At 72.8% G+C, this 56796-nt stretch carries 53 protein-coding genes, 2 tRNA genes, 1 pseudogene and 1 riboswitch (2 of these 57 only partly in view); of the genes and pseudogenes, 10 read left to right on the plus strand and 46 right to left on the minus strand.

Annotated features, from left to right (window positions below; translation table 11 throughout):
• The 4 genes from dapB to rpsO form a co-directional block, all read right to left on the minus strand.
• Window positions 1-73 carry the 5' portion of a 4-hydroxy-tetrahydrodipicolinate reductase gene (gene dapB, locus RE027_RS02515; RefSeq protein ID WP_368806666.1) on the minus strand. The gene continues 731 nt to the left of window position 1, outside the view, so the window shows 73 of its 804 coding nt (coding positions 1-73); the start codon lies at window positions 71-73; its stop codon lies beyond the left edge, outside the window.
• A gap of 46 nt (window positions 74-119) precedes the next feature.
• Window positions 120-1544 (minus strand): M16 family metallopeptidase, encoded by a 1425-nt coding sequence (locus RE027_RS02520; RefSeq protein ID WP_368806667.1) that lies wholly within the window; start codon window positions 1542-1544, stop codon window positions 120-122.
• Between the two features lie 54 nt (window positions 1545-1598).
• Window positions 1599-3866: a polyribonucleotide nucleotidyltransferase gene (locus tag RE027_RS02525; protein WP_368806668.1), complete on the minus strand. Its 2268-nt coding sequence runs from the start codon at window positions 3864-3866 to the stop codon at window positions 1599-1601.
• Between the two features lie 261 nt (window positions 3867-4127).
• On the minus strand, window positions 4128-4397 hold the full coding sequence (rpsO, locus tag RE027_RS02530; RefSeq protein ID WP_017832923.1) for a 30S ribosomal protein S15: 270 nt from the start codon (window positions 4395-4397) through the stop codon (window positions 4128-4130).
• A 261-nt stretch (window positions 4398-4658) separates the two neighbouring features.
• Here rpsO and RE027_RS02535 point away from each other — a divergent pair, with 261 nt between their 5' ends.
• Window positions 4659-5528 (plus strand): aldo/keto reductase, encoded by an 870-nt coding sequence (locus RE027_RS02535; protein ID WP_438612407.1) that lies wholly within the window; start codon window positions 4659-4661, stop codon window positions 5526-5528.
• Window positions 5529-5565: 37 nt separating this feature from the next.
• Here the strand turns inward: RE027_RS02535 and RE027_RS02540 are convergent, their stop codons facing one another.
• From RE027_RS02540 to rimP, 10 genes are all read right to left on the minus strand, one after another.
• The gene (locus RE027_RS02540; RefSeq protein WP_368806669.1) at window positions 5566-6555 is read right to left on the minus strand and encodes a bifunctional riboflavin kinase/FAD synthetase; all 990 of its coding nucleotides are present in this window, start codon (window positions 6553-6555) and stop codon (window positions 5566-5568) included.
• Between the two features lie 82 nt (window positions 6556-6637).
• Window positions 6638-7276, minus strand: coding sequence for a GNAT family N-acetyltransferase (locus RE027_RS02545; RefSeq protein WP_368806670.1), 639 nt, complete (start codon window positions 7274-7276; stop codon window positions 6638-6640).
• A 109-nt stretch (window positions 7277-7385) separates the two neighbouring features.
• Window positions 7386-7868: a hypothetical protein gene (locus RE027_RS02550; RefSeq protein ID WP_368806671.1), complete on the minus strand. Its 483-nt coding sequence runs from the start codon at window positions 7866-7868 to the stop codon at window positions 7386-7388.
• Between the two features lie 43 nt (window positions 7869-7911).
• Window positions 7912-8283: a hypothetical protein gene (locus tag RE027_RS02555; RefSeq protein ID WP_368806672.1), complete on the minus strand. Its 372-nt coding sequence runs from the start codon at window positions 8281-8283 to the stop codon at window positions 7912-7914.
• Entirely contained in the window at window positions 8283-9359 is a 1077-nt protein-coding gene (gene truB / locus RE027_RS02560) for a tRNA pseudouridine(55) synthase TruB (protein WP_368806673.1), read from the minus strand. The genes RE027_RS02555 and truB overlap by 1 nt, the downstream gene beginning before the upstream one ends.
• 20 nt (window positions 9360-9379) lie before the next feature.
• Complete coding sequence (rbfA, locus tag RE027_RS02565) at window positions 9380-9829, minus strand: 30S ribosome-binding factor RbfA (RefSeq protein ID WP_368806674.1); 450 nt, start codon at window positions 9827-9829, stop codon at window positions 9380-9382.
• Between the two features lie 122 nt (window positions 9830-9951).
• Entirely contained in the window at window positions 9952-12831 is a 2880-nt protein-coding gene (gene infB / locus RE027_RS02570; protein ID WP_368806675.1) for a translation initiation factor IF-2, read from the minus strand.
• A 142-nt stretch (window positions 12832-12973) separates the two neighbouring features.
• Window positions 12974-13384, minus strand: coding sequence for a YlxR family protein (locus RE027_RS02575; protein WP_368806676.1), 411 nt, complete (start codon window positions 13382-13384; stop codon window positions 12974-12976).
• 184 nt (window positions 13385-13568) lie between these two features.
• A complete protein-coding gene (gene nusA, locus RE027_RS02580; protein ID WP_368806677.1) occupies window positions 13569-14549 on the minus strand; it encodes a transcription termination factor NusA in 981 nt (326 codons plus the stop codon).
• 193 nt (window positions 14550-14742) lie between these two features.
• Window positions 14743-15261 (minus strand): ribosome maturation factor RimP, encoded by a 519-nt coding sequence (rimP, locus tag RE027_RS02585; RefSeq protein ID WP_368806678.1) that lies wholly within the window; start codon window positions 15259-15261, stop codon window positions 14743-14745.
• 103 nt (window positions 15262-15364) lie between these two features.
• Here rimP and RE027_RS02590 point away from each other — a divergent pair, with 103 nt between their 5' ends.
• On the plus strand, window positions 15365-16330 hold the full coding sequence (locus RE027_RS02590) for a hypothetical protein (RefSeq protein WP_368806679.1): 966 nt from the start codon (window positions 15365-15367) through the stop codon (window positions 16328-16330).
• 46 nt (window positions 16331-16376) lie between these two features.
• Here RE027_RS02590 and RE027_RS02595 read toward each other — a convergent pair whose 3' ends face one another.
• The 18 genes from RE027_RS02595 to rpsB all read right to left on the minus strand — a co-directional run bounded on the left by RE027_RS02595 (window position 16377) and on the right by rpsB (window position 34893).
• Window positions 16377-17189: a TSUP family transporter gene (locus RE027_RS02595; protein ID WP_387919400.1), complete on the minus strand. Its 813-nt coding sequence runs from the start codon at window positions 17187-17189 to the stop codon at window positions 16377-16379.
• Window positions 17190-17193: 4 nt separating this feature from the next.
• Window positions 17194-18993 (minus strand): proline--tRNA ligase, encoded by a 1800-nt coding sequence (locus RE027_RS02600; RefSeq protein WP_368806680.1) that lies wholly within the window; start codon window positions 18991-18993, stop codon window positions 17194-17196.
• Window positions 18994-19128: 135 nt separating this feature from the next.
• Window positions 19129-19950 carry a GNAT family N-acetyltransferase gene (locus RE027_RS02605; RefSeq protein ID WP_368806681.1) on the minus strand — a complete coding sequence of 274 codons (822 nt, stop codon included), beginning with the start codon at window positions 19948-19950 and terminating at the stop codon, window positions 19129-19131.
• Between the two features lie 51 nt (window positions 19951-20001).
• Complete coding sequence (ispG, locus tag RE027_RS02610) at window positions 20002-21168, minus strand: flavodoxin-dependent (E)-4-hydroxy-3-methylbut-2-enyl-diphosphate synthase (protein WP_368806682.1); 1167 nt, start codon at window positions 21166-21168, stop codon at window positions 20002-20004.
• A gap of 145 nt (window positions 21169-21313) precedes the next feature.
• Complete coding sequence (locus RE027_RS02615; protein ID WP_368806683.1) at window positions 21314-22648, minus strand: M50 family metallopeptidase; 1335 nt, start codon at window positions 22646-22648, stop codon at window positions 21314-21316.
• A gap of 183 nt (window positions 22649-22831) precedes the next feature.
• A complete protein-coding gene (locus RE027_RS02620; protein WP_368806684.1) occupies window positions 22832-23491 on the minus strand; it encodes a methionine ABC transporter permease in 660 nt (219 codons plus the stop codon).
• Complete coding sequence (locus tag RE027_RS02625; RefSeq protein ID WP_368806685.1) at window positions 23488-24564, minus strand: methionine ABC transporter ATP-binding protein; 1077 nt, start codon at window positions 24562-24564, stop codon at window positions 23488-23490. Before RE027_RS02625 ends, RE027_RS02620 begins: the two co-directional genes overlap by 4 nt.
• Entirely contained in the window at window positions 24561-25436 is an 876-nt protein-coding gene (locus RE027_RS02630; RefSeq protein ID WP_368806686.1) for a MetQ/NlpA family ABC transporter substrate-binding protein, read from the minus strand. The genes RE027_RS02625 and RE027_RS02630 overlap by 4 nt, the downstream gene beginning before the upstream one ends.
• 100 nt (window positions 25437-25536) lie before the next feature.
• Window positions 25537-25653, minus strand: a riboswitch (SAM riboswitch).
• A 45-nt stretch (window positions 25654-25698) separates the two neighbouring features.
• Window positions 25699-26967 carry a 1-deoxy-D-xylulose-5-phosphate reductoisomerase gene (dxr, locus tag RE027_RS02635; protein WP_368806687.1) on the minus strand — a complete coding sequence of 423 codons (1269 nt, stop codon included), beginning with the start codon at window positions 26965-26967 and terminating at the stop codon, window positions 25699-25701.
• 142 nt (window positions 26968-27109) lie between these two features.
• Window positions 27110-27382, minus strand: a complete 273-nt coding sequence (locus tag RE027_RS02640; RefSeq protein ID WP_368806688.1) for a GlsB/YeaQ/YmgE family stress response membrane protein — start codon at window positions 27380-27382, stop codon at window positions 27110-27112.
• A gap of 219 nt (window positions 27383-27601) precedes the next feature.
• Window positions 27602-29233, minus strand: coding sequence for a monocarboxylic acid transporter (locus tag RE027_RS02645; RefSeq protein ID WP_368806689.1), 1632 nt, complete (start codon window positions 29231-29233; stop codon window positions 27602-27604).
• 3 nt (window positions 29234-29236) lie between these two features.
• The gene (locus RE027_RS02650) at window positions 29237-29620 is read right to left on the minus strand and encodes a DUF485 domain-containing protein (protein ID WP_368806690.1); all 384 of its coding nucleotides are present in this window, start codon (window positions 29618-29620) and stop codon (window positions 29237-29239) included.
• A gap of 163 nt (window positions 29621-29783) precedes the next feature.
• Entirely contained in the window at window positions 29784-30386 is a 603-nt protein-coding gene (locus tag RE027_RS02655; RefSeq protein WP_368806691.1) for a hypothetical protein, read from the minus strand.
• Between the two features lie 25 nt (window positions 30387-30411).
• The gene (locus RE027_RS02660; protein WP_368806692.1) at window positions 30412-31365 is read right to left on the minus strand and encodes a phosphatidate cytidylyltransferase; all 954 of its coding nucleotides are present in this window, start codon (window positions 31363-31365) and stop codon (window positions 30412-30414) included.
• Entirely contained in the window at window positions 31365-31922 is a 558-nt protein-coding gene (frr, locus tag RE027_RS02665; RefSeq protein ID WP_368806693.1) for a ribosome recycling factor, read from the minus strand. The genes RE027_RS02660 and frr overlap by 1 nt, the downstream gene beginning before the upstream one ends.
• A gap of 126 nt (window positions 31923-32048) precedes the next feature.
• On the minus strand, window positions 32049-32822 hold the full coding sequence (gene pyrH / locus RE027_RS02670) for a UMP kinase (protein WP_368806694.1): 774 nt from the start codon (window positions 32820-32822) through the stop codon (window positions 32049-32051).
• Window positions 32823-33048: 226 nt separating this feature from the next.
• The gene (gene tsf, locus RE027_RS02675) at window positions 33049-33879 is read right to left on the minus strand and encodes a translation elongation factor Ts (RefSeq protein ID WP_368806695.1); all 831 of its coding nucleotides are present in this window, start codon (window positions 33877-33879) and stop codon (window positions 33049-33051) included.
• Window positions 33880-33987: 108 nt separating this feature from the next.
• Entirely contained in the window at window positions 33988-34893 is a 906-nt protein-coding gene (rpsB, locus tag RE027_RS02680) for a 30S ribosomal protein S2 (RefSeq protein WP_368806696.1), read from the minus strand.
• Between the two features lie 440 nt (window positions 34894-35333).
• Between rpsB and RE027_RS02685 the strand changes: the two are divergent.
• Window positions 35334-35756 (plus strand): annotated as a pseudogene (locus tag RE027_RS02685) (peptidoglycan DD-metalloendopeptidase family protein); the annotation flags it as partial.
• A gap of 128 nt (window positions 35757-35884) precedes the next feature.
• Here the strand turns inward: RE027_RS02685 and RE027_RS02690 are convergent.
• The gene (locus tag RE027_RS02690) at window positions 35885-36115 is read right to left on the minus strand and encodes a hypothetical protein (RefSeq protein WP_368806953.1); all 231 of its coding nucleotides are present in this window, start codon (window positions 36113-36115) and stop codon (window positions 35885-35887) included.
• Between the two features lie 508 nt (window positions 36116-36623).
• On the opposite strand from RE027_RS02690, the gene RE027_RS02695 reads away from it, so the two are divergent.
• Window positions 36624-37298 (plus strand): hypothetical protein, encoded by a 675-nt coding sequence (locus tag RE027_RS02695; RefSeq protein WP_368806697.1) that lies wholly within the window; start codon window positions 36624-36626, stop codon window positions 37296-37298.
• A 337-nt stretch (window positions 37299-37635) separates the two neighbouring features.
• On the opposite strand, the gene RE027_RS02700 is transcribed toward RE027_RS02695, so the two are convergent.
• The 4 genes from RE027_RS02700 to RE027_RS02715 all read right to left on the minus strand — a co-directional run bounded on the left by RE027_RS02700 (window position 37636) and on the right by RE027_RS02715 (window position 40999).
• A tRNA-Ile gene (locus tag RE027_RS02700) sits at window positions 37636-37709 on the minus strand.
• A 33-nt stretch (window positions 37710-37742) separates the two neighbouring features.
• A complete protein-coding gene (locus RE027_RS02705) occupies window positions 37743-38996 on the minus strand; it encodes a glycosyltransferase (RefSeq protein WP_368806698.1) in 1254 nt (417 codons plus the stop codon).
• Window positions 38993-39988 carry a DMT family transporter gene (locus RE027_RS02710; RefSeq protein WP_368806699.1) on the minus strand — a complete coding sequence of 332 codons (996 nt, stop codon included), beginning with the start codon at window positions 39986-39988 and terminating at the stop codon, window positions 38993-38995. Before RE027_RS02710 ends, RE027_RS02705 begins: the two co-directional genes overlap by 4 nt.
• Window positions 39989-40153: 165 nt before the next feature.
• Window positions 40154-40999, minus strand: a complete 846-nt coding sequence (locus RE027_RS02715) for a phage holin family protein (RefSeq protein ID WP_368806700.1) — start codon at window positions 40997-40999, stop codon at window positions 40154-40156.
• A gap of 272 nt (window positions 41000-41271) precedes the next feature.
• On the opposite strand from RE027_RS02715, the gene RE027_RS02720 reads away from it, so the two are divergent.
• The 4 genes from RE027_RS02720 to RE027_RS02735 all read left to right on the plus strand — a co-directional run bounded on the left by RE027_RS02720 (window position 41272) and on the right by RE027_RS02735 (window position 45655).
• A complete protein-coding gene (locus RE027_RS02720) occupies window positions 41272-41538 on the plus strand; it encodes a hypothetical protein (protein WP_368806701.1) in 267 nt (88 codons plus the stop codon).
• 92 nt (window positions 41539-41630) lie between these two features.
• Window positions 41631-42386, plus strand: a complete 756-nt coding sequence (locus RE027_RS02725) for a hypothetical protein (protein WP_368806702.1) — start codon at window positions 41631-41633, stop codon at window positions 42384-42386.
• A gap of 86 nt (window positions 42387-42472) precedes the next feature.
• Entirely contained in the window at window positions 42473-43909 is a 1437-nt protein-coding gene (locus RE027_RS02730; protein ID WP_368806703.1) for a glycoside hydrolase family 30 protein, read from the plus strand.
• Between the two features lie 288 nt (window positions 43910-44197).
• On the plus strand, window positions 44198-45655 hold the full coding sequence (locus RE027_RS02735) for a glycoside hydrolase family 30 protein (protein ID WP_368806704.1): 1458 nt from the start codon (window positions 44198-44200) through the stop codon (window positions 45653-45655).
• An 8-nt stretch (window positions 45656-45663) separates the two neighbouring features.
• On the opposite strand, the gene RE027_RS02740 is transcribed toward RE027_RS02735, so the two are convergent.
• From RE027_RS02740 to RE027_RS02755, 4 genes are read right to left on the minus strand one after another with little or no spacing between them, the layout of a single operon-like run.
• Window positions 45664-45954, minus strand: a complete 291-nt coding sequence (locus RE027_RS02740; protein ID WP_368806705.1) for an Hpt domain-containing protein — start codon at window positions 45952-45954, stop codon at window positions 45664-45666.
• Window positions 45947-48292 carry a response regulator gene (locus RE027_RS02745; RefSeq protein ID WP_368806706.1) on the minus strand — a complete coding sequence of 782 codons (2346 nt, stop codon included), beginning with the start codon at window positions 48290-48292 and terminating at the stop codon, window positions 45947-45949. Before RE027_RS02745 ends, RE027_RS02740 begins: the two co-directional genes overlap by 8 nt.
• Entirely contained in the window at window positions 48289-48663 is a 375-nt protein-coding gene (locus RE027_RS02750) for a response regulator (RefSeq protein ID WP_368806707.1), read from the minus strand. Before RE027_RS02750 ends, RE027_RS02745 begins: the two co-directional genes overlap by 4 nt.
• Window positions 48660-50297: an ATP-binding protein gene (locus tag RE027_RS02755; protein ID WP_368806708.1), complete on the minus strand. Its 1638-nt coding sequence runs from the start codon at window positions 50295-50297 to the stop codon at window positions 48660-48662. Before RE027_RS02755 ends, RE027_RS02750 begins: the two co-directional genes overlap by 4 nt.
• Window positions 50298-50579: 282 nt before the next feature.
• Here RE027_RS02755 and RE027_RS02760 point away from each other — a divergent pair, with 282 nt between their 5' ends.
• Window positions 50580-51413, plus strand: a complete 834-nt coding sequence (locus RE027_RS02760; RefSeq protein ID WP_368806709.1) for a hypothetical protein — start codon at window positions 50580-50582, stop codon at window positions 51411-51413.
• A 15-nt stretch (window positions 51414-51428) separates the two neighbouring features.
• On the opposite strand, the gene RE027_RS02765 is transcribed toward RE027_RS02760, so the two are convergent.
• Complete coding sequence (locus RE027_RS02765) at window positions 51429-51659, minus strand: hypothetical protein (RefSeq protein WP_368806710.1); 231 nt, start codon at window positions 51657-51659, stop codon at window positions 51429-51431.
• A 281-nt stretch (window positions 51660-51940) separates the two neighbouring features.
• On the opposite strand from RE027_RS02765, the gene RE027_RS02770 reads away from it, so the two are divergent.
• Complete coding sequence (locus RE027_RS02770; protein ID WP_368806711.1) at window positions 51941-52669, plus strand: HNH endonuclease family protein; 729 nt, start codon at window positions 51941-51943, stop codon at window positions 52667-52669.
• A gap of 138 nt (window positions 52670-52807) precedes the next feature.
• On the opposite strand, the gene RE027_RS02775 is transcribed toward RE027_RS02770, so the two are convergent.
• From RE027_RS02775 to RE027_RS02790, 4 genes are all read right to left on the minus strand, one after another.
• Window positions 52808-53185, minus strand: coding sequence for a TIR domain-containing protein (locus RE027_RS02775; protein ID WP_368806712.1), 378 nt, complete (start codon window positions 53183-53185; stop codon window positions 52808-52810).
• Window positions 53186-53437: 252 nt separating this feature from the next.
• Window positions 53438-53510: transfer RNA gene (locus RE027_RS02780), tRNA-Asn, on the minus strand.
• A 79-nt stretch (window positions 53511-53589) separates the two neighbouring features.
• On the minus strand, window positions 53590-55464 hold the full coding sequence (gene dnaG, locus RE027_RS02785) for a DNA primase (RefSeq protein ID WP_368806713.1): 1875 nt from the start codon (window positions 55462-55464) through the stop codon (window positions 53590-53592).
• Window positions 55465-55576: 112 nt separating this feature from the next.
• Window positions 55577-56796, minus strand: the 3' portion of a protein-coding gene (locus RE027_RS02790; protein WP_368806714.1) for a deoxyguanosinetriphosphate triphosphohydrolase. Its footprint extends 112 nt past the window's final position; 1220 of the gene's 1332 nt are visible here — the last part of the coding sequence; the start codon falls outside the window, past its right edge — the gene reads right to left on this strand; it ends in the stop codon at window positions 55577-55579.

The raw sequence follows: 56796 nt of genomic DNA on the forward strand, positions 1-56796 counted from the left end.
GCACGGCGACCCGCAGCTCGGAGGGGACGGACGCCGGGGCGTGGGTGGTCTCGGTGGCGGTGCTCTGGGTCATGGCTCCAACTCTAGGTCACGGGGGTCCGGGCCCGCGCCGCCAGTGGTCAGTGGCGGGTGGGCGCGACGATCGTGGTGACGACGGGGCCCTCGGCCAGCCAGCCGGCCAGCTCCCGGACCTGCTCCGGGGTCACGGAGCGCACCCGGTCCAGGGACTCGTCGATGTCGAGGAACTCGCCCGACTTCAGCTCCGCCGAGCCCAGCCGCGACATCCGCGATCCGGTGTCCTCGAGGGCGAGCACGGTGCCGCCGCCCAGCTGGCCCACGACCTTGCGCAGCTCGTCCTCGCCGATCCCGTCCTCGGCGAGCGTCTCCAGCCCGCCGGTCATGAGCCCCACGACCTCGTCCGTGCGCGCCGGGAGGCACCCGGCGTACATCCCGAAGTAGCCCGCGTCCGAGTACGCCCCCGAGAAGGAGAACGTGCTGTAGGCCAGCCCGCGCTTCTCGCGGATCTCCTGGAACAGGCGGGAGGACATCCCGCCGCCCAGCGCCGCGTTGAGCACGGTCATCGCGAACCGGCGCTCGTCCCCGGCCACGATCCCGGGCCGGCCCACCAGCACGTTGGTCTGCTCCACGGGCCGCTCCAGGAAGTGCTCGCCCCACTCGGGCGCCAGCGGCGCCGGGGTGCGCTCGCGCCGGGCCACCGGGGTGGCGGGGGCGGCCGGGTCCCAGCCGGCGCGCCCCAGGGCCTCCGCGACCAGGCCCACGACGACGTCGTGGTCCAGCCCGCCCGCGGCGGTCACCACGAGCCCCTCGGGCCGGTAGTGCCGGCGGTAGTGCTCGAGCACCGCCTCGCGGGGCACCGCGAGGATCTCCTCCGGGGTGCCGCCGATGGGCCGGCCCAGGGGGTGCTCCCCCAGCACGCGCTGGGTGAACTCCTCGAAGGCGACGTCCTCGGGGTCGTCCTTGTCCATGGCGAGCTCCTCGAGGATGACACCGCGCTCCCGCTCCAGCTCCTCCGGGTCGAGGACGGCCGAGGTCACCATGTCGGTGATGACGTCGATCGACATGGGCAGGTCCTCGGCGAGCACGCGGGCGTAGTAGCACGTGTGCTCCTTGGCCGTGGCCGCGTTGGACTCCCCGCCCACCTCGTCGAAGGCCTCGGCGATCTGCAGCGCCGAGCGGCGCGTGGTGCCCTTGAACAGCAGGTGCTCCAGGAAGTGCGTGGAGCCCAGCCGCCCGGGCTGCTCGTCGCGGGAGCCGACGCCCACCCAGAAGCCGACGGTCACGGCCCGCTGGGCCGGCATCCGCTCCGTGAGCACGCGGGTGCCGCACGGCAGCACGGTGCGCCGCACCACGTTGCCGCCCTCGCCCTCGTGCAGGGTGTGCGTGAAACCCGCGGCCGCCGCGGTGAGCGCCGCGGCGGCGGTGGTCGGTGAACTGCTCATGACCGCCGAGAGGCGGGCGTCCGGGCCGGGGGTGCTCCCCGGGCCGCGGTCGCCCGCCTCCAGCGGCAGATCGACTGCCGTCATCCAGCTGTACTGCTTTCTCTGCTCGTGCTCTGCTGTGCTCGGGACGGGCCCGGCTCAGGCCTCGACGGCTGCGTCGTCGTCCTCGGGGAAGACGTTCGGCTCCTCGGCGACCACCGGGGCCAGCGAGAGCTTGCCGCGGTCGTCGACCTTGGCGATCTCCACCTGGACCTTCTGGCCCACGCCGAGGACGTCCTCGACGTCGGTGACGCGCTTGCCCTCGTTGAGCTTGCGCAGCTCCGAGATGTGCAGCAGACCGTCCTTGCCCGGGGTCAGGGAGACGAAGGCGCCGAAGGTCGTGGTCTTGACCACGGTGCCCAGGTAGCGCTCGCCGACCTCGGGGACCTGCGGGTTGGCGATCGCGTTGATCGCCGCGCGGGCCGCCTCGGCCGAGGGGCCGTCGGTGGCGCCGATGTAGACGGTGCCGTCGTCCTCGATCGAGATGTCGGTGCCGGTGTCCTCCTGGATCTGGTTGATCATCTTGCCCTTGGGGCCGATGACCTCGCCGATCTTGGAGACGGGGACCGTCACGGAGATCACGCGCGGGGCGAACTCGCTCATCTCGTCCGGCTGGTCGATGGCCGCGTTGAGCACCTCGAGGATGTGCAGACGGGCCTCGCGGGCCTGGGTCAGAGCCGCGTCCAGGACCGAGGACGGGATGCCGTCGAGCTTGGTGTCCAGCTGGATCGCGGTCACGAACTCGGAGGTGCCGGCGACCTTGAAGTCCATGTCGCCCAGCGCGTCCTCGGCGCCGAGGATGTCGGTCAGCGCGGCGTAGCGGGTCTCCCCGTCCACCTCGTCGGAGACCAGGCCCATGGCGATGCCGGCCACCGGGGCGCGCAGGGGCACGCCGGCGTTGAGCAGCGACAGGGTCGAGGCGCACACGGAGCCCATCGACGTGGAGCCGTTGGAGCCCAGCGCCTCGGAGACCTGGCGGATCGCGTACGGGAACTCCTCGCGGGAGGGCAGCACCGGGGTGATGGCCCGCTCGGCCAGCGCCCCGTGGCCGATCTCGCGGCGCTTCGGGGAGCCCACGCGGCCGGTCTCGCCGGTGGAGTACGGCGGGAAGTTGTAGTGGTGCACGTAGCGCTTGTGCTTGACCGGGGACAGCGAGTCGATCTGCTGCTCCATCTTGAGCATGTTCAGCGTGGTGACGCCCATGATCTGGGTCTCGCCACGCTCGAAGATCGCCGAGCCGTGCACGCGCGGCAGGACCTCCACCTCGGCGGTGAGCTGGCGGATGTCCGTCAGGCCACGGCCGTCGATGCGGACCTGCTCGGTGAGGATTCGCTGGCGCACGGTCTGCTTGGTCAGGGCCTGGTAGGCGCCGTTGACCTCGTCCTTGCGGTCCGCGAAGGGGCCGCCCTCGCCGGTGAGCTCCGCGAGGGTCGACCGGTGCAGCTCGTCGGTCGCGGCCTCGCGCTCCTGCTTGCCGGCGATCGAGTAGACCTCGGCGAGCCGGGTGCCGACGGAGGCCGCCACGGCCTCCTTGACGTCGTCGCCGAAGCCGCCGAAGCGCGGCAGCTCCATCGCGGGCTTGCCGGCGCGGGCCTTGAGGTCGGCCTGGGCGTCGCACAGGGCCTTGAGGGCGGGCTTGGCGGCCTCGAGGCCCTCGGCCACAAGCGCCTCGGTGGGGGCCGCGGCCCCGTCGTTCTTGATCAGGTTCCAGGAGTTGTCGGTGGCCTCGGCCTCGACCATCATGATCGCGACGTCCTCGGAGCCGTCCCTGCCGGTGACGACGCGGCCGGCCACGGCCATGTCGAACACGGCGTTCTCGAGCTGCGAGTGCTTGGGGAACGCCACCCACTGGTGCTGGCCGTTCGCGCCGGCCATCAGGGCCATCCGCACGCCGCCGACCGGGCCCTGGAAGGGCATGCCCGACAGGGTCGTGGCCATCGACGCGGCGTTGATCGCGACGGTGTTGTAGATCTCGTCCGGGTTCATGGACAGGATCGTCACGACGACCTGGACCTCGTTGCGGATGCCCTTGCCGAAGGCGGGGCGCAGCGGCCGGTCGATGAGGCGGCAGGTGAGGATCGCGTCCGTGGAGGGACGGCCCTCGCGGCGGAAGAAGGAGCCGGGGATGCGCCCGGCGGCGTACATGCGCTCCTCGACGTCGACCGTCAGCGGGAAGAAGTCGAAGCCCTCGCGGGGGGACTTCCCCACCGTGGTGGCGGCGAGCATGGTGGTGTCCTCGTCGATGGAGACGAGGGTGGAGCCGGCGGCCTGCTTGGCGAGGCGGCCGGTCTCGAAGCGCACGACGCGCTTCCCGTAGGAGCCGTTGTCGATGACGGCTTCGGCGTACTGGATCTCGGGACCCTCCAAGGGTCACCTCCGTTTCGTGTCGGCGGGGCGGCCCGCGACCACCCGGTCTTCGATCGAGATCCACGGAGCGCCGGGGCCTGGGTCGGCCGTCCGGTTTCCGGAGATCACTACCGAGGACCGCGAATGATCGGCGCGGTGGCCCCGTCTGGTGTTCGGTGGTGCTGCTGTGCGGTGGTGCTCGACCGCCCGGCGTCCGTGCCGGACGGGCGTGGTGCTCGGCGGCGTCCGCCCGGGAACCGGGCGGACGCCGCCGTGGGCCGACTAGCGGCGCAGGCCGAGGCGCTCGATGAGCGTGCGGTAGCGCGTGATGTCGGTGTCGCGCAGGTAGGTCAGCATGCGGCGACGGCGACCGACCAGGGCCATCAGGCCGCGGCGGGTGTGGTGGTCGTGCTTGTGCTGCTTCAGGTGCTCCGTCAGATCGGCGATCCGGCGGGTCAGGACCGCGATCTGCACCTCGGGGGAACCGGTGTCGCCCTCGTGGGTGGCGAAGTCCTTGATGATCTCCTGCTTGATGGCGGCGTCAAGTGCCACGTGTAACTCCGTTCGAGTCAGTACCGTGCGGCCCGGTCGGCGGATTCGCCGCCGGGTCCCGGGAGTCCCCGGGGGTCCGACAACCACGGACTGCAGTCGGACCGTCGTCAAGTCTACCGGACGCACGGACATCACCCCAGCGGAGCGGCCCGCGGCGCGCTGGGCTGGGCGCTCCCGGAGGCGTGGGCCAAGATGGGGAGGGACACCACGACGAGGCCCCGGCGCGCAGGCGCCCGGGGGCACGGAGCACAGGAGCAGCGCGTGAGCAAGGACAACAGCCAGGACCGGGGCCGCGAGCCCGCCGACCGCACGCACACGATGCGGGACGGGCGGCGGATCCCCGCGGTCGGCCTGGGAACCTACCCCATGGACGACGCCGAGGCGGAGGCGAACGTCGCCGAGGCCCTGATGCGCGGCTACCGGATGGTCGACACGGCCGTGAACTACGGCAACGAGACGGGGGTGGGCCGGGGCATCGCCGCGTCCGGGGTGCCGCGCGGCGAGCTGTTCCTCACCACCAAGCTGCCGGGCCGGGACCACGGCACCGACTCCGTGCGCCGCTCCCTCGACGGCTCGCTGCGGCGGCTGGGCACCGACCACGTGGACCTCTACCTCATCCACTGGCCGAACCCGTCGGTGGACCGCTACGTCGAGACGTGGCGGACCATGCTCGAGCTGCAGGAGGAGGGCCTCGTCCGCTCGGTCGGCGTGTCGAACTTCACCCCCGCCCACATCCGGCGCCTGGTCTCCGAGACCGGGACGACCCCGGCCGTGAACCAGGTGGAGCTGCACCCGCAGTACCAGCAGGAGCGGCTGCGGGAGTTCCACGAGGAGCACCGCATCATCACCCAGGCCTGGTCCCCGCTGGGCCGCAAGACGGACCTCCTCCAGCACGAGTGGATCGCGCAGATCGCGCGGCGGACCGGCCGGACGCCGGCGCAGGTGGTGCTCAAGTGGCACCTGCAGTCCCGGACCGTGCCGATCCCCAAGACCTCCGACACCGGGCGGATGGCGGAGAACCTGGACGTCTTCGACTGGGAGCTCGACGAGGCGCAGATGGACCGGATGCGGATGCTGCACACCGGCATCAGCGGCTCGGGCTACGACCCGAACACGCACGAGGAGATGTAGCGCGGGAGCCCCGGCGCGGGGCGGCGGCCGCCGGGGCTCAGGCCTCGGCGGCCAGGAGCTCCCGCGTGCGGGCGACATCGTCGTCCATCTGCGCCACCAGCTTGTCGACGCCCTCGTAGGCGACCATTCCGCGCAGCCGCTCCACGAACTCGACGGCCACGTCCTGGCCGTAGAGGTCGAAGTCCTCCACCCGCTCCGCGGGGCGGTCGATGACGTGCGCCTCGACCTGGCGGGGGACGTTCTCGAACGTGGGGTTGGAGCCCACGGAGATGGCCGTGGGCCAGCGGGTGCCCTGGGCGTCGACCAGCCACCCGGCGTAGATGCCGTCCGCGGGGACGAACCCGGCGGCCTCCGGGGAGAGGTTGGCGGTGGGATAGCCGAGCTCGCGGCCCCGGGCGGCCCCGTGCACCACCTCCCCACGCACGCGGTGGTTGCGCCCGAGCAGCCGGGCGGCCGCGCGCACGTCCCCCGCCTGCAGGCAGGCCCGGATCCACGTGGACGAGCAGCGCCGCTCCCCCGCCGGGGCGTGCTCCGGGTGCTCCCCGTCCAGGGGGTCGAGCAGGTCCTCGACGACGCGGACCTCGAAGCCGTGCCGCTCCCCCAGCTCCCGCAGCGTGTCGATGTTGCCGGAGTTGCCCCGGCCCAGGCGGGTGTCGGAGCCCACCACGAGGCAGCGCGCGCCGAGCGGGCCCACGAGGGCGCCCAGCACGAACTCCTCGGTGGTCTGCTCGGCGAAGCCCAGGGTGTACTCCAGCACCAGCACCGCGTCCGTCCCGGTGGCCTCGAGCGCGTCCAGCTTGTCCTCGGTGCCCATGATCAGCCCCGGGTGGCTGCCGGGCCGGTGCACCTGCGCGGGGTGCGGGTCGAAGGTCACGACCACCGAGGCCCAGCCCCGCTCGCGGGCGGAGCTGACGAGCTGGGAGACCACCTGCTGGTGGCCCCGGTGGACGCCGTCGAAGTTGCCGAGGGTGACCACCGACGGGCCGAAGCCCGGGGGGACGTCAGAGAGATCTCGCCAGCGGAACACGGTTCTCCTCGCAGGAACGGGACAGGCAGGAAAGGGACGGACAGGAACGGGACGGGCGGGGTCGCGACGGGCGGACCGGGGGTCAGCGCGGGGCGCCTGGCCCGGCGGAGGAGGCGGCCCCGGGGCGGGGCGGGCCGTCCCACGGGGCCTGGGGGGTGCGGTGATCGCCGGCGCCCAGGGTGAGGAGCCAGGCGTCCACGGAGGCCCCGCGCTGCTCCATGAACCCGTCGATGCGCACCGGCGAGCGGAACCCCAGCTTCCACGCGAGCTTGCGGCTGGCCCAGTTGGGCACCTTCGCCATCCAGTAAGCATAGGTGAGTCCCAGGTGCGCGAAGCCGTGCTCGAGCAGCAGCCGGCAGGCCGCCTCCGCGGCCCCGGTGCCCCGGGCGTGGGGGCCGAAGTTGAGTCCGACGTCGGCGGTGGTCCCGCGCAGGGCGTTGAACCCCACGGTCCCGTAGAGGCGGTCGGTCGCCGCGTCGGCGGCGGCCCAGTTGTACTCGCGGCGCGCGCGCCAGGCGTCGGGGACGAACTGCTCGACGTACCAGCGGGCGTCGGTCTCCGTGTAGCCCAGCGGCACGGTGGTGAACTCGGCGGCCGCGGGGTCGGCGCAGTTGCGGGCCAGCTGCGGGACGTCGCGCTCGTCGAGCCGGCGCAGGACCACGGTCCCGTCGGTCAGGACGGGGACGTCGCGGTCCACGGCGACCTCGGGGCGTGCGGGCATGGGCGGTGATCCTTTCGGGAGGCGTGCGGCGCGGGGCGCTCCGGCCCGCGCACGAGCCTACCCGCTGCCGGGGGCCCGCCGGGGCGGGCCCCCGGCGGCTCCCCCGCGGTCAGGTCCCGGGGCCGGCCGCTCGCGGCCGGGAGCGCCACAACCACACGAGCCCGACCAGCGGCAGGACCAGCGGGACGTAGCCGTAGCCCCGGCCGAAGTGGGACCACACGCTGGCCTCGGGGAACAGTGCCGGCGCGAGCACCGAGAGCGCCCCGACACCGAGGACGCCGCACAGCTCGACCAGGACCGCGGCCGTGGCGACGCGGTGCCACCGGGCGCCGGGCCGGGCCAGGGCCACGGTGGCCAGCACGTACACGGCCGCGGCGAACGCGGAGAGCAGGTACGGCAGCGGCGCCGCACCGAGGTCGGTGAGGACCTGGTACAGGGAGCGGACCCCGGCCGAGAGCGAGAAGACCCCGTAGACCACGACGATCAGCCGGCCGAAGCCCGAGGACTTCCGGTCGGCGCGCACGGCACCGCCCCGGGGACCGAAGCGCTGCTGCAGCCGGGTGCGGCCGGGCTCGGGGGGCTGGTGGGTCATCGGGCGGTCTCCTGGGCGGTCGGGACGGGCAGCGGGCGGGGGCTCACTGGTAGTACCAGATGAAGTTCATGCGGTAGACCATGATCGCCACCACGGGGCCGGCGGCCGCGAGCACGTAGTTGGACCAGCCCGAGCGCTCCACGAGGGACCATACGAACGTCCCCGCCGGGATGAGCAGCGCGGTCAGGAGGTAGCCCCAGTACTCGAGCGCCGAGCCGGTGGGCCCCGGGCCCAGCACGTGCATCACGACCGAGCCCACCGCGTAGGCGAGCAGGAAGGCCTCCAGCAGCAGCACCGAGCCCTGGGTCCAGTCGTCGGGCCGCCGGCCGCGCAGGGCCTGGACCACGCAGACCAGGAAGGACGCGCCGCCGAGCAGGACCGCGGCCCAGAACCAGCCGTCGTAGCCCCACAGCATCAGCGCGCCTCCCGCGGGTCCCCGGTCGCCCCCGGGGCGCCGGAGGGCTCCGGCTCGCCGGGGGCGCCGGTGAACCGCTCGCCGGGCAGGAACACGAGCACGGGCTTGGCCGTGCGCTCGCCGCGGTTGCCGCGGTCACCGAGCAGGGCCACGAGCCGCCCGTCCGGGGCGAAGCCGCCGGTGACGGCGTCGTTGTCCAGGGCCCCGTCCGCGGGGTCCCCGGCGCTGGGCCCGATCCGGCGGCCGTTGGCGACGTCCTCGGCCTCTGCGGCCGTGAGCCGGCGCACGGGGAACAGCCCGGCGGCGGCCTGCTCCAGGGTGGTGACGGGCAGCGGTCGGCCCGCGGCGACTCCCTCGGTGAGCTCGTCGAGGGTCGAGGCGTGCTCGAGGGCCAGCGCCCCCACCCGGGTGCGGCGCAGGGCGGTGAGGTGCCCGCCCACCCCCAGGTCCTCCCCGAGGTCCCGGGCCAGGGCCCGGACGTAGGTGCCCGTGCTGCAGGTGACCGTGGCGTCGACGTCGAGCACGGGCCGGCCGGCGTCGTCGTGGGTCCGCTCGATCCGGTGCACGTCGAAGGCGGAGACCGTCACGGGACGGGCCGCCAGCTCGACGTCCTGCCCGGCCCGGACCTGCGCGTAGGCCCGCCGGCCGTCCACCTTGATGGCGCTGACCTTGGCGGGGACCTGCTCGATGGCGCCGGTCAGGCGGGCGACCCCGGCGGTCACGGCCTCGTCCGTGAGGGCCTCCACGGCCTCCGGGTCCGCGGTGGCCACGAGCTCGCCCTCGGCGTCGTCCGTCACGGTCGCCTGGCCCAGGCGGAGGGTGGCCTCGTAGGTCTTGTCCTGGCCGACGACCCACGTCAGCAGGCGGGTCGCCTTCTCGACCCCGACGACCAGGACCCCGGTCGCCATGGGGTCCAGGGTCCCGGCGTGGCCCACCTTGCGGGTCCCGGCGAGCCGGCGCATGCGGGCGACGACGTCGTGGCTGGTCCAGCCGGCGGGCTTGTCCACGACCACGAGCCCGGACACCGTCGGCAGGGACGGGTCCGGGCTCGGGACGTGGTGCGTCGTGCGGGTCACCGGTGCGGTGCCTGCCGCGCTCAGCGGGACGCGGAGGACTCGTCGTCCTCCTCGGCCGGCTTCCGGTAGGGGTCCTCGCCCGCCGCCCAGGTCGCCGAGGCGGCCTGCGCGGCGACCTCGGCGTCCTTCTCCTTGGCGGCGCGCAGCACCTCCTCGAGGTGGGAGGCGTTGACGGGGATCTCGTCCGGGACGAACGTGAGGGTCGGGGTCAGGCGGGCCGTGATGTTGCGGCCGACCTCGCTGCGCAGGACGCCCTTCGCGGACTCCAGGGCCGCGCGGGTGCTCTCCTGCTCCTCGGCGGTGCCGAAGACCGTGTAGTACAGCGTGGCGTGCTGGAGGTCGTTGGTCACCCGGGCGTCCGTGATGGTCACGAAGCCCAGCCGGGGGTCCTTGACCCGGCGCTCGAGCGCCTGGGCCACGACCACCTTGATCCGGTCGGCGAGTCGGGCGGCGCGTGCTGCGTCAGCCATGGTGGGTGCTCCTCGGTCGGGGACGGTGCTGGTGGTTCACGAGTGGCGGCGGCACGGGCGGGCGCTGGGCCCGTCCGTGCCGCCGCGGGGCTCCCGCACCGGGGTGCGGGAGCGGTGACGGGTCAGGCGCGCGGCTTCTCGCGCATCTCCCACGTCTCGATGAAGTCGCCCTCGCGGATGTCGTTGAAGGAGCCGAGCCCGATACCGCACTCGTAGCCCTCGCGGACCTCGGTCGCGTCGTCCTTGAACCGGCGCAGCGAGTCGATCGTGAGGTTGTCCGCGACGACGCTGCCGTCCCGGACGAGCCGGGCCTTGCCGTTGCGGCGGATGGTGCCCTTGGTGATGTAGGCACCGGCGATGTTGCCCCACTTGGAGGAGCGGTACACCTCGCGGATCTCGGCGGTGCCGAGCTCCACCTCCTCGTACTCCGGCTTGAGCATGCCCTTGAGCGCGCTCTCGACCTCGTCGATGGCGTTGTAGATCACCGAGTAGAACTTCATCTCGACGCCCTCGCGGTCGGCCAGGTCCGTCACGCGCTCGGCGGGACGGACGTTGAAGCCGATGATGATGGCGTTGTCGACGGTCGCCAGGTTGACGTCGTTCTGGGTGATCGCCCCGACGCCGCGGTGGATGACGCGCAGCTGGACCTCGTCGCCCACGTCGATCTTGAGCAGCGAGTCCTCGAGCGCCTCGACGGCACCGGACACGTCGCCCTTGATGATGAGGTTGAGCGTGTCGATCTTGCCCGCGGCCACGGCCTCGTCGAAGGACTCGAGCGTGATCCGCTTGCGGCGCTTGGCGAGCAGGGCGTTGCGGTCCGCGGCCTGGCGCTTCTCGGCGATCTGGCGCGCGGTGCGCTCCTCGGCGGTGGAGAGGAACGTGTCACCGGCCCGGGGCACCGAGTCGAGCCCGAGGACCTGCACGGGCCGCGAGGGACCCGCCTCCTCGACCGACTGGCCGTTCTCGTCGAACATGGCGCGCACACGGCCGTAGGCGGCACCGGCGACGATCGCGTCGCCGACGCGCAGCGTGCCGGACTGCACGAGCACGGTCGAGACGGCACCGCGCCCCTTGTCCAGGTTCGCCTCGATGGCCACGCCGCGGGCGTCCTTGTTCGGGTTCGCCTGCAGCTCCAGCGCGCCGTCCGCGGTCAGCACGATCGCGTCCAGCAGGTCGTCGATGTTGAGGTCCTGGCGCGCGGAGACGTCGACGAACATGGTGTCGCCGCCGTACTCCTCGGGGACCAGGCCGTACTCGGTGAGCTGACCGCGGATCTTCTCGGGGTTCGCCTCGGGCTTGTCGATCTTGTTGACCGCCACCACGATCGGCACGCCGGCGGCCTGGGCGTGGTTGAGCGCCTCGACCGTCTGCGGCATGACGCCGTCGTCCGCGGCGACCACGAGCACGGCGATGTCCGTCACCTGGGCACCGCGGGCACGCATGGCGGTGAACGCCTCGTGGCCCGGGGTGTCGATGAACGTGATCTGCCGCTCCTGGCCGTCGACCTCGGTCTCGATCTGGTAGGCGCCGATGTGCTGGGTGATGCCACCGGCCTCCCCCTCGATCACCTTCGTGTTGCGGATGGCGTCGAGCAGGCGGGTCTTGCCGTGGTCGACGTGGCCCATGACGGTCACGACCGGCGGGCGCGCCTCGAGCACGTCGTCGCCCTCGGCCGCGGCCTCGGCCTCCAGGTCGATGTCGAAGGACTCGAAGAGCTCGCGCTCCTCGTCCTCCGGCGAGACGACCTGGATGCGGTAGCCGAGCTCCTCGCCGAGCAGCTGGAAGGTCTCCTCGTCGAGGGACTGCGTCTGGGTGGCCATCTCACCGAGGTGGATGAGCACCGTGACGAGCGAGGCCGGGTTCGCGTTGATCTTCTCCGCGAAGTCCATCAGCGACGCCCCGCGGCGCAGGCGCACGACCGTGTTGCCGTCGCCGTGCGGAACGGCGACGCCGCCGACGGACGGGGCCTTCATCTGCTCGAGCTCCTGGCGCTTCGCCCGCTTCGACTTGCGCTGCTTGCCGCGGGCACCGCCGCGCCCGAAGGCGCCCTGGGTGCCGCCGCGGCCACCGCGGCCGGGGCCGCCGCCGGGACGGGAGAACCCGCCCCCGCCGGCACCGGGAGCGCCGCGGCGGGGACCTGCGCCGCCGCCGGCCGGCCGGGAGCCGATCGGGGCGACACCGGTGGTGTGGCCGGGCATCATGTTCGGGCTGGGGCGCGCGCCACCGGGACGGGGACCGCCCTGGGGACGCGGACCGCCCTGGCCCTGCGGGCGGGGACCGCCCTGACCCTGGCCCTGGCCCTGCGGGCGGGGGCCGCCCTGACCCTGGCCCTGGCCCTGGGGACGGGGACCGCCCTGGCGCTCGGGGCGGCCCGAGCGCATGCCCTGCTGGGCGGCGAACGGGTTGTTGCCGGGGCGGGGACCGCCCGGACGGGGCGCACCGGGACGCGGTGCGGCCGAGCCCGGACGGGGAGCCGCGGCACCGGGACGCGGCGCGGCCGAGCCAGGACGGGGAGCCCCGCCGCGGGACATGCCCTGCTGGCTGGCGAACGGGTTGTTGCCCGGGCGCGGGCCCGGGTTCGGGGCCGTTGCGCCCGGCGAGGCCGTGCGCTGCGGCGCGGGACGCTCCGGGGCGGCCGGCTGCTCGGTGCGGGCGGCCGGCTGCTGCTCGGGTGCCTTCTCCGTGGGCTTCTCGGCCGGCTTGGCGGCGGCCGGGCCCGGGGCGGACGCGGCGGAGGCCGGCTTGGCGGACGTGCCGGGCCGGGGTGCGGACCGGGCGGGCTTGGCGGCGGACGGCGTGCTGTTGCCGGCCGGGCGGGCGGGGGCCGCGGCGGCCTTCTCCGCCCTGTCGGCGAGCGCCGAGCGCAGCTTCTTGGCGACGGGGGGCTCGACGGTCGAGGACGCACCTCGGACGAACTCACCCAGGGTCTGAAGCGTGGAAATCGCTTCCTTGGACGTTATTCCGAGCTCTTTCGCGAGCTCGTGAACGCGGGGCTTGGCCACTTCTCTCCTGTCTCGGTCCGCACCGAAACAGGCACGAACCACTTATTTTCCGTTGAGGCTCCCGGGGTGGCGGCCGTCGAGGACGGCGCGGTGGCCCGGGAGGCCGTAGGCAGAGCACAACGAATCACTCATCGCTGAGCACTCATCGGTTTTCCATCGGTTCTCTGACTCGCTTTCCAGTTCTGACCCGCGTGCGGACGTGGTCACCGGTCCGGTCGGACCGCGCGGGCTGCCGTCCGGGGACGGCTGTGGTCGGCACTCGTGCGCCCGGTCGCCGGGCCGTCCGCGAGGACAGCAGGGCTTCCAGCTCGGGGAGGATCCCCTCGGTGTCCACGGGGGCCCGGAACGCGCGCTGGAAGGCGCGCCGGCGCAGGGCCGTGTCCAGGCACTCGTGGGAGGGGTGGAGCCAGGCTCCGCGACCGCCGAGGCGCCCGGTCCGGTCGACCACGGCCCTTCGGCCGCCGTCGCTCGGTCCGGTCACCACACGTACGAGCTGGTCAGGGTGGTCGGTGGCCCGGCATCCGATGCACGTGCGGCGGGAGTCTGCACTCACTCGCTCAGGACTCCTCGTCTCGCGCCGGGACGTCGGGACGGCCCGTGCGGGCCGGGCAACCGGCGCCGGACAGGGACCACCAACGGTCTGACCGCTGTCCAGTCTATCCCGGGGACCGCCCTGAGCCGAAACCGGGTGTGCGCCGGGCCTGGGCGACGGCGCGCGCCCGGGCCCGGCGGCGGGCTCAGGCGCGCGCGGAGGCCTTCGACTCGGGGACGATGTCGATCTTCCAGCCGGTGAGCTTCGCGGCGAGGCGGGCGTTCTGCCCCTCCTTGCCGATGGCCAGGGACAGCTGGGCGTCGGGGACGACGGCGCGGGACGAGCGGGCGCGCTCGTCGAGGACGCTCACCCGGGAGACCTTCGCCGGGGACAGGGCGCTGGCGATGCACCGGGCCGGGTCGTCGGACCAGTCCACGATGTCGATCTTCTCGTCGTGCAGCTCGTTCATCACCGCGCGCACCCGGGAGCCCATCTCGCCGATGCAGGCGCCCTTGGCGTTGATGCCGGTCTTGGTCGCGCGCACCGCGATCTTCGTGCGGTGCCCGGCCTCGCGGGCGACGGCCATGATCTCGACGGAGCCGTCGGCGATCTCCGGCACCTCCATCTCGAAGAGCCGGCGCACGAGGTCCGGGTGGGAGCGGGACAGCGTGATGGACGGGCCCTTCATGCCGCGCTTGACCTCGACCACGAAGGCGCGGATGCGGGCACCGTGCGGGTACTTCTCGCCGGCGGCCTGCTCGTGCGGGGGCAGCACGCCCTCCACGGTGCCGAGGTCCACCTGCACCATGTGCGGGTTGTGGCCCTGCTGGATCTGCCCGGAGACGATCTCGCCCTCGCGGCCCTTGAAGTGGCCGAGCACGGCGTCGTCCTCGACGTCGCGCAGCCGCTGCAGGATGACCTGGCGGGCCGTCGAGGCCGCGATCCGCCCGAAGCCGGCGGGGGTGTCGTCGAACTCCCCGACCGCCTCGCCGTCCTCGTCCAGCTCGGGGGCCCAGATGGTCACGTGCCCGGTCCTGCGCTCGATCTCGGCGCGGGCGCCCGGCAGGGCGCCCGGGCTCTTCTGGTAGGCCAGCAGCAGGGCCTGCTCGATCGTGGGGATGAGCAGGTCCACGGGGATGTCGCGCTCACGCTCCAGCAGTCGGAGAGTGCTCATATCGATGTCCATGTCCGGCCTTCCTCACGTGTCGACCCCGGGGACGAAACAGCGCGCCGTCGGTGAGGACGGAGCGCTGCCACGGGTCGTGTCTCGCACACTCGTTCGTTGTACTCGGTTGTCGTCGCACTGCTGACCGCGGCACCGGCGGGCGCCGCGGCGTCAACGGCACATCTTACACTCGCCGCGGGGTGCCCCGGGGCGCTCAGTCCGTGAACTCGACCTCCACCTTGGCCCGGCGCACGCCGGTGAACGCCCACCGCTCCGGATCGAGCAGCCGCGGGGGCATCCCCTTCTTCGCCTGGTGGCTGCGCTGGAGCACGACGCCGTCCTCCTCCACCTCGAGCAGCCGGGCCGTGAACTTCTCGCCCTCCACCGGGGTGACGCGCACGAGCCGGCCGATCGAGCGCCGCCAGTGCCGGGGCTCGCTCAGCTCCCGGGTGGCCCCCGGGGAGGAGACCTCCAGCTCGTAGGCGGACCCCGGCACGGGGTCGGTGCGGTCCAGGGCGTCGGAGAGGGCGCGGGCGACGTCCGCGATCCGGTCGATGTCCACGCTGTCGGTGCGGTCCTCGGGCAGGTCCACGAGCACCTGCAGCACCAGGCCGGTGCCGCTGGGCTTGAGGGCGACGTCCTCCAGGACCAGGCCCGAGTCCTCCACGACCGGTCCGATCAGCTCGGCCAGCTGCCGGTGGTCGTCGGGTCCGGTGCTGCTCTGCTCGCTCACGGGGTCTCCTGGTGCTCTCGGGTGGGGCGGGGGTGGCTCCTGGAAATCCTATGATGAACCCGGACCCCGCCCTGCCGCCCCGCCCCCCTCGAGGAGCCTCCCGGTGACCGACCCCCGCACACCCGCACGCCGGCTGCTCCCGCTGCTCCTGGCGGTCCTGGTCGTCCTGTCCGCCGCCGCCGGCGGCCGGTGGCTCGGCGCGGCCCGGCCGGTGCCCCCGGACGAGCTCGTGCGGGCGGACGCGTGGCAGGGCACGCAGGAGCTGCTCGCGCACCCGTCCCTGGGCGCCGGCCCGGAGGTGGCCGGGGTGCGCGCGGACCTGGAGCGCCAGCTCGAGGCCCTCGGGCCGGCCCCCGGGGACCGGGCGGCGTCCGCGGCGCGGGCCGGGCGCTCCTCCCCCGCCGCCCCGGGAGGAGCCGGGAGCGCCGGGGGGCCCGGCGACCTGGCCGGCGTCCTGTCGGCCTCCGGGATGGAGCTGGCCGGGGATGCCCTGCGCGCCGAGGAGCCCGCCCTGGCCCGGGTGCTGGGCGCGACCGCGGCGTCGCGGGCGGTCACGGCCCGGCAGCTGGGCGGGGCCGGCCCGGAGCTGTGCGCTCCGGGGGCGGCGGGGGCACCGGGACCCGGAGGGACGTCCTCCCCCGGGGCGCTGCTGTGGTCCGCGCTGGACCGGGCCGGCTACGCCCTCGAGGCCCTGGCCGCCCGCGCCGGGCCCGCACCGGCCGCCGGCCCCGCCGCGCCCCTGCTGCTGCAGGCGCGCGAGGACGTCGAGGAGCTGCTGGAGCTGCCGGCCGCGCGCGGGGTGCTCGCGGCCGCGCCGGGGCTGCGGGCCGGCGCCTACGTCCTGCCCGGCGACGCGGCGGAGTCCCCCGCCCGGGCCGCCGGGGCGGTGGCGCAGGACGTGCAGGCGGCTGCCGCCCACGCCCTGGCCCACGGACAGCCCGCGGACCGGTGCTGGGCCCTCCTCGCGCTCGAGCGGGCCGGTGAGCTCCGGGCAGGGCTCGGCGGCGAGGTGGACGCCCTGCCCGGAGTGCTCGCCGACGACGACGCACGCGGCCGCGCCCCGCGGTGAGACCCGCTGGCAGCGCACCGCGGGGCGGCCGGGGCGGGGCGCCGGCTCAGGCCCCGCGCAGGACGTCGACGCCCAGCTTGAGGATGAGCAGCGAGACCACGCTGAGGAACACGACCCGGATGAACCGGTTGCCGCGGGCCACGGCCGTGCGCGCCCCGAGGTAGCCGCCCACCATGTTGGACAGGCCCAGCACGAGGCCCAGTCCCCACAGCACCGAGCCGTGCCCGAAGAAGAACACGAGTGCGCCCACGTTGGTGGCCAGGTTGACGATCTTCGCCTTCGCGCTCGCGGCCAGGAAGCTGTAGCCCAGCAGCGTGATCATGGCGATCACCAGGAACGAGCCGGTCCCCGGGCCCATCACGCCGTCGTAGAAGCCGATGACCGTGCCGATCACCATGGCGGTCCCGTAGTGCCGCGCCCCGGTGTGGCGCAGCTCGGTGAGCTGGCCGACGGTCGGCTGCGCGACGGTGAACAGCAGCACCGCCACCAGCGCGGCCAGGATGATGGGCCGGAACACCTCCTCGGGCAGCGAGGCGGCGAGGGCGGCTCCGCCGAAGCTGCCGACCAGGGCGACCCCTGCCATGGGCAGGGCCGTGCGCAGGTCCGGGGACGTGCGGCGGTAGAACGTCAGCGCGCTCGTGGCAGTGCCGAACACGGAGCCCATCTTGTTGGTGGCGAGGGCCTGGACCGGGCTGATCCCGGGCACCATGAGCACCACGGGCAGCTGCAGCAGCCCGCCGCCGCCGACCACGGCGTCGATGAACCCGGCGGCGAGTCCCGCCACGACCAGCAGGGCCACCACCTCGGGCCCGGCCTGCTCCAGGCCGGAGGCCCCCAGCCAGGCCTCGAGCTGGTCCACGGGCTCAGCCGCGCACGACTGCGGAGACCACCGCCGCGACGTCGTCCCGGGTCACGTCCTCGCTCGTGCCGCTCGCGCGGTCCTTGAGCTCCAGGAGTCCGTCCTTGAGCCCGCGGCCGACCACCAGGACGGTGGGCACGCCGAGCAGCTCGGCGTCGCCGAACTTCACGCCCGGGGAGACCTTGGGCCGGTCGTCGAAGAGCACCTCGAGCCCCTCGGCCTCGAGCTCGGCCACGATCTCCTCGGCCGCCTCGAGCACCTCGGGGCCCTTGCCCGTGGCCACCACGTGGACGTCGGCGGGGGCGACCTGGCGGGGCCAGAGCAGTCCTTTGTCGTCGTGGTACGCCTCGGCCAGGGCGGCCACGGCGCGCGTGACCCCGACGCCGTAGGAGCCCATGGTCACGGTGACGAGCTTGCCGTTGCGGTCCAGCACCTTGAGCCCGAGCGCCTCGGCGTACTTGCGGCCCAGCTGGAAGATGTGGCCCATCTCGATGCCGCGAGCGGCCTCCAGCGGACCGGAGCCGTCCGGCGCGGGGTCCCCCTCCAGGACCTCGGCGCACTCGAGGACGCCGTCCCACGCGAAGTCGCGCCCGGCCGTGAGGTCGTAGACGTGCTTGCCGGCCACGTTGGCGCCGGTGACCCAGCGGGTCCCGCGGACCACCCGCGGGTCCACGAAGAACGGGATGCCGGTCGAGGACTCCTCGCCGAGCACGGCCTGGTCGAGGGCCAGGCCCGGGCCGATGTAGCCCTTCACGAGCAGCGGGCAGCTGCGCAGGTCCTCGTCGGTGGCCTGCTCGACGAGCAGCTCGCCGGAGACGTCCAGGGCGGCGCCGACGCCGGCCTCGATCCGCTTGAGGTCCACCCCGCGGTCCCCCGGCAGGCCGACCGCCACGAGCCGGCGCTCGCCGTCGGGCAGGACGACGGCCAGCACCACGTTCTTCAGCGTGTCGGAGGCGGTCCAGGGACCCTCGTCGCGGGGGTGCAGCTCGTTGGACCGCTCCACGAGGGTGGCGATCGTGGGGCTGTGCGGGGTGTCGAGCACGCGCGCCTCGGGGAGCCCGTCGACGTCGCGCTCCTCGGGCACCGCGGTGGTGACCGCCTCGACGTTGGCCGCGTAGCCGCCCGCCGAGCGCACGAAGGTGTCCTCGCCGACCTCCGTGGGGTGCAGGAACTCCTCGGAGCGGGACCCGCCCATGGCCCCGGACTGCGCGGAGACGGCGACCACGGGCAGGCCGAGGCGCTCGAAGATCCGGACGTAGGCCTCGCGGTGCTTGGCGTAGGACTCGTCGAGGCCGGCGTCGTCGACGTCGAAGGAGTAGGAGTCCTTCATGACGAACTCGCGCCCGCGCAGCAGGCCGGCGCGGGGCCGGGCCTCGTCCCGGTACTTGGTCTGGATCTGGTAGAGCATGACCGGCAGGTCCTTGTACGAGGAGTACAGGTCCTTCACGAGCAGCGTGAACATCTCCTCGTGCGTGGGGGCCAGGAGGTAGTCGGCCTCCTTGCGGTCCTTCAGGCGGAAGAGGTTCTCGCCGTACTCCGTCCACCGGTTGGTGACCTCGTAGGGCTCGCGCGGCAGCAGCGCCGGGAAGTGCACCTCCTGGGCCCCGATCGCGTCCATCTCCTCGCGCACCACCTGCTCGACCTTCCCGAGCACCCGCAGGCCCATCGGCAGCCAGGTGTAGATGCCGGGGGCGGCACGGCGGATGTACCCGGCCCGGACGAGCAGCTTGTGGCTGTCCACCTCGGCGTCGACGGGGTCTTCGCGGAGGGTCCGCAGGAACAGGGAGGAGAGGCGCAGCGCCACGTGGGCTCCGTTTCTCCCGGGGAGCGCGGCGAGGTGCGTCCGGGCCCGGGACGTCGAGAGGGGGTGCGACGCCGACGGCGCCGCGGATTCCGGTCAAATCTATACCGCGCCCCGAGATAAACGGTAAAGGCGCCGTCAGAGCAGGACGGTCGCGAACGTCCCGACCCGTTCGAAGCCGACCCGCCGGTAGGTGGCCAGGGCCCGGGTGTTGTAGTCGTTGACGTAGAGGCTGATCACCGGCGTGCTGCGGCGGGCCAGGCGCACGGCGGCGGCCATGCACGGCACGGCCAGGCCCCGTCCCCGGTGCGCCGGGTCCACCCACACCCCCTGGACCTGGGCCACCCCGCGGGCGATCGAGCCGAGGTCGGCCTTGAACACCACGCGGCCCCGGTCGTCGGTCAGGACCAGGCAGCGCCCGGAGCCGACGAGCGTGGCCACCCGGTCCCGGTAGCCGCGGTCCCCGCCCGTGAACGGGGAGTAGCCGACCTCCTCCTCGAACATGGCGGCGCTGGCCGGCAGCACGGCGGGCAGGTCGTCGGTCGTGGCGAACCGGACGCCGGGGTGCGGTGCGGGTGCCGGGTCGTGGTCGATCGCCAGCAGGGGCTGCACGGGCCGGACGTCGAAGGGGCGGGGCCACGTGCGCTCGAGCCGCGACCACAGCCCGAGGACCGGCTCGGCGGGGCCGAAGATCGAGGCGTACCGGGACCCGCCCCGGCGCAGGTGCCCGGCGACGAGGTCGAGGCCCTGCTCGTCGAGGGCGACGGGGACCACGTTGGTGCCCGTCCAGCAGGCGCCGGTCAGCCGCCCGTCGGGTCCGGCCGTGCCGACGACAGGGGGGATCCGGGAGCCGCTGCTGCGGCGGTGCGACTCGACGTGGGCGGCCACGAAGGCGTGGGCGACGGGGTCCGAGCCCAGCAGCCGGTCCAGTCCGGCGGGGTCGAGCTCCCCCGACGGCACGAGCCGCGGCGACGTCCTCCGCTGCGTCCTCACCCGATCGTCACCGGCCCGTCAGCTGACGCTCACGACGGGGCTGCCCGCCGTGGTCTCCCCGTCCTCGTCCACGTCCATCTCGGCGGCGATGCGGTTGGCCTCCTCGATCAGGGTCTCCACGATCAGGTGCTCGGGGACGGTCTTGACGACCTCGCCCTTGACGAAGATCTGGCCCTTGCCGTTGCCGGAGGCCACGCCGAGGTCGGCCTCGCGGGCCTCGCCCGGGCCGTTGACGACGCAGCCCATCACGGCGACCCGCAGCGGGACCGTGAGCCCCTCGAGGCCCGCGGTGACCTCGTCCGCCAGGGTGTAGACGTCCACCTGCGCGCGCCCGCACGAGGGGCAGGAGACGATCTCGAGCTTGCGCGGGCGCAGGCCCAGGGACTGCAGGATCTGGTTGCCCACCTTCACCTCCTCGACCGGCGGCGCGGAGAGCGAGACGCGGATGGTGTCGCCGATGCCCTGGGAGAGCAGGGCGCCGAAGGCGGTGGCGGACTTGATGGTGCCCTGGAACGCCGGGCCGGCCTCGGTCACGCCCAGGTGCAGGGGCCAGTCCCCGCGCTCGGCGAGCAGCTGGTAGGCGCGCACCATGGTGACCGGGTCGTTGTGCTTGACCGAGATCTTGAAGTCGTGGAAGTCGTGCTCCTCGAACAGGGAGGCCTCCCACACCGCGGACTCCACGAGCGCCTCCGGGGTGGCCTTCCCGAACCGGTCCATGATCCGCTGGTCGAGGGAGCCGGCGTTCACGCCGATCCGGATGGAGACCCCGGCGTCCTTGGCCTCCCGGGCGATCTGGCCGACCTGGTCGTCGAACCGGCGGATGTTGCCCGGGTTCACGCGCACGGCGGCACACCCGGCCTCGATGGCCTTGTACACGTACTTCGGCTGGAAGTGGATGTCGGCGATCACCGGGATCGGGGACTTCATCGCGATGATCGGCAGGGCGTCGGCGTCGTCCTGGGACGGGCAGGCCACCCGGACGATGTCGCACCCCGTGGCGTTGAGCTCGGCGATCTGCTGCAGCGTGGCGTTGATGTCCGTGGTGGGGGTGGTCGTCATGGACTGCACGCTCACCGGCGAGTCCGACCCGACGCCCACGGACCCGACCCGGATCTGCCGGGTCTTCCGGCGCGGGGACAGGACGGGCTGGGGAGCGGCGGGCATGCCGAGGCTGACCGGGGTCAAGGGCTTCCTCCGAGGAGTTCGAGGGCAGGTGCGGGAGCGGTGGCGCCGGGACCCGGTCGCCGGGTCCGTCGTCGGTTCCCATTGTGCCCCATGCCCAGGGACGGTTCCTGGGCGCGGCCCACGGATTCCGCCGTGGCCGAACGGCTCAGAACAGCCGGACCGGCTCGACGATGTCCGCGTAGATCAGCAGGACCGACATCCCGAGCATCAGCACGGCCACGGCGTAGGTGAGCGGGAGCAGGCGCGCGGGGTCGAACGGTCCCGGGTCGCCGCGGCCCAGCATCCGGGCGCTCCCCCGCCGCAGGCCCTCCCACAGGGCGCCGGCCACGTGCCCGCCGTCCAGCGGCAGCAGCGGCAGGAGGTTGAAGACGAACAGCGCGAGGTTCACGGAGCCGATGAGCCCCACCAGGGAGGCCGCCTTGTCCCGCAGCGCGATCTCCTCGTGCGCGGCGATCTCGCCGGAGATCCGGCCGACCCCGACCACGGAGATGGGTCCGTCCGGGTCCCGGGGCGCGTCCGAGAACGCGGCCTGCCCGACCTCGTACACCCGCTGCGGCAGGTGCAGGACCACGCCTGCCATCTGCTCGAGCCCGTCCAGCACGGCGCCGGGCACCGCGCCGAGCGGCTGCCGGACGGGAGCGAGCGTGGGGCTGATCCCGATGAAGCCGACCTCCTCGTAGCGGGGGGCGCCGTCCGGGCCGGTCACGGCGACGCCGCTGTCGTCGACCACCGGGCGGGAGGAGAGGATCGGGGTGAGCGTGGTGCGCACGGTGGCCCCGTCCCGCTCGACCACGACGGGGATCCGCTCCCCGGCCCGGTCGCGGACGCGCGCGGTGAGCTCGTCCCACGTGCCGACAGGGGCGCCGCCGACGGCGGTGACGACGTCCCCGGGGCGCAGCCCCGCGGCGTTGGCCGGGGCCGTCGGGTCCTCCGGGCGGCACTCCGTCTGCCCGGCGGTCCGCCGCTCGGCAGGCACGACGCACTCGGAGACCCACGCCACCGTCGTGGTCGGCGTCGCCGTCCCGAACCCGGTGAGCAGCACGGTGAGGCACAGGGTGCCCAGCAGCAGGTTCATGAGCGGACCGCCCAGCATGATGACGATCCGCTTCCAGACGGGCAGGCGGTAGAAGACGCGGTCCTCGTCCCCGGGCGCGAGCTGGCCGGCGGAGGCGCCGCGGGCCTCGGCGGCGAGCTGCTGGAACACGCCGGTGCTCGAGGCCCGGGCGGTGACGCCCGCGCGCGCGGGCGGGTACATCCCGACCATGGAGATGTAGCCGCCGAGCGGTACGGCCTTGAGCCCGTACTCGGTCTCCCCGCGCCGGCGGGAGAACACGGTGCGGCCGAAGCCGACCATGTACTGGGTGACCCGCACGCCGAAGAGCTTGGCCGGGACCAGGTGGCCGATCTCGTGGAGGGCGATGGACGCGACGATGGCCAGGGCGGCGAGCAGCACGCCCACGAGGAACAGGACCACGCCCATCCGGGAGCCTCCGGGGATCGTCGGGCGCCCCCGGCGGGCGCCGGGGACGGCAGGGGCCGTGCACGCACGGCGAGCACCAGTGTGCACCACGTTCCTGGGCGGTGCCGACGGGGCGGCCCCGCGGACGACGACGGCCGGTCGCCTCCGCGGGGAGGGACCGGCCGGCGCAGGCGCCCCGGGGCGTCAGCGGCGCAGGATGCGCCGCGCCATCCGGTTGCCCACCAGCTGGACCAGCTGGACGAGGACGACGATCACGGCGACCGCGGCCCACGTGACCTCGTCGTTGAACCGCTGGTAGCCCAGCCGCAGGGCGAAGTCGCCCAGGCCGCCGGCACCGATGGCCCCGGCCATCGCGGACATGTCCGTGATGCCGATGACGAGGAACGTGTAGCCGAGCACCAGCGGGCCGAGGGCCTCGGGCAGGATGACCGTGGTGATGATCCTCCCCCGGGAGACGCCCATGGACCGGGCCGCCTCCACGACGCCGGGGTCCACCGACATCAGGTTCTGCTCGACGATGCGCGCCACCGCGAACATCGCGCCGATGGTCATGGCGAAGATCGCGGCGTTGGGGCCCAGGCGGGTCCCGACGACGTCCTCGGTGACCGGGCCGAGCGCGGCGAGCAGGATGATGAACGGGATCGGCCGCACGAAGTTCACGACCAGGTTGATCGCCTCGTGCACCGCGCGGTTCTCCAGGATGTTGCCCCGGCGCGTCACGTAGAGGCCCACGCCGACGAGCAGCCCGAGCAGTCCGGCGAGCAGGAGGGTGACGGCCACCATGTAGAGGGTCTCCCCGAGCGCGGAGAGCAGCTCGGGACCCAGGACGGTCCAGTCGTTCATGCCGCCACCTCCCGCAGGGTCGTGATCCGGGAGAGGTCGTCGACCACGTCCTGCACGGCCGTGTCCTCGCCGGTCAGCTCGAAGGTCAGGGACCCGAAGGACTCCTCCTGGAGCACGCTGATCCCGCCGTAGGCGATGGTGAAGCGCACGCCGCGGGCGGCGCCGTCGGAGAGCACCCCGCCGATGTCCACGCCGTCGCCGACGTCCACGATCACCAGCCGCCCGCGGTGGGCCCGGCGCAGCCGCTCGACCTCGCGCTCGTCCGGCACCGAGTGCAGCACGGAGGAGACGAAGCGTCGCGCGGTCCCGGTCCGGGGCCGGGCGAAGATGTCGACGGTGGAGCCGTGCTCCACGACCTTGCCGTCCTGCATCACGGCGACGTGGTCGGCGATGGCGCGCACGACGTCCATCTCGTGCGTGATGAGCACGATGGTGATGCCGAGCTCGCGGTTGACCCGCTGGAGCACCTGCAGCACCTCCTGGGTGGTGTCGGGGTCGAGCGCGCTGGTGGACTCGTCGGCGAGGAGCAGCTTCGGGCTGGTGGCGAGCGCCCGGGCGATGCCCACGCGCTGCTTCTGACCGCCCGAGAGCTGCTCGGGGTAGTTGCCCGCCCGCTCGGACAGGCCCACGAACTCCAGCAGCTCCGCGACCCGCGCGCGGCGCTTGTCCTTGGGCCAGCCGGCCCGCTTGAGCGGGTACTCGACGTTGCCGGCCACGGTGCGGGACGTGAACAGGTTGAACTGCTGGAAGATCATCCCGATCTCCTGCCGGACGGGTGCGAGCTCGGTCTCCTTCCGGCCCGCGACCTCGAAACCGTTGACCGTGAGGGAACCCGAGGTGATCGGCTCGAGTCCGTTGATCAGGCGCACGAGCGTCGACTTCCCGGCACCGGAGTAGCCGATCACGCCGAAGATCTCCCCCCGCCGGATCTCGAGCGAGACGCCGTCCACCGCGACCACTTCGCGCCGGGCCTTCGCCGGGCCCGTGACGAAGGTCTTGGTGACGTCCTCGAAGCGGACGATGACGTCGCCGTCGGGGTGGCGGATCCGGTCCGGGTCGGCCGGAGCCGTCACTTCTCGAGGTCCTCGGCGTACCGGTCGACGACCTCGATCAGCTCGTCCTGCGCGACGTCCATGGACACGGCGGTGTCCTTCGTCTCCGCCTGCTCGGCCGCCAGCACCGCGTCCGTGTGGAAGAGGTCGGCGACCTGGTGGAGGGTCTCGTCGTCCTTGTTGCCTCCGGTGGCGGCGAAGAAGTTGACGTAGGGCAGGGCGTTCTCGTTGTCCTCGCCGTCGGAGTACAGGGCCGAGTTCGGGTCGATGTCGGCCCGGGTGAGGAACGTGTTGTTGACCACGGCGCCGGCGGTCGAGCTCATCGACAGCACGGTCTGCTCGGCCGAGACGGGCGTGACCCGGACCTTGGAGGCCTCGGTGTCGATGTCCAGCTCGGACGGGGCCGTGGTGTCGGAGGTGAACTCGACGAGCCCGGCGGACTGCAGCAGCAGGAGCGCGCGGGCGAGGTTGATCGCGTCGTTGGGCACCGCGATCTCGTCGCCCTCCTGGATCTGGTCCAGGGACTCGTAGCGCTCCGAGTAGAGGCCCAGCGGGTAGATGGAGGTGGACCCGATCGGGACGATGTCCTCGCCCGAGTTGTTCCGGTAGTCGGCCAGGAACGCCCCGTGCTGGAACCAGTTCATGTCCAGGTCGCCGCTGGTGAGCGCGGCGTTGGGCTGGTTGTAGTCGGTGAACTCCACGAGCTCGACCTCGACGCCGGCCTTCTCCGCCTCCTCCAGGAAGGCCTCGTGCACCTGGGTCCGGCCGTCGGTGCCGATCTTGATGACGCCGTCGTCGTAGGGCGCGGCCGCCTGGTCGGAACCGCCGCAGGCGGTGAGGGTGAGGCCGAGGGTGGTGGCGAGGGCGAGGTGGGTGAGGCGCTGCGATCGCATGTCATGCCTTTCCGTGGATCCAGGATGTCGGAGGTCTCCGCCGGACCCGACGGGTCCGGCGGCCACGGTCGAGGGCGCGCCGGAGGGCGCGTCCACGGTCGAACCGTACTTGCCGCCGGCCGTCGATGGCCGGTGCCGGATGGTTCACCTGGGGCACCCCACTACGGGAGAGGGTTGCCGCCCAGCAAGCCAGGGCTTCGCGCTGGGACTCGTCATCCGCCCGACAGACTAGCACGTGCGGCGGGGGCCCGGACCGGCCCCGTCAGCGGCCGAGGAGCTCCTGGGCGCGGCGCCGGGCCCAGCGCTCGGCCTCCAGGACGGCGTCGAGGTCCAGGTGGCCGCGGTCCTCGTGCTCGCCCAGCACCTTCTCGACCGTGTCCACGATCACGGGGAACCGGATCCGGCCGTCGTGGAAGGCGTGCACCGCCTCCTCGTTGGCGGCGTTGAACACCGCCGGGTGGGTGCCTCCGCGCTCCCCCGCGGCCTTGATGAGGTCCACGGCCGGGAACGCCTCGCTGTCCAGCGGCTCGAAGGTCCACTCGGCCGCGCGGGTCCAGTCGCACGCGGGCGCCGCACCGGGTACGCGGTGCGGCCAGGCCAGGCCGAGTGCGATGGGCAGGCGCATGTCCGGCGGCGAGGCCTGGGCGAGGGTCGAGCCGTCCACGAACTGGACCATGGAGTGCACGACCGACTGGGGGTGGACCACCACGTCGATGCGCTCCAGCGGGACGTCGAAGAGCAGGTGGGCCTCGAGCACCTCCAGGGCCTTGTTCACCATCGTCGCCGAGTTGGTCGTGACCATGACGCCCATGTCCCAGGTGGGGTGCCGCAGCGCCTCCCGCGGGGTGACCGCCTCCAGCTCCGCCCGGGTACGGCCGCGGAACGGGCCGCCCGAGGCGGTCAGCACGAGCCGGTCCACCTCGGCGGTGCTGCCGCCGCGCAGTGCCTGTGCCAGGGCCGAGTGCTCGGAGTCCACCGGGATCAGGGCGTCCGGGCGCCCCGCGGCCGCCTCCTTGACCAGCGGGCCACCGGCAATCAGCGACTCCTTGTTCGCCAGCGCGAGCCGGTGCCCGGCCCGCAGGGCGGCCAGCGTGGGGGCGAGACCGATCGAACCGGTGATGCCGTTGAGCACGAGGTCCGCCTCCGGGTGCCCCGCGACCACCGCGGCGGCGTCGGGGCCGTGGAGGAGCTCGGGGCGGTAGTCGGCGGCGCCGGCGGACGAGGCGCACTCGGCGATCAGCCGGACCAGCTCCCGGACGTCGTCCCCGGTGCCGCTCGTCGCCACCAGGGCGGCGCGGGTCGCCACGGCCTGCTCCGCCAGCAGCGGCAGGTGGCCACGGCCGGCGGCGAGGGCCACCACGTCGAACGGCGTCGCGCCGTCGAGGGCGTTCGCGGCCCGCACGACGTCGAGCGCCTGGGTGCCGATCGAGCCCGTCGAGCCGAGGACGCTGATCCTGCGGGGACCGGCGGCGGCCAGTGCGCGCAGCTCGGGCGTCGGGCGGTTGCGGAGCACGGAGGAGGGGGACGTCATGGCCCCAGTATCCCCCAGCGGGCACCCCCGGTGCCGCGCACCGACGGGCCGGCGGGGGTGCGGTGCGCCCCGGGCCCGGGATGCGCCGAGGCCCCGCCCACCATGAACGGTGGACGGGGCCTCGGCGACCGACGGGGTCGGATCAGCGCGTGGTGCGGCCCTTGCGGCCGGTGACCGCGCCCCAGATGAAGAGCACGATGAGCGCTCCCACGACGGCGGTGATGATCGTGCCGATGTCGAACACGGAGTCGAGGCTGCCGATCCCGATCAGCGAGCCCAGGAAGCCTCCGAGGAGGGCTCCGACGATGCCGAGGACCATGGTGACGATGATGCCGCCGCCCTGGTTGCCCGGCATGATGAGCTTGGCGAGGGCGCCGGCGATGAGGCCGAGGACGATCCAGCTGATGATTCCCATGATGGCTCCTTATCCGTCCCGCGAGGGACTTTCATTGTACGCAACCGGTGAGTATCCAAGGAATATCCTGCGGTTGCTCCTGTCCCCACCCTATCCGACACTCAGCCGCCTGTCCGTTTCCTTTAGCGAATCACTTCGTGTCCCCGGACACGGGCCGGCCCGCCCGAAGCCGGAGCCTCGGGCGGGCCGGAGATCCTCCCAGGTGGGAGCGGGACGTCCTCAGTGGGCGACGGGCTTCTCCGCGCCGATGCCTGTGAGGGAGCGCACCTCCATCTCGGACTGCTTGACCGGGTCCTCGAGACGGCGTTCCGTCATGGAGCCGATGAAGCCGAGCAGGAAGGAGGCCGGGATCGAGACGATGCCCGGGTTCTGCAGCGGGAACCACGCGAAGTCCGCCGTCGGGATCATCGACGTCTCGGCACCGGACATGACCGGGGAGAAGATGATCAGGCCCACCGAGATGAACAGGCCGCCGTACATCGACCAGACCGCGCCCCGGGTGGTGAAGCGCCGCCAGTACAGGGAGTACAGGATGGTCGGCAGGTTCGCCGAGGCCGCGACCGCGAAGGCGAGCGCCACGAGGAACGCGACGTTCTGGCCCTGCGCGCCGATGCCGCCCGCGATGGACACGAGCCCGATGACCACCACGGTGGTCTTCGCGACCCGCAACTCCTTGCGGGGATCGGAGTCGCCCTTCTTGATGACGCTGGTGTAGATGTCGTGGGCGAAGGAGGCCGAGGCCGTGATGGCCAGGCCGGCCACGACCGCGAGGATCGTGGCGAACGCCACCGCCGCGATGATGCCCATCAGCAGCGATCCGCCCAGCTCGAAGGCCAGCAGCGGCGCCGCGGAGTTCACGCCGCCCGGCGCCGCCTGGATCCGCTCGGCGCCGATGAGGGCCGCCGCGCCGAAGCCCAGGATGAGGGTGAAGAGGTAGAACAGGCCGATCAGGCCGATCGCCCAGACCACCGAGGTGCGGGCCTCCTTGGCCGTGGGCACCGTGTAGAAGCGCATCAGCACGTGGGGCAGGCCCGCGGCGCCGAAGACGAGGGCCAGGCCCAGGGAGATGAAGTCCAGCTTGCTGGTCTCCGTGGCCCCGTACCGCAGGCCCGGCTCGAGGATGGCGGGGTTGCCGGACACGGCGACCGCGTCACCGAGCAGCGAGGAGAAGTTGAAACCGTAGAGCGCCAGGATCCAGACGGTCATGACCGCCACGCCGGAGACCAGGAGCACCGCCTTGATGATCTGCACGTAGGTGGTGCCCTTCATCCCGCCCACCAGGACGTAGACGATCATGAGCAGGCCCACCACCACGATGACGAGCGACTGACCGGCGCGCGAGCCGATGCCCAGCAGCAGCGACACCAGCGCACCGGCGCCGGCCATCTGGGCCAGCAGGTAGAACGCGGAGACGGAGAGGGTGGAGATGGACGCCGCGACGCGCACGGGGCGCTGGCGCAGCCGGAAGGACAGCACGTCCGCCATGGTGAACTTGCCGGTGTTGCGCAGGAGCTCGGCGATCAGCAGCAGCGCCACGAGCCAGGCCACCAGGAAGCCGATCGAGTAGAGGAACCCGTCGTAGCCCTGGATGGCGATCGCGCCGACGATGCCCAGGAAGGACGCCGCCGAGAGGTAGTCGCCCGCGATGGCCAGGCCGTTCTGGGTGCCGCTGAAGCCGCGGCCGCCGGCGTAGTAGTCGGCGGCGGTGGCCGTGGACTTGGAGGCGCGGAGCACGACCACCATCGTGACGACGACGAACGCGCCGAAGATGGAGATGTTGACCCAGGGGGTGCCGACCGTTTCCGTGGTGGCGGTCGCCATGGGCGCGAGCGCGGTGTTCAGGTGGTGCATCGGTCAGTTCTCCTGTCCGTGGACGCCGCCGGTGGTGGTGCCGAGGGTGGGTTCGAGGCGCTCCCGGATGGCCGTGGCCTTCGGGTCCAGCTTGCGGTTGGCGAAGGACACGTAGGCGCCCGTGATCGCAAAGGTCGTGACGAACTGGAGCAGGCCCAGGATCACGCCCAGATTGACGTTGCCGACCACCTGGATCGCGAAGAGCTGCGGGACGTACATGGCGAGCACCACGTACAGCAGGTACCAGACCAGGAAGACGACGGCGAGCGGGAAGACGAAGCCGCGATGGGTCTTGCGCAGCTCCTGGAACTCGGGCGACCGCTGGGCGGCCGGGAAGTCGACGTCGGCGACGAGGTCGTCGGCGTTGGTGGGTGGCTGATGGGACACGGGCTACCTCCTCATGTGATGCGGACCACACTAGGCCTTTGTATGCAGAGGGGCAAGGTGAATCACCGAGAATTCCCAGTTTTGGGGTCTGGGATGACATCCGGGGCCGAATCTGGACGCCTCGAGCTCGAAGCTGTATACACAGCGACCGCGGACGGACGCGTCAGCGCAGCGCCAGGAGGAGCTGGACGGCGCGGTCGAGGAAGGCGTCCACCTGCTGCTCCTCGTAGCTGCGCTCGCCGTGGGCGGGCGGGAGGACGGCACCGCGCAGCTCCGCCGGCTCGAGCGGGGCGGAGCCCGCGAGCCGGGCGCCGAGGCGCTCGCACAGGACGTCGACGTGGGCTGCGGAGTACCCCTGGCCCCGGGACCGCGAGGGGCGGCGGAAGCGCTGGGTGCGCGGCCGCTCGATCCGCCCGCGCACGACCTCGGTCAGGGCGTCGACGTGCTCCTGCCAGGCCGCGGGACCGCGCGTGCGGAGGACCTGCTCGCGCTCCGCGGCGGCGAGGGCGTCCTCCGCGGCGTCCAGGATCTCGTCGACGGCCTCCGGACGGTAGCCGCCCCGGACGGCGGTGAAGAGCGCCGAGCGCACGTGCGTGCTGAGCACGGCTGCCGGCCGGCCCTCCGATCCCGGCCCGGCGCCGTCCAGGGCCTCCTGCACGGCGCCGAGGAAGGCGTCCACCTGCCCGACGTCGTAGCCCCAGGCGCCCTGGGCGCACCGGGGGATCCGGGCGGCGGCCGGAGGGGCGGCGCGGTGCTCGGCGGACATGGGCGGGTGATCCTGGGCCGGCCGGTCAGGCGCTCGCGGCGAACAGCCCGAAGAGCAGGTAGCCCGCGGGGACGGCGAAGAGGATGGAGTCGATCCGGTCCATCACGCCCCCGTGGCCGGGCAGCAGGGTGCCCATGTCCTTGATCCCGAGCTCCCGCTTGATCATGGACTCGGAGAAGTCGCCGAGGGTGGCCGCCAGCACGAGCGCCGCGGCCAGGACGGCGCCCTCCCACCACGCGTGGTCGAGCAGCAGCACGGCGCACAGGACGCCGATGACCACGGACCCGCCCAGCGAGCCGGCGAATCCCTCCCAGGACTTCTTGGGACTGATCCGCGGCGCCATGGGGTGCCGCCCCCAGACCACCCCCACCGCGTAGCCGCACGTGTCCGAGCCGATGGCCAGCAGGATGACGGTGAGCACCTTCAGGGGGCCGGCGTCGGTGTGGTAGAGCAGCAGCGCGATGCTGAGCAGGAACCCGACCCAGACGAGGGCGAAGACCGAGCCCATGATCGACAGGATCATCCCGTCCCGGGCCCCCAGCGCCCGCCACACGATCACGAGGGTCAGGCCGACCACCACGGCCATCATGAGCGCCTCTCCCCCGCCGGCGAACGCGGCGACGGGCATGAGCACGCCCGCGGCGACCGCCGGGACGCGCGGGATGGAGATGCCGCGGTAGCGCAACGACCGGCCGACCTCCCAGACCCCGATGCCTGCGGCGGTCCCGGCGAACAGGGCGAGTACGACGGGCTGGACGAACAGGCCCACGAGCAGGGTCCCGATGAGCACCACCGCGACGCCCACGGCCGCCGGCAGGTTCCGCCCGGCGCGGGAGGGAGCGGTGTGGCGCCGCTCCCGGGGGTGGCGGCCCGGCCCGGGCACCCCGCCCGTGGCCGCGGGCGCGCGAGAGGGGAAGGCCTCCCCGGTGGATCCCGGGGAAGCCTTCGTCTCCTGGTGCCGTGGGCGCGGGTCCGGCATCAGACCTGCAGCAGCTCCGCTTCCTTGTTCTTGAGCATCTCGTCGATCTGCTCGATGTGCTTCTTGGTCACGGCGTCGAGGTCCTTCTCGGCGCGCTTGCCCTCGTCCTCGCCGATCTCGCCGTCCTTGACCGTCTTCTCGATCTGGTCCTTGGCGTGCCGGCGGATGTTGCGCACCGACACCCGCGCCTCCTCGGCCTTGTGCCCGACGACCTTGACGTACTCCTTGCGGCGTTCCTGGGTGAGCTCCGGCATGACCACGCGGATGACGTTGCCGTCGTTGGCGGGATTGGCCCCGATGTCCGAGTTGCGCAGCGCCTTCTCGATGTCGGTGAGGGCCGAGCGGTCGTACGGGGTGATGAGCAGGGTGCGGGCCTCCGGGTTCTGGAAGGACGCGAGCTGCTGCAGGGGCGTGGGGCTGCCGTAGTACTCGACGAGGACGTTCGAGAAGAGGGACGGGTTGGCCCGGCCCGTCCGGATGCCGGCGAAGTCGTCCTTGGCGCCGTCCACGGCCTTGGCCATCTTGGTCTTCGCTTCGGACATGATGTCTGAGATCACGTAGGGGCTCCTTCGTCGTGTCGCACGGAGTCCTCCGCGCGGGTCGGTTCCACCGGGGACGACGCCGAGGGCGCCCGTCCCGGGCATGCTGGCCCCAGTCTAACGCCGGGCCGCGAGGGGCCTGGATCAGGCGGTGACGAGGGTGCCGATCTGCTCGCCCAGGACCGCCCGGGTGACGTTGCCCTCGCCCTGCATGCCGAACACGCGCATCGTCACGTCGTTGTCGCGGCACAGGCTGAAGGCCGTCTGGTCCATCACGCGGATGTTCCGGGCCAGGGCCTCGTCGTAGGTCAGCGCGGACAGCCGCTCGGCGTCCGGGTTCGTCCGGGGGTCGGCGGTGTAGACGCCGTCCACCCCGTTCTTGGCCATGAGCACCTCGTCGGCGTGCACCTCGAGGGCGCGCTGGGCGGCGACGGTGTCGGTCGAGAAGTAGGGCAGCCCGGCCCCGGCGCCGAAGATCACGACGCGGTCCTTCTCCATGTGGCGGATGGCCCGGCGGGGGATGTACACCTCGGCGACCTGCTCCATCTTGATCGCGGACTGCACGCGCGTGTCCACGCCGCACTGCTCGAGGAAGTCCTGCAGGGCCAGGCAGTTCATCACGGTGCCGAGCATCCCCATGTAGTCGGCCCGGGAGCGGTCCATGCCCGCCTGGGAGAGCTCCGCGCCGCGGAAGAAGTTGCCGCCGCCGACCACGATCGCGGTCTCGACCTGGCCGACGGTCGCGGCGATCTGCTCCGCGATGTCCCGGATGACACGGGTGTCCACGCCGATGGAGCCGCCGCCGAAGACCTCGCCCGAGAGCTTCAGCAGGACACGGCGCCGCGTGGGGGTGACCTGCGGGCCACGGCTCAGGCGCAGGGCCTCGTCCTGGATCTCGGACGCTGAAGTGGTGGGCATGGTTCCTCCCGGCGACGACGGTGCTGGACGGGCTCGGACCCGTGAGGGTGCGGTCGGATCGGGGCCGGGCCTCCCTCAGCATACAGAACGCCCGCCGGCCCCTCCGCCTGCAGCGCGGGAGGCGCGGGCGTCGTCGCAGGTGGGGGCGCGGACGACGAAGGGAGGCGACCCTGCGGGGCAGGGTCGCCTCCCTCGGTGGGACGCCGCGGCGCCCGGACGGGACCGGTCAGGCGCCGACGCGGAAGCGGGCGAAGGCCGTGGCGATCGCGCCGGCCTCCTCGAGCACCTTGCCGACGGTCTTCTTGGAGTCCTTGGCGAAGTCCTGCTCGAGCAGGACGACGTCCTTGTAGTAGCCCTTGAGCCGGCCGTTGATGATGTTCGGCAGGATCTTCTCCGGCTTGCCCTCGGCGCGGGCGGTCTCCTCGGCGACGCGCTTCTCCGACTCGACGGTCTCGGCGGGCACGTCCTCCTGGGAGAGGAACGTCGGGGACATCGCCGCGATGTGCACGGCGACGTCGTGGGCGACCTGGCCGCCGTCGGCACCGGCGGCGGCCAGCAGCACGCCGACCTGGGCCGGGAGGTCCTTGGAGGTCTTGTGCAGGTAGACGGCCACGTTCTCGCCCTCGACGCGGGCGATGCGGCGGACGACGACCTTCTCGCCGAGCAGGGCACCGGTCTCGGTGACGAGCTCGGAGACGGCCTTGCCGTCGGACTGGGCCTCCATGAGCTCCTCGAGGGAGGTCGCGTCGGCGGCGACGGCGGCCTCGAGGACCTTGTTGCCGAACTCGACGAACGGAGCGGACTTCGCCACGAAGTCGGTCTCGGAGTTGACCTCGACCATGTAGCCGACGGTGCCCTCGACGCGCGCGGCGACGAGGCCCTCGGCCGTGGCGCGGCCCTCACGCTTGGTGACGCCCTTGAGTCCCTTGACGCGGATGATCTCCTGGGCCTTCTGCAGGTTGCCGTCGGCCTCGTCGAGAGCCTTCTTGACGTCGAGCATGCCGGCGCCGGTGCGCTCGCGCAGGGCCTTGATCTCAGCGGCGGTGTAGTTCGCCATGTGAACTCCTCACGTAGTCGGTGGTGCCGGCCGGGGCGCGCGCGGGCGCCCCGGCCGGCGTCCGGTGGAGATGGTGCCCCACCGGGGAAAACGGACGATGAACGGGGACTACTCGGCGGCGGCCTCGGTCTCGGCGGGGGCCACGGCCTCGGTCTCGGCGGGGGCCACGGCCTCGGTCTCGGCGGGAGCGGCGGTCTCGGCGGGGGCGGCGGCCTCGGCCGGTGCCTCCGCGGCGGTCTGCTCGGCGGTGTGCTGCTCGAGCAGCTCGCGCTCCCACTCGGCCATCGGCTCTTCGGCCTGACCGGCGCCGCCGGACTTCTTGTTGTGGCGCTCCATGAGGCCCTCGGCCACGGCGTCGGCGATCACGCGGGTCAGCAGGTTGACCGAGCGGATGGCGTCGTCGTTGCCCGGGATCGGGAAGGCGACCTCGTCCGGGTCGCAGTTGGTGTCGAGGATCGCGACGACCGGGATGCCCAGCTTCTGGGCCTCGTCCACCGCGAGGTGCTCCTTCTTGGTGTCCACGATCCAGACCAGGGAGGGGGCCTTGGTCAGGTTGCGGATGCCGCCGAGGGTGCGCTCCAGCTTCTCCTTCTCGCGGCGCAGCAGCAGCAGCTCCTTCTTGGTGTACTGCGAGCCGGCGACGTCGTCGAAGTCGATCTCCTCGAGCTCCTTCATGCGCTCGATGCGCTTGGAGACCGTGGCGAAGTTGGTGAGCATGCCGCCCAGCCAGCGGTGGTTCACGTAGGGCATGCCCACGCGGGTGGCCTGCTCGGCGATGGCCTCCTGGGCCTGCTTCTTGGTGCCGACGAACAGGATGGTGCCGCCGTGGGCCACGGTGGTCTTGACGGCCTCGTAGGCGCGGTCGATGAAGGACAGCGACTGCTGGAGGTCGATGATGTAGATGCCGTTGCGCTCGGTGAAGATGAAGCGCTTCATCTTCGGGTTCCAGCGACGGGTCTGGTGGCCGAAGTGCACGCCGCTGTCGAGGAGCTGGCGCATGGTAACGACGGACATGTCGTCTCCTTGTTCTCGTGCGGGAGGGCGTGCGACGACGCCCGGCCCGCGGGTACGGTTCTCGGCTGCGTCCGGCGGACGAGCCCCTGGCGCAACGGTGAGCGGAACCGGAACGGGTCCGCTGCCGGGCCGCCGTACCGCACCCCGCCGGGACGGGGACGCGGACCGGGACGGCCGGACCGGGAAAGGAGATCCCGGCGGCGCTGCGCGCGAAGTCAGCTGCTCACCCGCGTGCCGCCGGATCCGGCGTCGGGGCCGGGTCAGGGATGGTCACGAGGGCACGCCACGAAGGGCGCGTCAGAGCACACTGCGGAGTCAAGTGTACTACAGGGCCCCGTTGCCCCTGCACAGGCCGGGTCCCGGTCGGCCGGGGGCCGCCGGCACGCACAGGCCGCGCGGAGCGCTCCGCACGGGGCCCGCCGGGGTCCAGGGTGGACCCCATGATCACCGCCCTGTTCCGGTGCGCCCGAGCCCGCGGGCCGCACCGCTCCGCCGCCACCGCGGGGGCCGTCCTCCTCGCCACCGTCATCGTCCTCGGAGCGGGGCCGCCGGCCTCCGGGGCGCCGGGCTGGGCGTGGCCGCTGTCGCCGCGGCCCGCCGTGGTGGGCGACTGGGCGCCTCCCGAGCAGCGCTGGGGGCGGGGACACCGCGGGGTCGACCTGGACGCCACGGCGGGCGCGTCCGTGCGCGCACCGGCGGACGGCACCGTGAGCTTCGTGGGGTTCGTGGTGGACCGCCCGGTGCTCACGCTGGACCACGGGAACGGCCTGCGCTCGAGCTTCGAGCCCGTCGAGTCCGCCCTGGCCCGCGGGGAGCGGGTCCGCCGCGGTGAGGTCGTGGGGGTGCTGCGCGGGCGCGGGCACTGCGGAGCCGCGCCCTGCCTGCACTGGGGTGTGCGGCGGGACCGCGACTACGTCAACCCGCTGCAGTTCGTCGGCGCCCTGGAGCCGTCGGTGCTGCTGCCCGTCCCCGGGCGGCTGCTCGCTGCGGCTCAGCCGTTGCCGCCGCCCCCCTCGCCGTCCCGAGCGTCCTCGAGACCCTGCTCGGCCTGCTCGAGGCCCTCCTCGGCGCCCTGCTGGACCTCTTCGGCGCCCTGCTCGAGCTCCTGCTGGACGTTGTCGGCGCCCTGCTCGACCTCCTCGGCGCTGAGGTCGCAGCCGGTCAGCGCCGTGAGGGCCAGGACCACGACGGGCAGGGAGCTCCACAGCGTGCGGCGGTTCATCTCGGCTTCCCCTCGGTCGGTGGCGCGTGCATCGGAGCACCAGTGCACCACATCGGGGTGCGGAGCGCACCCGGCCGGTGGGCGGAGCGCTTCGGTCACCGGCCGGAGCACGGCGGCAGGGGTGACGAGCAGGACCTGGCCGGGCCGACCGTGACCGCTGTTCTCGTCGCCGCGGCTCCGGCGGTCCACGGGTGGCGGCCGGGCAGGAAGGCCGGCCGCGGTGACCGAGGGGCTCTCGGCTGTGCCGAGAGCCCCTCGGGCCCCGGCGTGGAGCACCGAGGTGTTCGCGGTCGCACCGACTCGGGCGCGTTCGTGACGGTCCGTCGGGTGCGACGGTAACGATCCTGAGGTCAAGCCCCGCCGCCGGGGTCCCGTGCCACGCCGACGTGGCGAGACTGATCCCGTGGGCGCTGATCGACGTCGCCCGCAGTCCTGATCCCATCCACTGCACCCCGCCGTGGACAGCGCCTGGCCCGTCCTCGGCACCCAGCCACAACAAGGACTGATCATGAAGACTTCTCAGCGCATCATCGCTGCCGCCGCCACCGCACTGCTGGCCGTCGCCGCACCGGCCGCGGCGCACACGCCGGAGCCGGCCCCGCCGACCGAGCAGCCGACCGAGATGCCGGCCGAGATGCAGGGGCCGCCGCCCAGCACCCACGGGGCGTTCCTGCCCTATCCGGACGAGCTCAGCGAGTCCTTCACCCTACCCGCCTGCGGATCCGAGATCACTGTCGAATCCGGCGACGTCGACGAGAGGGAGTACCGGGTCCTCGTCGACACGGAGGGGAACACGGTGGTGGAGTCCCGCGGAGCCGTCACGGCCGATGTCACTCGAGCTTCCGACGGTGCGATGCTCGATGAGGTCGATGTCTCCGGCGGAGGATTCGAGACTTTCTCCGCAGACGGGACCTCGGTCACCTATGACACGTCAGGGGCCTCGATCGTCGTCGCCTTCGACGAGGTCGAGGCGCAGGTGTTCGAGGAGGCCGGGCTGCCGCAGGCCTTCCTCTTCCTGTCCGGAGAGCTCACCGAGACGGTCACCTTCGAGTCCGCACCCCAGTCGGGGCCGGAGGTCCCGCCGGTGGCCTCCGCGGAGATCACCCAGAACTCCACGGAGTACGTCTTCGACCTGTGCGACCTGCTCGACCAGGCCGCGGCGGAGGAGACCCCCGCTGCGTAGTCGCGGACGCCGCAGCGGCGGCGACGACGGACAGCCGGCCGTGGCCCACGTCCTCCCCGGCGGCGCAGCGCCCCCGCCCGAGGAGGGGCGGGGGCGCTGCGGTGGGCGACGCCGGGGGACGCCGGCCGGATCACCCGGGGAACCGTAGGTGAGGACTTCACGGTACATGCGAAGGTCTGTTACTCGACAGCCAAGTTGCCATCTTCTCCGGCAACTCGCCGGCTTCTGCCAGACGGTCCTGCGACGGATCTCGGGGGCCGGCGTCGGATCGGGGGCTGACGACCGACGCAGAAGCCCGACCCGCTGGGCGTCGAACCCAGCGGGACGGGCTTCGAGGTAGGGCCGGTGGGGCTTGAACCCACGACCGAAGGATTATGAGTCCTCTGCTCTGACCAGCTGAGCTACGGCCCCGCGCCGGTACGGGGCCGGCGGCGCAGCACCACGTTACCGTACGAGCGCGCCCAGTCGGGCCCGCAGCCGGCGCGTCCGCCCGGTCCCGACGGACCCGTGGTCGGACTGCTCGTCCCGGTAGATCCGCAGGAACGTGTCCAGGGTGCGCGGAAAGCTGTGCTGGGCCACCTTGCGGTGGCTCTCCCGCCCCATCCGCGCCCGTTCCTCGGGGCTCGACGACAGCACCAGGGTGAGCTTGCGGGCCAGGTCCCGGGCGTCGCCGGGCGTGAACAGCCAGCCGTTGACACCGTCGTCGGCCAGGTGCGGGAGGGCCCGGGCGTCGGCCAGGACCACGGGCCGGGACGCCGACATCGCCTCCAGCGTCACCAGCGACTGCAGCTCGGCCGTGCCCGGCTGGCAGAAGACGTCGGCCCGGAGGTAGGCGTCGCGCAGCTCCTCGTCGGGGACGTAGCCCAGGAAGTGCACCCGGTCCCCCACCCCGAGGGCGTGCGCGAGCTGCTCGAGTCCCGCCCGCTGCTCACCGTCCCCGACGAGCTCCAGGTGGGCGCCGAGCTCGGCCGGGAGCAGGGACAGCGCCTCGATGAGCACGTCCACGTTCTTCTCCACCGCGAGCCGTCCGGTGAACAGCACGGTCGGGTGCGGGTTGCGCCGCGGCGGCTCCCCGGCGCGGGCCTCGTAGTCGGCGATCCGGATCCCGTTGGACACGGCCAGCACGGAGTCGGGGAAGCCGTTGCGGAGCATGGTCTCCACCGCGAGCGGCGTGGGGGCGGTCACCACGTCGCAGCGGCCGAAGACCCGCGCCATGTCCCACCACGAGATCTTGCGGTACCGGTCGACGACCCACCGCGGGAAGGGCAGGAACGGTTCCAGGTTCTCGGGGACGAAGTGGTTGGTGCCGATCGTCCGGACGCCCCGGCGCCGGGCCTCGCGCACGAGCAGCCGACCCTGGATGTAGTGGCACTGCACGTGCACCACGTCGGGGCGGACCTCGTCGAACACCCGGCGGATCTCCCCCGCCACCTGCCACGGGAGGCACATCCGGAAGTACGGGTGGGTGAACGCCCGGTGGGAGCGCAAGCGGTGCTCGACCACGCCGTCGTCCTCGGCCCGGCACGACGGGCCCCGCACGGGCCGGGCGCACACGACGTGCACCCGGTGCCCCTGCTCGTGCAGGCCCCGGGCCAGCCGGTGCCCGAACTGTGCGGCCCCGTTGACGTCCGGCGGGTACGTCTCGGCGCCCAGCAGGACGGTCAGGGGTCGGGCGGTGGTCGTCGTCTCGGCGCTCAAGCGTGGCTTCCCGGTCGGTGGTGTGCTGGTCGGTCAGGTCCTGCGGGGGACGGTCCCGGCGCTTGCGTGCCCGCTCCCGGCAGGTCCCGTCGCGCGAGCTCGGCGCGGGCCGCGAACTCGGCCCGGCGTGCGAGCACCTCCGGGTGGTGCTGCGAGAGCACGGCGACCCCGACTATAGCAACGCCTCCCGCCACGGCCATCAGCACGCCCGTCACAACGGAGAAACCGGGACCGGCCTCGCCGAGGACCAGCAGTCCCAGCAGGACACCCACCATCGGGTCGATCACCGTGAGGCCGGCGATCACCAGGTCCGGCGGTCCCGTGGCGAACGCGGTCTGCACGAACCACCCGCCCAGGGCGGCGGCCACCACGGCCGCCCCGACCGCGAGCCAGTTGACGTCGTCCAGGAGCTGCCCGGCGCTGCCCTGGATCCGGGTGATGGTCAGCCGCACGAGCACCGCCACGAACCCGTAGAGGATCCCGGCGGCCACCACGTAGAACGTGCCGCCGAGGCCGCGGCGGAACAGTGCGGCGGAGACGCCCAGGACGCAGACGAGCACCACGAGCATGACGACCACGGTGTGCTCCGCCCACGCCGAGATCCCGTGGGCCGGATCGGTCGCCGCGACCGCGCAGGTCACGAAGACCGCGCCGCCCGCGGTGCACAGCCCGATCGCCGTCCAGGTGCGCCGGTTGATCCGCAGCCGCCGGTGCCGGGCGTGGAGCAGCGTGGTGACCACCAGGGCCACGACACCGATCGGCTGGACCACCGTCACGGTGGCCAGACCGAGCGCCGCCACGTTGAGCGCCGTGCCCAGTCCCAGCAGGCTCAGACCCAGGAGCCAGCGGTGGTTGACCAGCAGGGCCAGGAGGGCCCGCGGGGTGAGCCGGCCGTGGGTCCGGTCCGCCACGGCGCTGCCCTGCCTCTGCGTCCCGACGGCCAGGCACAGGGCCGCGAGCAGTGCGAGGGCGACGGCCAGCCACTGGCTCACGACGTCCACCCACCTGTGCTCACGCCCGGAATTCTATCGAGCGGCCCCCGGGCGCCGTCCGCCCGGCGCATGGATGCCGGGTGAACGCACGGAGAAGGCCCGGAAGCCTGTGGCTTCCGGGCCTTCTCCGTGCGTTCGTCCACGGGCCGGCCGTGGACGCCGCCGTCAGCGGAACAGCTTGCGCAGGAAGAGGACGAAGGCGCTGCCCGCCACGGCCAGGACGCTGAGCGGCTGCCACCGCTCCCCCAGCCCGGACTGGCCGGACGCGGACTTCTTCCCGCCGCCCTGGGAGAGGAGGCCCTTGACGTCCGTGCGCGTGGTCCGGACCGTGCGGTTGGTGCGCTCCACGAAGCCCTTGGTGGTGGACTGGATGGTCTCGGCGCGGCCCTGGACGTCGTCGCGCAGCGTCTTGAGGTGCTCGCGGCGCAGCTTGAGCCGGTGCCGCAGCTGCTCCTCGGTGGGCGCCGGGGGCTTCTGCCGGGCCGGGTCCTGGGCGGCCTCGCTCTTCTCCTGCTCCTTGCGCTCGCGGGCCTGCTGCTCCTCGCGCTGGACCCGGCCCTCGGTGTAGGCGGAGCCCTCCTTGACCACGCCGAGGTCGTACTTGGCCCCGAAGATCGCCTTGCGCGGCACGAGCGGCAGGGCCTTCTTGATCGTGGCGAGCCCGATGAGGGCCGCGATCACGAGGACCACCAGGAACAGCACGGCCAGCAGCAGAGCCGCCAGCCACGCCGGCATCACCTGCGACAGGCCGGCGATGGCGGCGCCGACGAGCGCGATGGTGGCCAGCAGCAGGAAGACCAGGCCGACGACGACGAAGGCCGCGCCCTTGCCGAGCGTCTTGGCCTTCTCCGTGAGCTCGATCTTCGCGAGCTGCGCCTCGTCCTTGAGCTGCTTGGGGAGCAGGCGGGCGAAGACCTTGACGACGTCGAGGATCGACGCCGTCCCGGGGTCGGTGCGCTCCGTCCTCGCTCCCGAGGTGCCGCCCGTGCTGGGGCCTACCGAATGACTCATGCCCGCCTCCGTTGATGATGAGAAAAAGTACGTGGACTGAGGACCAAGCTACCACCGGGCCACCCGTCGGCGGGCGAGCACGGGACGGGGACGCGACCGGGTCCGGCGCACGGAGGCCGCCACGGCCCTTCTCCTCACGGTCGCCCTCCGCCACGGCGGAGGTGCTGCGCGGAGCGGCCGGTGTCCGGCAAAGAGCGGGCAGCACGGAGGCACTTCCATGCGGTCGAATAGGAACTGCGCAGCACCCGCGCCCGCCCGGAAGGATCCCCGCCATGACCGTCATCGCCCGCACCCCCCGTACCGCCGAGGCCCTGGTGCGCACCGACGTCCTCCGTTCCCTGGCCGCGCGGGGCATCCTCGTCCCGACCGCCGACCCGCTCTTCGAGGGCCGGGAGTGGTCCGTGGTCGTCGCCGGCCGTCCGGCGGGCATGACGGAGACGGAGGTGCGGGTCGCCGTGTGGAACACCGTTCTCAACCACACTGCCGTCCACGGCCTGCCCGAGCCGGTCGACGGGGTGCGCATCCGCCTCGACGGCTGAACCGGTTCCGGGGCGTCCTGCGCCGCCCGCCGACGTCCGCGCCCTACAGTGTGCAGTACGTCCCCCCGCCCCCCCGCCCCGCAGGAGACCCCGTGAGCAAGAAGACCGCCCTCTTCGCCCTGGTCCTCGCATCCGGCCTCGCGCTGACCGGCTGCTCCGACGACGCCGAGGCCCCGGGGGACGGGGCCGGTCCCTCCCGCACCCCGGCCGCGTCGTCGTCCGGGTCCCCGTCGTCGGGCGCGCCGTCCTCGTCCCCCCCGGCTTCGCAGACCCCGGAGGAGGCGGCCTCCCCCTCCTCCGAGCCGGAGCCGACCGAGGCCGCGCCCGCGAACAACCCGCCGGAGCCCGCCGAGCCCGCGCCTGCCGAGCCCGCGCCCGCCGACCCCCTGTCGGCGTTCACCGGCACGGCCGCCGGCGCGCAGTTCGCCGGAGCGCTCACCGGCGTCGAGATCATGGGCGGGACGGGCGCCGGGCCCACGGTGCACCGGATCAGCACGAACCTCTACGATCCCGGCGTCGCCGTCGCCCTCTGCGAGAGCTACCGCGCGGCGATGGGCACCGGCCGGCAGCAGGTCGACGTCGTGGACGCCCTCGGCCAGTACCTCGCCACGAACAGTGCCGACCCGGCGGCCTGCGCCACCGCTCCGGGCGCGAACCCCGGCCCCGGCGCGATCCCCGCCCAGGACTTCGACTACGACGAGGCCTACGCCGCCTGGCAGTCCGGGATGCCGTACTACGACGCCTTCTGCCTCAACTACACCCCCGTCACCGCCGCCGGCGTCTCCCAGTGCGAGGGCATCGAGGCCGGCACCGTCGACGCCATCACCGGCGAGTACATCGGCGGCTGACCCGCACGGTCCCGACCGTGGCGGCGGCCTCTCCCCGTGCGCCTAGACTTCTGTCGGCGGAGGGGGCCACGGTGGGCGGAGGGCTGATGAGGATGCGAACGGTGATCGTGGCCGTGACCGTCCTGCTGTGCACCGTGCTGGCAGCCGGAGCCTGCTCCGCGCCGCGGCCGGAGCCCCGGGGCGGCTCGTCGTCCCCGGAGATCAGCTGGACGGTGACCACCGGGGACCAGCAGGAACACGCGGCCACGCAACCGGGTGCGGTCTTCGGCCGGGTCGAGCAGGTCCCCGCCGCGGTGGTGGTGGACGACAGCACCCGGCACCAGCGCTTCGTCGGGGTCGGGGCGGCCATGACCGAGTCCTCCGCCTGGCTGCTCTCCCGACTGCCGGCCGAGACCCGCTCAGCAGCCCTGCGCGACCTCTTCCACCCCACCGAGGGGGCCGGCATCTCGGTGGTGCGCGTCCCGCTGGGCGCCAGCGACTTCGCCCTGGACGACTACACCTACGACGACCTCCCCGGTGATGAGACCGACCCGGGCCTGTACGACTTCTCCGTGGCGCGGGAGCACGAGCACGTCGTTCCCCTGCTGCGCGAGGCACAGGCCGTCAATCCCTCCCTGCGCCTGGTGCTGAGCGCCTGGAGCCCCCCGGCCTGGATGAAGGACTCCGGCACCACGCACGGCGGCAGCCTGTCGTCCGAGCACGAATCCGCCTACGCCGCCTATCTCGCCCGGGCGGCCGCGGGCTTCACCGCCGCGGGGCTCGACGTCGCGGCCATGACCGTGGTCAACGAGCCCAACCACTCCACCCCCGACTACCCCTCCACGAGGATGCCGGTCGAGCAGCAGGTCCGCGTCGCCACCGCACTGCGCACCGAGCTCGATGCCCGCGGGCTGACCGCGGTCGCGATCCTGGCGCACGACGACAACTGGGACGACGCCGCCGCACCCGTCGAAGCCCTCGCCACCGCCCCGGCCGGCACCTACGCCGGGGCGGCGTTCCACTGCTACGCCGGGGACGTCTCGGAGCAGTCGGCCGTGGCCGGTGCTTTCCCCTGGGCGCGGATCTGGACCACCGAGTGCACGGGAAGACACGGAACCAGCGGGTTCTCCGGGGACCTGCGCTGGGGCATGCGCAACATGCTCATCGGCGCCTTCCGCAACCACTCCCAGGCCGTGCTGTGGTGGAACATCGCCCTGGACCCGGCATCCGGACCGAAGAACGGCGGCTGCCAGGACTGCCGCGGCGTGCTCACCGTCGACCCCGGCACCGCAACCGTGGACCCCACCACGGAGTACTGGCTGCTGGCCCACGTCGGACGCCACCTCCCCCGCGGCTCCGAGCGCGTGGCCAGCACCGGCGGCCCCCACGGCGTCGAGACGGCCGCGTTCCTCACCCCCGACGACCGGCACGTGATGCTGCTGCTCAACGACACCGCCACCGAACAGACCGTCACCGTCCGGTGGAACGGCCAGGCCGCCCAGCTGAGCCTGCCCGCGGAGTCCGTGGCCACAGCCACCTGGTGACCGACCGCCCGCCGGAGGCACCGCCCCGGTCCGGGTCCCCGCCCGGCGAGCCGCCCGTGTGCTATGTCGTGCGGGCGTCCGCGCCCCGGGACCGCGGGCCGGGGGTAATGTGACGATCGCAAATACGCGCTGACCTCTGTGTATGACGCCGCCCCCACGGCACGTGGTGCCTCGCACTCGCCGACGGGTTGACTGGTCTCTGCGACGCCGGGCACGGGCGCCCGGCGCGCGTCCCCCCACCCTCGGCCGCCACTACCTCCTGTGCCGGCCTGCTCCTAGGAGACCCTCGTGCGTCCCCCCCTGCGCATTCTCGGTCCCGCCACGACGGTCGTCCTCGCGGTCGCCCTGTCCGTCGCGGTGCCGCTCGGTATGATTCTCACCATGCTGCTGCCCGGCGCCCAAGCCGTCCCATCCGGTCCGCGGATCGACTGGGTGGTGACCACGGGGGACCAGGCGAGCCTGGCAACTCCCCGGCCGGTCGTCTCGTTCGGCCGGGACAAGCAGGTCCCCGCCGCGGTGGTGGTGGACGACAGCACCCGGCACCAGCGCTTCGTCGGGGTCGGGGCGGCCATGACCGAGTCCTCCGCCTGGCTGCTCTCCCGACTGCCGGCCGAGACCCGCTCAGCAGCCCTGCGCGACCTCTTCCACCCCACCGAGGGGGCCGGCATCTCGGTGGTGCGCGTCCCGCTGGGCGCCAGCGACTTCGCCCTGGACGACTACACCTACGACGACCTCCCCGGTGATGAGACCGACCCGGGCCTGTACGACTTCTCCGTGGCGCGGGAGCACGAGCACGTCGTTCCCCTGCTGCGCGAGGCACAGGCCGTCAATCCCTCCCTGCGCCTGGTGCTGAGCGCCTGGAGCCCCCCGGCCTGGATGAAGGACTCCGGCACCACGCACGGCGGCAGCCTGTCGTCCGAGCACGAATCCGCCTACGCCGCCTATCTCGCCCGGGCGGCCGCGGGCTTCACCGCCGCGGGGCTCGACGTCGCGGCCATGACCGTGGTCAACGAGCCCAACCACTCCACCCCCGACTACCCCTCCACGAGGATGCCGGTCGAGCAGCAGGTCCGCGTCGCCACCGCACTGCGCACCGAGCTCGATGCCCGCGGGCTGACCGCGGTCGCGATCCTGGCGCACGACGACAACTGGGACGACGCCGCCGCACCCGTCGAAGCCCTCGCCACCGCCCCGGCCGGCACCTACGCCGGGGCGGCGTTCCACTGCTACGCCGGGGACGTCTCGGAGCAGTCGGCCGTGGCCGGTGCTTTCCCCTGGGCGCGGATCTGGACCACCGAGTGCACGGGAAGACACGGAACCAGCGGGTTCTCCGGGGACCTGCGCTGGGGCATGCGCAACATGCTCATCGGCGCCTTCCGCAACCACTCCCAGGCCGTGCTGTGGTGGAACATCGCCCTGGACCCGGCATCCGGACCGAAGAACGGCGGCTGCCAGGACTGCCGCGGCGTGCTCACCGTCGACCCCGGCACCGCAACCGTGGACCCCACCACGGAGTACTGGCTGCTGGCCCACGTCGGACGCCACCTCCCCCGCGGCTCCGAGCGCGTGGCCAGCACCGGCGGCCCCCACGGCGTCGAGACGGCCGCGTTCCTCACCCCCGACGACCGGCACGTGATGCTGCTGCTCAACGACACCGCCACCGAACAGACCGTCACCGTCCGGTGGAACGGCCAGGCCGCCCAGCTGAGCCTGCCCGCGGAGTCCGTGGCCACAGCCACCTGGTGACCGACCGCCTACTCGACCTCCGCGCGAAGCCGGGCGACCTCGTGCCGCAGCCATTCCCCCGAGGGCGGACTCTCCGCGCGCAGGGCCTGCTCGATCCGCCGCGCGATCCGGGATCCGTCGTGGCGACCGTAGCTGCCCAGCGAGCCGGCCAGGTTGTGCGCGGCCCGCGCCGCGTCCTCCGCACCGAGGCGGGCGTCCCCCTCCGCGAACCGTTCGAGGGTCTCGATCCGGGAGCGCACCAGGGGACGGAACCGCTCCCACAGGGCGGCGACGGCGTCGGGAACGGGCCGCTCAGTCATCGCCGGTCTCCGGCGTGGGGTTGGCGACGGGCCGGGGCGTCACCTTCCACTCCCGTTCGCCCGAGAACTCCTTGAACTGCGCCACCCGGGCAATGATGTTCTTGAACTCGGTGTAGAAGAGCGACGAGACGACGAGATAACGCAGGAACCAGAACCGCTGCCGCCTGATCTCCGGCGCGCCGAGCTTCCGGGCGAACACGGTCTGCCCGGGGCCCACCGACAGCGTGAAGAGCGTGCTGAGCACGAACAACGGGATGAGCCAGTCGAGGTTGGCCACCCCGCCGTCCCGCCAGGCGAGGAAGCCGAGCAGCGGGAACATCTGCAGCGAGATCCACGGGTACACCTCCCGCCACCCGAGCAGGAAGCTCATGCCGAGCTTCTGCCGCAGCGTCAGGGCGTCGGACCGCCAGGCCCGCGGCATGTGCTTGAGCGAGACCTGGAACCAGCCCTGCGCCCAGCGCATCCGCTGGTTCCACAGCGCCTTCAGCGTGGTCGGCGCGAGTTCGCGCGAGATCAGGTCCGGGTCGTTCGCGATCCGTCCCCCCGACTCCACGACCCGCAGGCTGGAGTCGATGTCCTCGGTGAGCATGGACCCGTGCATCCGGATCATCCGCAGCAGGTTCGTGCGCCAGTAGCCGTTCGAGCCGCCGAAGACCCCGAACCGGTGGAGCCGGGCGCGGCCCGGGTGGCTGACCGCGTAGATGGACTCGAACTCGACGGCGTTGGTGCGCGCCACCCAGGACGCATCGCCGTTGCGGATCAGGCAGTGCCCCTGCACGACGTCGTAGCCGGAGGAGAGCCAGCGCCACGCACGGCGGAAGGACGTGACGTCGGGATGGTGGTCCGCGTCGAAGACACCCACGAACTCCCCGGTGACCCGGGCCAGGGCGGCGTTGACGTTCTGCGCCTTGCTGGTCGACCCCTCCACCTTGTAGGGCACGAGGCGCGGGTCGCGGGCCGCGATCTCGCGCAGGGCCTCCTCGACCGGCAGGGGGCGAGGCGTGTTGTAGGCGACGATGACCTGCAGATCGGCCGGATAGTCCTGGCGCAGGAAGGCCTCGGCCGTCTCCACGATCGTGGCCGCCTCGTTGGGCAGATAGGCGGCGATGACCGCGGAGGCGGCGGGATACGGCGTCGCGGGCTGCTCCGGCGGCCGGTCCGGCTTGAGGGCGAGGAACCCCTCCGCCCAGATGGACGCGGCGGTGACGAGCAGGGCCGCCACCACGGCGAAGTACATGACGCCGCTCACGTCGAGGCCCAGCAGGTACAGACCCATGTAGAGGAAGAACGGGACCACGATCCCCAGCAGCAGCGTGAGGAGCACCTGGAGGGGAGTGCGCAGCGTCGCGCGCAGAGCGGACAGCCGTCTGCGCAGGCCCCCGGGCTGCCGGGGGTCCTTGGGGACGAGATCGCTGCTCCACCGCACCGGCTGCAGATCGAGGTGCATGCTCGCGGCGGCGGCGGCGGTGAGGGCCCGTTCGAGGACCTCCGCTCCGGTGAGCTCGGTACTCCCCTCGTCCAGGCTCACCCAGCCGACCACGGGCGTGACCCGGACCGGTTCCCCGGCCACGACGAGGCGCTGCCCCGCCAGTCCCTCGGCGAGGTTCCGGAGCCTGGTCCTGGTGCCGGGCTCGTCCTCGTCGGACACCAGGAACAGCAGACGTCCCGCCTCGTCACGCCCCAGCCGGTCGAGCGGGGACGCCGCGTTCGTCACCGCCTCCCCCACCTGGATCGCGAGCTCCTCCTCGGCCCGCTGCCCCAGTCGCTCGCGCAGCAGCGCCCGCTCGTCGACGTCGATCAGCGCCAGGGACGCAGGGCGGCCCGTGCGGCGGACACGCTCGATCTCGCGGCGCACCTCGTTCTCCATCGCCGCACGGCCGAGCAGGCCGGTGCGCACGTCGTGGAGCATCGTGTCCACCGACACCGTGGGGCGGTCCAGCTTGGCGACCACCCGCGCGACGACCTCGTCGAGCAGGAACGGCTTCCGGACGTAGTCGTCCGCCCCGAGCCGCAGGCCGTGCGCCACGTCGTCCGAGCTGTCGAGCGAGGTGAGGAAGATGAGCGGGACGTTGCGCGTCAGCGGATCGGCCCGCAGTCTGCTCACGAGGGCGAAACCGTCCATGCGGGGCATGTTGATGTCGGAGACGACCACGTCCGGCACCATCTCCGTCAGCCGTTCCTCCGCCTCGTGTCCGTCGGCCGCGGTGACCACCTCGATGCCCTGTGTCTCCAGGCCCAGCCGCACCAGTTCGGCGACCATGTCGTCGTCGTCGACCACGAGGGCCCGGCGGCCCCCGTAGGGAAGCTGCTCCTGCTGCGGGCTGCTCAGAGCGGTCATCGTGCCCACCCCAGAAGCTCTTCGAGCTCCGCCGCGAAGGTCATCGGGTCGAACGGCTTGGTGAGCACGCCGGCCACGGGCATCTCCCGCAGTGCGGCCAGGTCGTTCTCCAGCACCGACGCGGTGACGAAGACGGTCGGGGGCACGTCGCCCCCCTCTGCGTGCAGAGCGCGCAAGGTCGTGGGACCGTCCATGTGCGGCATCTGCACGTCCATCACCACGGCGTCCGGCCGGTGCGCCGCGACCGCGGCCAGGGCCTCCTGACCCGACGACGCCACGAGCACGCGGTGGCCGCCGACGAGCTCGAGACTCATCCTCGCGAGCTCGCGGATGTCGGCCTCGTCGTCGACGACGAGAAGAGTGCGTTTCATGTGCTGCGTTCCTCCTTCGGTCGAGCGTGCGGTCGGGTCCCCTCGTCCGCGGCCGGGAGGACGACGGTGAAGACGCTGCCCTCACCGACCGCACTGGTCACCTCGATCCGTCCCCCGCTCTGGTCCACGATGGCCTTCGTGATGGCCAGCCCGAGACCGGTGCCCTTGCGCCGCCCGGGGTCGATGCCCCCCACCTGCCGGAAGCGCTCGAAGAGAACGGGGATGTCCTCGGGAGCGATGCCGATCCCGGTGTCGGCGACCTCGACCAGGACCTCGGGCCCCTCGCGCCGTGCCAGGACCCGGACCCGGCCGCCGGCGCTGAACTTCAGGGCATTGCCGACCAGGTTGGTGATCGCCTGGGTCATCCGTGCGAGGTCCACCTGGACGAGCAGGCCTGTTCCGGTCGCGTCCAGGACCAGTTCGGCGTCCTCCAGAGCGGCGGTGCCCTGGAGCTGTTCGACGACGCCACGGGCCAGGTCCCCGGCGTCGACCGTGGCGGTGCGCAGAGGCATGCGTCCCGCGTCGAGACGGTCCATGTCGAGGATGTCGTCGACGAGCGCGCCGAGCCGCTGGGCGTTCCGCAGGGCCATGTCCACCAGAGGACGCTGCCGCTCGTCCAGGGGTGCCGCGACCTCGGCGTGCAGCAGCTTCAGGCTGCCGACGATGGAGGTCAGCGGGGTGCGGAGCTCGTGCGAGACCACGCCGACGAACTCGTCCTTGAGACGTTGGACCTCGCGGCGTTCGGAGACGTCCCGGAAGACCGTGACGGCTCCGCCTCTTTCACCGTCGCTCTGGTCGAGGCTGGTCACGGTCATCTCGATCGGCAGCGGTTCTCCCGTGCGCCGCCAGAACTGGTCGTCGTGCGGCGGCATCGACCGGCCTTCGTCGATCGCGCGGTGGCTGGGGCACTCCGCCACCGGGTACGGCGTCCCGTCCGGGCGGGTGTGGTGCGCGATCTCGTGCAGGGTGCGTCCCACGAGCTCCCCCGGGCTCCACCCGAGCATGTCGGCGGCCGCCTGGTTGGCCATCAGGATGGAGCCGTCCGGGTCGCTGGCCACGATCCCGTCCCCTGCGCTCTGGAGCACGGCGCGGGTCAGGGCCCCGCTCTGCTGGGCCTCGTGCGCCAGGTCGTTGAGGGCCTTGTTGTTGAGCTCTGCCTCCGCCCACGCCGCCAGCTCGCCCAGGACCTCCAGCTGCTCCCGGTCGAGCTCGCGCGGCTGCGTGTCGAGGACGCAGAGCGTGCCGATCGTCTCGCCCGCCACCGCGAGGGTCTCTGCGGCGTAGAAGCGGACGCCCGGGCTCTCCACCACGAACCTGTTGTCCACGAACCGGTCGTCGCGGCGGAGATCCGCCACCTCGAGGCGGCCGCCCTCGTCGACCGCGTGCCGGCAGATGCTGTCGCCCAGCGGGGTCACCCCTGCCTCGATCCCGTGGCTGGCGCGCGTCCACTGCTGCTCACCGATCACGTTGATCATCGCCATGGGCACGCCGATGAGCTTCGCGGCCAGCCGGACGATGCGGTCGAACCGCTCCTCCGGGACCGTGCCCAGCAGCCCCGCGGAACGCAGGACCTCGTCCCGGCGCCCCCGCTGCGGCTCGGCACGGCCGACCGGCAGAAGTTCCGTATCCCCCAACGTCCCCCCAGATCGTCGCCCAGGGCACGAGGTCCGTATCCCCCACGGTCCTCGTGCCTCGCTCTGGCACATCAGCCTACAGACTGTGGTGGCCCGGCGTCCGCGTCAAGCACCGTCCGGCTGCCGCACGGGTCGCAAGGACGGGATCCCGGATTCCCTCCGCCCGGGCTGCCCGGCGGTCCACCGAGATCCTGTGGCTGCAGGCCGGACGGGAGGACGCCGCGGGGTACTCACGCCGTGCCCCGCCCAGCACCGCGAGCGCGCGGCAGTAGAGTTCCGCACATGACGGAACTGCTCTACGAGTGGATGACCTCGCAGCAGGCGGCAGCCGCGCTCGGTGCCTATCTGGCCGAACGCGACCCGGCGCTGCAGCGGTTGCGCTCGGAGCTGGCAGCCCACGGCACCGACCCCGATGCCCACCTCGACGGCTCCGTCGAGTCCGTGGCCCCGGTGTGGGAGTGGATCACCGCACGGGCGGGTCAGCTGGGTGTGGACCCGCATCCGCTGGAGGAGGATCCGACGCGACCCTCCTGGCCCAGCTGGGCGCGTCACGGCAAGCTCGTGGACCCGCACCCTCCGGCCGGGTCCCTCGCCCTGGTCGACGGCTTCGCCTCCTACCTCGGCCAGCTGCTCACCGCGGAGGTGCCCGAGGCACGCTGGCGCATCGGCGAGCACCGGATCAGCGACTACCCCGCGCACAACCACCCGGTGCTGGCCGGCGCCGGGCACGAGATCTTCCTCCCTGGGATACCGCTCTACGGCCTGTACCAGACCGCCCACGGACGGCAGGCGATGAGCGGAGCCGAGCTGCTCGCCCACACCCGCCGGACCGTGTCCGCCCTGCGCGGAGACGGCCCGGACGCGGCCGCCGTCGAGGAGCCTCCGGTGACGGTGGTCGCCGAGGTGGACTGCTTCGACGTCGGGCTGCGAGACGACATCGCCGCCCTACACCCGGAGATCGTGGAGTGGATGATCGCCGAGCTCACCGACCGCGACGGCGTGGACTCGGTCCACCGGTACGGTCCCGCCGCCCTCGTCGTCGACGCCCCGACCTGGGACGAGATGCGGCTGAAGCTGTGGTGCACGATGTGGCTGCAGCGCCACCTCCCCCGCTGAGCAGCCACCGGCGCGTCAGGACCCCACGCAACCCCGTGCGAACTCCTCGGTCCGGCGCACGTCCCGGCCGACGCCGACCGGCGTGACGAGCAGGGACCCGGTGATGAGCTCCATCCGCCGCAGCACGACCGCGCACGCGAGCAGCGTCGCGGCGTTCATCGTGCGCCGCGTCGTCCGGGCGGTCGTCTGCGCCGCGGGTTCCTCGTGCGTCGTGGTGCCGGCGGTGGCCGGAGCCCGGTCCGGCACCTGATCCTGTGCGGGAGCTGTCGTTCCGGCGGGCGGGCCCTGATGGAACGGAGACCGTTCGCGGCGTTGCCTGCCGGTGGCTCGTCGGCACGTGCAGGACGACCCCCACGGCAGGTCCCGACCGCTCGCCCGGTGGAGGCCACAGCTCGCCCGCGGGGAAGGCGTCCCCACAACTGCTGACGTGCCGGCGCGACGCCGCTCCGGCCGAGTTTGCAATCGTAATGTCAGAATGAGGGTGCGCCCCCGCAGGCGCCTCGTCCCCCTGATTCTGGAGTCTCCTCATGCTCTTGGGTCTGTTCTCGCGCGTCCGCCCCACGTCCTCCTCGCCCGCTCCTGCCGCTGCCGCTGCCGGCGCAGGATGCCGCACCACAGCCGCGGCCGCGGTCGTGGCGGGTCTGCTCCTCACCGCTGGCGTGGCCCCGGCCGAGGCGGCGACCACCTACAGCGCCCCGCTGCGCAGTGCGGTGAAGTCCCTGCCGGTGGCCGCGGAGAACAACGCCGGCTACGACCGGGACCAGCAGTTCGGGGTCTGGAAGGACGCCGACCGGGACTGCCAGAACACCCGGGCCGAAGTCCTCCTGCAGGAGACCAGAGCGACGGCGACCTACACCACGGCCGGGCGCTGCACCGTCAAGGGCGGCAAGTGGGCGACCAGCTGGGACGGGCGCACCCACACCTCGGCGACGACCGTGCAGATCGACCACACGGTCCCGGTCCACGAGGCCTGGGGCTCCGGCGCCCGGAGCTGGACCCAGGCGAAGCGGGTGGCCTTCTACAACGACCTCGGCGACCGGCGGTCGCTCAACGCCCAGACCTCGGCGCTGAACTCCTCCAAGGGCGCCCGGGGCCCGGAGGACTGGCTGCCGGCGAAGAACCGCTGCGGCTACGTCGGGGAGTGGGTGGCGGTGAAGGTCCGCTGGGGCCTGAAGGTCGACAGCAGGGAGAAGTCCGCGCTGACCCGCCTGGCCGCCTCCTGCCCCGACGTGGCCCTGACGGTGAAGAGGGCCTAGCGGCGGGACGGGCGGCGGGGCGGGTGCTGCTTCGGCCCGCGCCCCGAGCGGCCCCCTCGGAATCCGGGGCCGGTGCTTCCTCCGGGGCTGCACCAGGTGCCGACAGCGCCCACACGGTGGGCTCCGGCGGCCACCGGGTCAGAGGCGGTCGATGAAGTTCCCGATGTTCTCCCAGGTCCAGGACTCGCAGCGCGCCGGTCCCATCTCGGCCGGCTTGCTCCGGTGCCCGGTCTCCACCCACAGGCCCAGCAACGGCTTGCCCTCGGCCACCGCGCACCGGATCTGCCACCGTGCCGCGGACGAGGCCGATGTACCGCCGCCGATCAGCGCGACCACCCCGTCGCAACCGCGGATCCGCTCCTGCACGTCCTTCTTCCACTCCTGCGGACAGGCCTCGTCCCCGGGCGCGTCCAGGAACCGGGCCTGGTCCCCCGCCCGGGCCCACTGGGCGGTGAACAGGTCCCGGAACAACTCGTCCTGCTCCGCGAAGGCCAGAAATACCGTCTTCGGCGCCATTGCCGTCAACTCCCTACGAATAAACCGTGCGTGCTGATGGAAGGGACCCTATGCCCTGGAACGGCCCGGGAGCAGGGCCGGAGCAACACGCCTTAATGAACGGGCCCAGGCTGCACGACGACCGCCGCCCCCAGCCCTGCGAGAGTTACGGCGGCGCGGAGGTCGAGAACCCCGCACGCAGGGCTCCAGGACCGCCGGGGACACGGAAAAGGCCCCCGTCCGCGTTTCCGCTGACGAAGGCCTTCCGGAGTGCTCCCCCGACTGGACTCGAACCAGTAACCCTTCGATTAACAGTCGAATGCTCTGCCAATTGAGCTACGGGGGACCGTGCACGCACGCGTGCAACGAGCCATCACTTTACCGCTCCGGGCGGGCTTCGACAAATCCGGCGCGCACCGCGCCGGTCAGTCCTGGCGCAGGCTGCGCCGCTGCGCGTCCAGCTCCAGCAGCTCCCGGTGCAGTTGACGGTAGCGCTCCGGATCGGCGTTGATGTCCATGCGCTGCATCTCCGCCATGCGGTCCGAACGACGGCGGTCGATCTGCAGTTCGAACAGATGGATCAGGATGCCGGTCACGTAGCCTTCGAGCTGCTTCTGGTTGGCCGCCGGCAGGGGGGCCACGGCGAGCTCGGCCAGGTACCCGTGCAGCGGCTCCGGCAGGCCCCGGCGGATCGCGTCGACCCACGGTTGACCGACGGCCGGCCCGGAGCCGGGTCCGGTGTCCGTGCGGGCGGTGAACACGGCATCACGCACTTCGGCATGGACCGGGTAGCGGAAGGTGTACGTCCCGAACTGTCTCCAGTGCTCCTCGCCCAGGAGGTCCGGGCACTGGATGACCACTTCCAGCGCCTCGCGCTCCATCCGGGCCACGGGCTCGCGCGGATCGGGCAGCTCGGCCGTGGGCGGGCGGGCGGACTCGGGCTCCGGGCGCTGGGGATCCGGCCGCTCCTCCCGGGGTGCGCGGCCCGCGGCGTCGACCGCGCGCTGGACCTCGGCGGGGTCCAGGCCCAGCCAGCCCGCGAGCTGGCGGGCGTAGGCGGGGCGCAGGGACCGGTCCCGGATCCGGGCCACGATGGGCGCGCACGCCCGCATGGCCCGGATCCGTCCCTCGATGGTGTCGAGGTCGTAGTTCTTCAGGGTGGCCCGGAGGGCGAACTCGAACAGGGGCCGGCGGTTCTCCACGAGCTGGGCCACGGCGGCGTCGCCGCGGGCCAGCCGGAGGTCGCACGGGTCCATCCCGTGCGGCTCGACCGCCACGTAGGTCTGCGCCACGAACTTCTGGTCCTCCTCGAACGCGCGCAGGGCGGCCTTCTGCCCGGCCGCGTCGCCGTCGAAGGTGAAGACCACCTCTCCCCCGCCCCCGTCGTCGGAGAGGAACCGGCGGACGATCTTGATGTGCTCGGGGCCGAACGCGGTGCCGCACGTCGCGACCGCGGTGGTCACCCCGGCCAGGTGGCACGCCATGACGTCCGTGTAGCCCTCGACGACGACGAGCCGGCGCTGCTTGGCGATCTCCCGCTTGGCGAGGTCGATCCCGTAGAGCACCTGGGACTTCTTGTACAGCGCCGTCTCGGGGGTGTTGAGGTACTTGGGCCCGGGGTCGTCGTCGAAGAGCTTACGGGCGCCGAAGCCGATGACCTCTCCGGCGACCGCGCGGATGGGCCAGACCAGCCGTCCCCGGAACCGGTCGTAGAGCCCCCGGTTGCCCTCGGAGAACATCCCGGTGAGCTTGAGCTCCTGGTCGGTGAAGCCGCGGTCGCGCAGGTGCTTGAGCAGGTGGTCCCAGCCGCGCGGGGCGTAGCCCACCCCGTAGCGCTTGGCCGCCTCGCCGTCGAAGCCCCGCTCCCCCAGGAACTGCTGCGCGGGGCCGGCCTGGCGGGTGTAGAGGTGGCGCTGGAAGAACTCGGCCGCGACCTTGTGCGCGTCCAGCAGCCGCTGGCGGCGCCCCACCTCCTCCTTCTTCGGCCCCGAGCCCTGCTCGTAGTGCAGCTCGTAGCCCACGCGGGCGGCGAGCTTCTCGACGGTCTCCGAGAAGGTGGTGTGGTCGATGTTCATGAGGAACGCGATGGCGTCCCCGGACTCGTCGCAGCCGAAGCAGTGGTAGGTGCCCATCTGGGGCCGGACGTGGAAGGACGGCGTCCGCTCGTCGTGGAACGGGCACAGGCCCTTCCAGGAGCCGATGCCGGCGCTCTTGAGGGTCACGTAGCCGTCGACGATCTCCTTGATGTCCGTGCGCGACCGTACCTCGTCGATGTCCTCGCGTCTGATCAGTCCTGCCACACGGACAGTCTAGGCGGGGCGCCGGACGCCCACGGGCCGGCTCCCCGGACGCCCCGCCGGGACGACCCCGCTCACGTCCGAGGTACGGGACGGGGTGTGCGGAGCACCGCACTCACCAGAGCGGCTTGTCCCCCACGCGCCAGTGGGTGCCGCGGATCCGGTCGTGCAGGGCCACGGCGGAGAGGTCGGTGAGGGAGGCGATCTGGTCCACGACGAGGCGCAGCCGGGCCGTCTCCGTCCCCGGTCCCTCGCCCAGCTCGTGCCAGTCGGCCGAGAAGGCGGGCGAGAGGAAGCGGCCGTCGGACTCCATGAGCGCGCCGACGAGGATGGAGAGCACCTCCTGCTGGTTGTCGTAGATCGGCTGGGCGTCGCGCACCGTGATGACGTAGGTGGTGGCGACACCCTTGAGCACGGCGATCTCCACCGCCGTGTCCTCCGGGACGACGAGCTGGGCGTCGTAGCGGGTCAGCGGGTCCTCGCCGTAGATGTCCCGGGTGGCGCCCACCGCGGACATCGCGAAGCGCCCGATGAGCTGGCTCGTCATGTTCTTCAGCCGCGCCAGGTCCTTGCGCGAGCCGTCCATCTCCCGCACCCACAGGGAGGAGTCCTCGAGGCGGGTGAGGGCCGCGTCGAGGCTCGCGGGGCTCGCCCCGGGCAGGTACCACCGGCGGGTCAGCTCGAGCACCTTGTCCCGCTGGGTGGTGTCGGCCAGCCAGCCCAGCTGCACGAGCCCGGAGGCGATCGCGTCCTCGACGTCGTGGACCGAGTAGGAGATGTCGTCGGCGAGGTCCATCACCTGGGCCTCGAGGCACTTCGTGCGCGCGGGCGCGCCCTCGCGCAACCACTCGAAGACGGGCAGGTCGTCCGTGTACACCCCGAACTTCGGCGAGCGGGTCCCGTCCGGGCGCAGCGGCGCCTCGTGGGCCTGCCACGGATACTTGCACACGGCGTCCAGGACGGCGCGGGTGAGGTTCAGCCCCGCGGGCGCCCCGGAGTCGTCGAGCACCTTCGGCTCGAGCCGGGTGAGCAACCGCAGGGTCTGCGCGTTGCCCTCGAAGCCGCCGATGTCCCGGGTCAGCCGGTGCAGTGCGGACTCCCCGTTGTGCCCGAACGGCGGGTGCCCGAGGTCGTGGGAGAGGCAGGCGGCGTCGACGACGTCGGGGTCGCAGCCGAGCATCCGGCCCAGCTCCCGGCCGATCTGGGCGACCTCCAGCGAGTGGGTCAGGCGGTTGCGCACGAAGTCGTCGGTGTCCGGGGAGACCACCTGCGTCTTGGCCGCCAGGCGCCGCAGCCCCGAGGAGTGCAGGATCCGGGCGCGGTCCCGCTCGAAGT

Source organism: Kocuria sabuli (assembly GCF_040981185.1).
Taxonomy (GTDB): domain Bacteria; phylum Actinomycetota; class Actinomycetes; order Actinomycetales; family Micrococcaceae; genus Kocuria; species Kocuria sabuli.

What these genes read in the sequence shown, in the direction of transcription:
- RE027_RS02695 (WP_368806697.1), top strand. Translation starts at nt 36,624, where the DNA reads ATGAAGACTTCTCAGCGCATCATCGCTGCCGCCGCCACCGCACTGCTG.
- RE027_RS02620 (WP_368806684.1), bottom strand. Translation starts at nt 23,491, where the DNA reads ATGAACGACTGGACCGTCCTGGGTCCCGAGCTGCTCTCCGCGCTCGGG.
- RE027_RS02640 (WP_368806688.1), bottom strand. Translation starts at nt 27,382, where the DNA reads ATGGGAATCATCAGCTGGATCGTCCTCGGCCTCATCGCCGGCGCCCTC.
- RE027_RS02770 (WP_368806711.1), top strand. Translation starts at nt 51,941, where the DNA reads ATGCTCTTGGGTCTGTTCTCGCGCGTCCGCCCCACGTCCTCCTCGCCC.
- RE027_RS02660 (WP_368806692.1), bottom strand. Translation starts at nt 31,365, where the DNA reads ATGCCGGACCCGCGCCCACGGCACCAGGAGACGAAGGCTTCCCCGGGA.
- RE027_RS02645 (WP_368806689.1), bottom strand. Translation starts at nt 29,233, where the DNA reads ATGCACCACCTGAACACCGCGCTCGCGCCCATGGCGACCGCCACCACG.
- rbfA (WP_368806674.1), bottom strand. Translation starts at nt 9,829, where the DNA reads ATGGCTGACGCAGCACGCGCCGCCCGACTCGCCGACCGGATCAAGGTG.
- RE027_RS02520 (WP_368806667.1), bottom strand. Translation starts at nt 1,544, where the DNA reads ATGACGGCAGTCGATCTGCCGCTGGAGGCGGGCGACCGCGGCCCGGGG.
- nusA (WP_368806677.1), bottom strand. Translation starts at nt 14,549, where the DNA reads ATGGACATCGATATGAGCACTCTCCGACTGCTGGAGCGTGAGCGCGAC.
- RE027_RS02550 (WP_368806671.1), bottom strand. Translation starts at nt 7,868, where the DNA reads ATGACCCACCAGCCCCCCGAGCCCGGCCGCACCCGGCTGCAGCAGCGC.
- RE027_RS02555 (WP_368806672.1), bottom strand. Translation starts at nt 8,283, where the DNA reads ATGCTGTGGGGCTACGACGGCTGGTTCTGGGCCGCGGTCCTGCTCGGC.
- RE027_RS02745 (WP_368806706.1), bottom strand. Translation starts at nt 48,292, where the DNA reads ATGACCGCTCTGAGCAGCCCGCAGCAGGAGCAGCTTCCCTACGGGGGC.
- RE027_RS02740 (WP_368806705.1), bottom strand. Translation starts at nt 45,954, where the DNA reads ATGACTGAGCGGCCCGTTCCCGACGCCGTCGCCGCCCTGTGGGAGCGG.
- RE027_RS02720 (WP_368806701.1), top strand. Translation starts at nt 41,272, where the DNA reads ATGACCGTCATCGCCCGCACCCCCCGTACCGCCGAGGCCCTGGTGCGC.
- RE027_RS02730 (WP_368806703.1), top strand. Translation starts at nt 42,473, where the DNA reads ATGAGGATGCGAACGGTGATCGTGGCCGTGACCGTCCTGCTGTGCACC.
- RE027_RS02775 (WP_368806712.1), bottom strand. Translation starts at nt 53,185, where the DNA reads ATGGCGCCGAAGACGGTATTTCTGGCCTTCGCGGAGCAGGACGAGTTG.
- RE027_RS02715 (WP_368806700.1), bottom strand. Translation starts at nt 40,999, where the DNA reads ATGAGTCATTCGGTAGGCCCCAGCACGGGCGGCACCTCGGGAGCGAGG.
- RE027_RS02655 (WP_368806691.1), bottom strand. Translation starts at nt 30,386, where the DNA reads ATGTCCGCCGAGCACCGCGCCGCCCCTCCGGCCGCCGCCCGGATCCCC.
- RE027_RS02615 (WP_368806683.1), bottom strand. Translation starts at nt 22,648, where the DNA reads ATGGGCGTGGTCCTGTTCCTCGTGGGCGTGCTGCTCGCCGCCCTGGCC.
- RE027_RS02750 (WP_368806707.1), bottom strand. Translation starts at nt 48,663, where the DNA reads ATGAAACGCACTCTTCTCGTCGTCGACGACGAGGCCGACATCCGCGAG.
- dxr (WP_368806687.1), bottom strand. Translation starts at nt 26,967, where the DNA reads ATGACGTCCCCCTCCTCCGTGCTCCGCAACCGCCCGACGCCCGAGCTG.
- RE027_RS02630 (WP_368806686.1), bottom strand. Translation starts at nt 25,436, where the DNA reads ATGCGATCGCAGCGCCTCACCCACCTCGCCCTCGCCACCACCCTCGGC.
- RE027_RS02545 (WP_368806670.1), bottom strand. Translation starts at nt 7,276, where the DNA reads ATGCCCGCACGCCCCGAGGTCGCCGTGGACCGCGACGTCCCCGTCCTG.
- pyrH (WP_368806694.1), bottom strand. Translation starts at nt 32,822, where the DNA reads ATGCCCACCACTTCAGCGTCCGAGATCCAGGACGAGGCCCTGCGCCTG.
- rpsB (WP_368806696.1), bottom strand. Translation starts at nt 34,893, where the DNA reads ATGTCCGTCGTTACCATGCGCCAGCTCCTCGACAGCGGCGTGCACTTC.
- tsf (WP_368806695.1), bottom strand. Translation starts at nt 33,879, where the DNA reads ATGGCGAACTACACCGCCGCTGAGATCAAGGCCCTGCGCGAGCGCACC.
- RE027_RS02690 (WP_368806953.1), bottom strand. Translation starts at nt 36,115, where the DNA reads ATGAACCGCCGCACGCTGTGGAGCTCCCTGCCCGTCGTGGTCCTGGCC.
- RE027_RS02760 (WP_368806709.1), top strand. Translation starts at nt 50,580, where the DNA reads ATGACGGAACTGCTCTACGAGTGGATGACCTCGCAGCAGGCGGCAGCC.